The organism is Streptomyces sp. NPDC111802 (assembly GCF_055634335.1).
Map to the genome: position 1 here is coordinate 57,203 of NZ_JBVKCZ010000033.1, position 51,219 is coordinate 108,421.

Below are 51,219 nucleotides of genomic sequence, written 5' to 3' on the forward strand. Positions count from 1 at the left end.
GCGCCCTGGCGAACGTGCATCAGCGGCTGGAGCAGCTCCAGGTCAGCGGGTGAAGGTGAAGAACTTCCACGCGCCGTACGTCGTCGCGTTGACGTTGTCGCCCGACAGCGTGTCGACGTAGGACGAGCGGATCCGGAAGCGGACGCCGGTGGGCGGGTTGTCGTCCAGCAGGACGGAGTCCCTGCCGTAGCTGTCGAGGCCGAAGTACTCCGTGGCCGTCGTGTGCCAGGCCCCGCTGTAGAACTGCTGGATCTGGAACTGGTACTTGCGGCCCGGGTACATCGTCATCGCCGTGTTGTAGACGGGGTCCTTGGACTGGCGGAAGTAGTAGTACGTCTCGTTCCAGGCCGTGGCCGTCTTGTAGGAGCCGCTCAGCGACGACGAGACGCTCACCTTGGTGTAGACGGTGTTGGTCGTCGTCTTCGCCGCGTACCGCGTGTCACCCGTGAACTTCGCGCTGACCTTGGCGTCGCGGGTGAGGCGGACGGTCGCCGTCAGGTTGCCGCCGGCGTCGACCGTGCCCTTCTTGACCAGGGCGTTGGGCTTGTCGGAGCCGTAGGGGTCGGCCCAGATCTCGACCGTGCGGTTCTTGTACGTGGTGCCGAGGTGCGTGGTGAAGGTGACGCTGCTGTTGTAGCCGTACACCTTGAGGTTGTTGTTCAGCGTCAGCGTGGTCGCCGACTTGGCGACCGCCACCGAGCGCGCGGCCGTGGCGCCCGCGTGCTCCGCGTCACCCGCGTAGGAGACGGTGTACGTCACCTTGCCGCCGGCCTGCGGGGTGTCCGCGAAGGAGTACGAGCCGTCCGCCGCGACCGTCGTCGTGCCGAGCGCCTTGCCCGCCGGGGACTCGTCGTCGGTGCGGGTGACGGAGACCTTGGTGCCGGCCGGGAACGCGGCGGAGGACGTCAGGGAGCCGCTGACGGTGAGGGCCTGCGCACGGGGCGCCGTCGCGGGGGCGTTGGCCGTCAGGGTGGTCGGCGTCTTGGTCGGGGCGTCGAAGATCCGCAGCGAGTACACGTCGCTGTCGTTCAACGACACCGCGAACAGCTTGCTCTCGTCCGGCGCCCACGCCAGGCCGCGCGCGGCGAGGGTGTCGGAGCCGCTGCTGGTACCGGTGTTGGGGAAGTCGTACTGCTTCACCGGGGTCGACACGCCCTGCTTGAAGACGTGCACGTCCGGGTCGTACCAGGAGAAGGTGCCCGCCGCGACATCGCCGCTCGGGGCGATGTCCACCGCGTTCGGGTAGGTGTTGGTGACGTACTTGCCGTCCGCGGAGAGGTCGGAGAGCTTGTAGACCGCCTGGTAGTACGGGGACCCGCTGGCGGTGATGACGTCCTTGCCGTCCGGTGTGACCGCGAGGTCGGCGAGGTTGCCGCCGCCGGTGTTCCCCGGGTCGAAGGCGTACGCGGTACGGCTCGCGGTGCCCGACGAGACGTCGTACACGGCGAGTTCGACCGGGCTCTGGCCCGGCGCGCCCGCGACCAGGGTGCCGGGGGCGCCCGCGGCGGCGTCCAGGATCGGGGCCTCGTAGAAGGTACGGCCGGTGTCCTGGCCCAGGGTGAGGACCGGGTCGGTGCCGCTCAGGTCGAGCGAGCCGATGTTGCCGTCGCCGCCGGAGCCGTAGCCGAACCAGAGCTTGCCGCCGGTGAGGGCGACGTACTTGGGAGCGGCCGTGCCGGTGGACCAGCGGTGTGCCTCGGTCGCGGTCGCCGTGTCGATGGCCACGAGCGCGTCGGCGTCCCCCACGGCCGCGTACAGGGTGCCCGAGTCGGGCGAGAGCTCCAGGCCGCGGACACCGGGCAGCGAGCCGACGGTGCCGACGACCGCGCCGGCGTAGTTCGTGACGACGACCTGGCCGGCGGTCGGGTCGCTGATGAAGACCCGCTGGTGGGCCCCGTCGACGACGACGTCGCCGGTCGACTTCAAGGGCAGGGTGGTGCCGGCGTCGGCGGCGGCCGACCCGGCGCCGGCCGCGACCAGGGCGGCCGAGCTGAAGAGGACCGCGAGTGCCGTCGCGGCCGGAAGAGTGCGTCTGCGCACGGTTTTTCGAACCCCCCGGAACGAAAAAGAGGTAGGGGGACGCGGCAGGAAGAAGGCACGCGTCTCGCCTTGAGTGATCGAAGGCTAGGTCATGGCACTGACAGCCGGGTGATGGAAGTCGTAAGAGGCCGGTGAGAACGGCGGCGACCTGGAAGTGCTGACCTGATCGGGCGTCACCCGGACGGCCCGGCGCGCTGGTGGAGGTGTCGGTGGGGTGGTGCCTTAGGAGGACGTGGCGATCTTGACCGCGTCCTCGACCCCGGCCCAGGAGGCCCGCGATGCCCCGTTTCCCGGTCCGTGCCGTCATCGTCGCGGTGCTCTCGGCAGGCGCCCTGCTGAGTGCGCCCGCGTGCTCCGTCGTCGCACCGGACCGGACGGACCGGACCGTGGGTGCCCCGGCCTCCCCGGGGGCCGCCGGCACCGCGTCACGGGCCCCCGCGGCCGAGCCGACGCTCACCGAGGCGCAGGCACAGGCCGCCCTGATCAGCGAGGCCGACCTCGGTGAACCCTGGGTGCCCACCGAGGGGTTCGCGACCTGGCGGGAGTCCATGCTGAAGGCGAGCGCCGAGCCGGCGGAGTGCCGAAGGCTGCTCGAAGCCCTCTACGCGGAGGACCTGTTCGGGGCGGATGCCCGGACGCGCGCCTCGACCGGCCTTGACGACGAGTGGGAGGGGGCCCAGCTGCGCTACCAGATCGTGGCCCATCGGCCCGCGGACGTGGACCGGACACTGGCGTGGCTCGGCTCCATGCCGGAGCGGTGCGGCCGGTTCAAGGCGACCGCCCGCGGCGGGCGGATGGCCGTGGAGGTCAGGGAGAGCGAACTGCCGCGGGTCGGCGACGCCCGGCAGGGTCTGCGCCTCGTCCTCACGGGCCTCTCCGAGTACGAGGACGCGCCAACGCTCACCCTGGACGTCGCCGTCGTACGCGTCGGCGACGACACGATCACCGTCACCGACGGCGGCCTCGCGGAGGTATCGGCCGACGCCACCTGGGCGGCCGTGGAACTGGGCGCCCACCGCCTGGCGGAGGTCAGGAAGCAGGGCAGGCAGGACGTGTGAGCGAGGCGCGGTGCCGTGCCCGCTATGCCATGCGCTCGACGGCGTCCTTTGCCTCTTTCAGGCCCGCCCCGGTGATCTCCCGGTAGACCTTGATCGCCTGGATCTTCTTGTCGTCCCGCAGCAGCGCGACGACCTCCTCCATCCGGGGCTCGTCCTCCCGCAGACCCAAGTGGTCCATGATCACGTCGAGTTTGCGCTCGACCCGGGCAACTCGCCGATCCGCGCGGGAGACCCGGTTCTCAAGGGTGAGCATGACGATGAGCGCGACCGCGGCGAGGAGGAAACCTATTGAGTCCATGGCCAACGATCTTAGAGACAGTTATTCGCGCTGATCCCGGTCGAAGCGCAGCCGATGCGCCACCACGTCCCCCGACACGTCGAGCGCCGTACGCCCGTGCGAGAACGAGTGCGCCCGCAGCCGGGCCAGCGCCTCGTCCGTGCCGACGCCCAGCTGGGCCATGATCATGCCGGTGGCCTGGTAGACCTGGTCATGGTCGGCGGCCAGGCCGTTCAGCCACCCGTCGTCACCCGGCTCGTCGTCCTGGTCCGAGTGCGGCAGCTCGATCAGCGCCATGGTCATCAACCCGGCCACCAGCCGCGCCATCCGCAGATCCCGGTCGGTGAGGTCGCCGGGCGAGTCGCTGTACAGGTCGAGCGTGCCCACGCACACCGCCTCGTTGCCGAGCGGCACCGAGTACGACGCCCGTACCCCGGCGGCCGTCGCCTCCTGGGCGAAGACCGGCCAGCGCAGCACGTCCTGGCCGCCCGTCAGGTCGCGGGCGAGCACGGTCGCGCCGCTCTCCGCCGCCGACTGGCAGGGACCGTCGCCCAATGTGGCCTGGATCTCGGTCACGAACGCGGCCCGCGCACTGCTCGCGCCCAGCTGCACGGGCATGCCCTCGCTGTGCAGCGACACGCTCGCGCCGGACACGGGCAGCAGTTCCACGGCGACCTCGCACAGCCGCGCCGGGACCTCGCCGGGCCCCGCGTCGCGTACACCCTCGGCGAGCGCGTTCGCGGCACCCGCCCACTCCTGCTCCGGCTCACCACGGTGATTGTCTATAGGCCGCACGGCAGCCTCCTCGCCCCTCCTCGATCTGAGCGTGGCCCTGCCCGGCCCGAACCCCGGCGGTCACTTCACCGCTCGCCCCGGACCACGCCCGACTACCCTTGGCCCGCACCGCGAAACGCCTTCGGCAACCGTGCCCAAAGGGGCGCTATCAGCCACGTCGGCGCCGCGGACGACCGCTGCCCGTCCCGGCCTCACCGCTTCTCGTACGGATCCGCCGGCTGCCCGGTCCGCCGCACCGATCCGGCGTCCAGCACCGGCGGCCACGCCGCGTCCGTGCCGAGCCCGCCCTCGGGGCGCCAGGTGCCGGTGACGGTGACCCACGCGTCGGCCGGCGGAGCGTCCGCGCCCCGGATCTCGACCTTGCCGACGGCGGCGTCGGCGGCGCAGCAGGCGATGAGGAGGCGGGTGACGTACCAGGTGCCGTCGGCGTCGCGGGTGACGAAGCCGGTCAGCCGGACGGTACGGCCCGACAGCGACCGCCCGCTGTCGTAGATCGCCCGGGAGCTGAACTCGGACAGCGTCAGCCCCACCGGGTTCCCGGCCGGCAGCGCGGGAAAGTGCCCGACCCCCTGCGCCGCACGTTGCGCCGCCTCGCGCTCGGCGCTGTAGGAGCCGAGGGCGGGGGGCGGGAAGAGGAGAAGGGCGAGGGCGGGGAGGGTGAGGAGCCAGGCGATACGGGGGCTATGGTGACCGCCATGCTGCTCGGAATAGTCGGGGGACTCGTCGTGCTCTTCGTGCTCGCCGCGCTGATCGCGGGCGGCGTGTTCGTGGGCCTCGTCCTGCTCGCCCTGCTCGCCGTGCGGTTCCTGTTCCCGGCGCCCGACGACCGCCGCCGCCACCCCCAGCGCCACCAGCAGGAACCCGGACGCGACCAGGTATGGCCGTAGCCCCGACCGCACATACCGCAGGTACAGCTCGCTGAACAGGGCTATCCGCAGCATCGCCGCGCCCGTCAGCAGGAGCAGCACCGCCGGCCCGTACCGCCTCACAGCAGCCACCATCCCACCAGCACGCTGCTCACCACGGCCACCACCCAGGTCACGGACGAGAACCGCAGGGCGAAGGACCGTCCGAAGGTCCCCGCCTGTAGGGCGATGAGCTTCAGGTCCACCATCGGGCCGACCACCATGAACGCCAGCCGCGCGGTCGGCGAGAAGCCGCTCAGGGACGCGGCGACGAACGCGTCGGCCTCGCTGCACACGCACAGCACGACCGCCAGCAGCGCCAGGAGCAGCACCGACAGCCAGGGCGAGCCGGTGAAGAGATCAAGTACCGAGCGGGGCACCGCGATGTTGAAGGTCGCCGCGGCCGCCGCGCCGAGCACCAGGAAGCCGCCCGCGTGCAGGAAGTCGTGCTGTAGCCCGGCGGTGAAGGCCCGCAGGCCGGTGGCGCCCGGGTGGGCGTGCCGCTTGGGCGGCCGCAGCCATTCGTCGCGGCCGAACCGGGCCCACAGCCAGCCCATCACCACGGCCGTGGCCAGCGAGGCGACCAGCCGCCCGAGGACCATCTCCGGCTGTCCGGGGAAGGCGACGGACGTGGCCACCAGGACGACCGGGTTGATCGCGGGGGCGGACAGCAGGAAGGCGAGGGCGGCGGCCGGGGCGACGCCGCGGCGCATCAGGCTCCCGGCCACCGGTACGGACGCGCACTCGCAGCCCGGCAGGACGACACCGGCCACGCCCGCGACGGGCACGGCGAGGGCCTGATTGCGCGGCAGCAGCCGCTTGAAGACCTTCTCCGGTACGAAGGCCCCGATCGCCGCCGAGACGACCGTGCCGAGCAGCAGAAACGGCACGCCCTGCACCGCGATGGCCGTGAACACGGTCCACCAGGCGGCGACGGGCGGGGTGTAGAGGTCGAGGGCGAACATCGGGCCGAGGACCGAGGCGACCGTCGCGATGGTGATGAGCGCGGCGCCGCCGAGCACGGCGTACACGAGCGCGCGTACGACGAGCCGCAGCCCGTCGACCACGGTCCGCTGGTTCTCCACCGTGCCCGTCCCCACCTGTTCGAATGCCTCCGCGAAGGCTAGCGGGTGGGAGCTGTGCGGCGGCTTGGGTTCCTCACAGAGGAGGCTGTGCGGGGGCGGGGCCGAGTGTGGTGGTCCCGGGAGCCGTACGGTGTCCCAGCCCCGTCCGGTAGGCGTCCAGGGCCGCCTCCACGCGGCCCGTGCGGCGCAGCAGGTCGCCCAGCAGACGGCACAGGTCGGCCAGGTCGCCGGCCGCGCCCGCGCGCTCCAGCAGGCTCAGGGCACGGACGTAGTGCTCCTCGGCGGCCTCGGTGTCCCGGGAGTCCTCGGCGATGATGCCGAGGAGGCGGTGGGCGGCGGCGGAGTGCAGGGCGCCGCGCTCGGGGCTGAGGTCGCTGAGCACCTCGTGGAGCAGGGCGGCGGCCTGTTCCGACTTGCCGCGCCGGTGCAGTACGTCGGCGAGTTCGACGGCGACCTGGCTGGTGTAAAGGGCGGCCCGCTTGGCGGTGAGCATGGTCTGCGCCTCGCGCAGCTCGGCCTCGGCGCGCTCCAGGTCGCCGTTCTGGGCGTAGACGTAGCCGCGCATCCAGTGGCAGTTCGCGAGTTCGGTACGGATCTGGAGCCGGCGGTACAGCTCGGCGGCCTTGGCCAGGGAGGCGTCGGCCTCCGCGACCCGCCCATCGGCGAGCAGGGTACGGGCGACCGACCTGTGCATCCGGGCGACCAGCGCCGGGTCACCGGCCTGCGGCGCGAGGGCGAGGGCGTACTCGGCGGCCTGCGCGGCGCGCGCGTGGGCGCCCATGTCCATGTAGGGGCCGATGACGCTGGCGTAGAGCAGCAGCAGGGCGTCCGGGTCGTGCAAGCCACCGCGGTTCAGCTCGTCCAGGGTGGATTCGAGGAGGTAGACGGCGTACCGCAGCTCCCCGGCGAGATAGTGGGACACGGCCCGCCCGCGCAGGGCCGGGACACGGGCGGGCAGCGGGGCATCGGCCTCCGCAAGCACCTGCTCGGCACGCTCGAAGTACCTCCGGGCGGCGGTGAGTTCACCGGCGTCGATGCCGCACTCGCCGAGCCCGAGCAGTGCGGACGCCCGCTCCTCGGGGAACCCGTGCGACTCGGCCTCCGCGAGTAGCGCGGTGTACTGCTCGGCCGCCGCCTCGGTATCGCCGGTGGCGAGGACGCGCTGGGCCTCGGTCAGCCTCATCCGCAGATCCGTGACGAGGTGCGCGGGCTGACCGGTGGCGAGTTCCTCGAAGGCGATGCCGAGCCGCTCGGCGATATGCCTGAGCGCGTCGTCGGAGGCGCGGACACGGCCCGCCTCCAGGGTGGAGATGTACGCGGGGGTGTAGGCGGGCTCCGCCAACTGCTTCTGCGTCAGCCCACGGTCGGCCCGTAACTGCTGCACCCTGCGCCCGATGGTCCCGGGATCGTCACGGTCCGACATCGCTCAACTCCCCCTGCGCCCCTTGCCGTTCGAGTACGACAGCCCCTAGGTTAAACCGCGTATTAAACGTGGTTAACCCCTGGCTGTTGCGAGGTCGCCGTGCAGGAACGCACCAGCATCACCGAGCGCTACACCCGAGGCGTCGCCGCCGCGTTGGTCGCCGTGGCCACCCTGATCCTCGCGGCCAACGCGGGCCCGGCGCGAGCGTCAGACGCCGGCGACGTACGCCACGAAGGCGGCGTAAGCCTCCGGGGCGAGGGTGAGCGTGCCGACCTCGGGGTTCTTGGAGTCACGGACGGCTATGCGGGGGGTTAGGTCGGCGACCTCGACGCAGTCGCCGCCCGAGCTTCCGCTGTACGAGGACTTGCGCCAGGCGGCCGCGCCGAGCGGGGCGCACTCGACGCATTCGCCTCCGCTGCTGCCGCTGTAGGACGACTTACGCCACTTCAGCTCCATAGCGTTCCTCCATCACGCGTGCGATCAGTGCCGCTGATTCCTTCGGCGCGAGAGCCTCGGCCTGAAGGCGAGCGTAACCGACTGAACGCCCCCTGATCACTGCAGGATTGGCCGTCATGTGCCCCTGGTCGTAGCTCTCGCTGTAGAACAGGTCGGGGTGATCGTCGAAGCGCAGAAGATTGAAGGAGCCCATCACCCCGGAGTGCTGTCCGACCGAGAACGGCAGCACCTGGATGTGCACCGACTGGTTGTCCTGGAAGCCCAACAGGTGGGCGAGTTGATCATGCATGACGTCCCGACCGCCGATCTCCCGATACAGCACCGCCTCGTCCAGAACGACCCACAGCGAGGGCGGCTGTTCGCGCTCCAGGATGCGTTGCCGTTCCATCCGTGCCGCCACCATCTCGTCGAGCGTGTCGGTGTGGTCCACCTCCATCACCGCCCGGGCGTACGCCTTCGTCTGCAGAAGGCCGTACACCAACTGGCACTGATACGTGGAGATGTACGTCGCCTTCGCCTCCATGTCGGCATACGGCTGGAACCACGTAGGCAACTGGCTGCGCAGCACCAGCCCCACCATCCGCGAGAACATCCCGTCCGTCACCAGCGCCGCATCCACGCGCTCGGCGAAATCCCGCGTCGGCACCTTCAGCGTTGTCTCGATCTGGCCGATCAGCGAGCCCGAGCAGAACAGCACCGAACCCAGCTGTTTCAACGTCAGCCCCGCCTCCTCCCGCTTCCTCCGCAGCTCGTAGCCGAAGTAGTCCAACGGAGAAGCCGTGGGATCCAGTTGGCGGATGTGAACCAAGGCGTGCCACCCCCAAAGTCGGTCTGTAGCTGAGCGTAATCACACGGCTTCACAGTGGTGACGTGAATCGTGAAAATCGCAGCGACATCCCCGCCCACCCGCTGTTACCGTCGCCCCATGCAGCGCGCCAATCCGTCTCTCACGACGACGCCGGACCCCGTCCCGGCGCCGCGCTGACAGCTGAGCGAATCCGAAGCCCCGGGGCGAGTGCCCCGGGGCTTTGTCGTGGGTGCTCGTCCGTTCACCTGGAGGAGTAGCCATGCACGACCACCGCCGCCTCGGCCGCGAACTGGAGCTTTTCGACACCGACCCGCTGATGGGCGCCGGTCTGCCGTACTGGTTGCCCGACGGGGCCGTCGTCCGGCACGCGCTGGAGGAGTACATCCGGGAGGCGGAACGCGAGGCCGGCTACCGGCACGTGTACTCGCCCGTGCTCGGCAAGCGGGAGCTGTACGAGATCTCCGGGCACTGGGACCACTACAGCGACGACATGTTCCCGCCGATGGACCTCGGTGCCGACGAGGTCGTCCTGCGTCCGAGCCTCTGCCCGCACCACGCCCTGATCTACCGTTCCCGCGCCCGCAGCTACCGCGAACTACCCTTCCGTATGGCCGAGTTGGGCGGCATGTACCGCTCCGAGCTGTCCGGTGTCCTCGGCGGTCTCACCCGCGTCCGGGCGATCCACCTCAATGACGCCCATATCTTCTGCACCCTCGACCAGGCGGTGGAGGAGGCCCGCGCCGCCCTGAAACTCATCGCCCGCGCTTACGCCGATCTGGGGATCCGGGCCGTTCGGCACCGTCTTTCCCTCCCCGGTGAGGGCGGCAAGTACGTCGCCGACCCGGAGCTGTGGCGCCGCGCCACCGCCCTGCTGCGGGAGGTCCTCGACGGCTCCGGCGTCCCCTACGAGGCGGTCGAGGGCGAGGCCGCGTTCTACGGCCCCAAGATCGACGTCCAGATCGCCGACCCTGCGGGCCGCGAGTCGACCCTGTCCACCGTCCAGATCGACTTCCACCAGCCCGAACGCTTCGACCTGCACTACATCGGCCCCGACGGCGCCAGGCACCGCCCGGTCATGGTGCACCGCAGCATCATCGGCAGCGTGGAGCGGGCCGTCGCCCATCTGATCGAGCAGCACGGCGGCGCCTTCCCGGGCTGGCTCGCCCCGGTACAGCTGGTGGTCCTCCCCGTGTCGGAGGCCCAGATCGCACCGGCGGAGAAACTTCTGGCCCGAGCCCGCCAAATGGGTCTGCGCGCGGAAATCGCCGGCCCCGAGCACGGCACCCTGGGCGCCCGCGTCCGCTCCGCACGCCTCGTTCCGTACCAGGCGGTCATCGGGGAGCGGGAGGCGGCGGCGGACGGCGATCTGGTGGCCGTACGGCTGCGGGACGGGCGTAGGCCGGGGGGCGTGCCCGCCGAGGAACTGGTCGCCCGGATCGCCGCTCGCGTCAAGGCGCGCGGCCCCGAGCTGTGGGACGTCCCAGGACGCGGAGACGCCGCATGACGTCGCGCGCACGATGCCGTACGGCGACGCCATACGGCGACGCACTCCACCTGGATCACACCGTAAGGTCGCTCTCGTACAGCCGCCACCGCAGCAGTGAGAGGGGAGCCCCGCCGTGCCGAACGACGGCCCGCCCATTCCGGTGATCATCGACTGCGACACCGGCGTCGACGACGCGCTGGCTCTGCTGTTCGCCGTACGCCATCCGGGGCTCGACCTGCGCGCGGTCACCTGTGTGGCCGGGAACACGGATGTGGACGGCGTCGTACGCAACACCCTGACCGTGCTGGAGCAGGCCGGTGCCCCCGAGATCCCCGTCGCCCGGGGCGCCGGACGCCCGCTGATCGAGTCGGCGCGCTCGGCGCGGCACGTGCACGGCGAGGACGGCATGGGCGACATCGGTCTGCCCGCCCCGAGGCGCGCCCCGGCCGGCGTGGACGCGGTGACGCTGCTGCGCCGCGAGATCCTCGCGTCCCCACGCCCGGTCACACTGATCCCCACCGCGCCCCTCACCAACATCGCCCTGCTGCTGCGCACCCATCCGGAGGTGACCCGCAACATCGAGCGGATCGTCTTCATGGGCGGCGCGGTGGCCTGCGGAAACGCCACGCCGGTCGCGGAGTTCAACGTGTGGCACGACCCGGAGGCCGCCGCGATCCTGCTCACGGCCGGGGTGCCGATCACCATGTACGGCCTGGACGTCTTCCAGCGGGTCGTGGTGCCCGGGGCGGACGTGCGGCGGCTGCGCGAGAACGTCGAACCCGGCGCCCGCCTGGCCGGCGAACTGCTGGCCCACCGCCCCTCCGCGCCGGACATCACCGCCGACCCGGAGGCGGGCGGCATCGGCGACGCGGGCGCGGTCTGCGCGGTCGTCGACCCGGCGGGCATCACCACCCGCCTCCTCCCCGTAGAGGTCTCCCTCGCCCCCGGCCCCACCCGAGGCCAAACCCTCGTCGACCGCCGCCCCCGCCCCGGCGAATCAGAACTCCACACGGGCCCCCGCGAACAGGCCCTGGTGGACGTCGCCTTGGACGTCGACGTCGAACGCTTCACAAAGCTGTACCTGTCGACGGTGGAACACGCCTGACGCCCGCTGCATTCGGCCGCCCGAAATAGTTTCCAATTAAATGGAATGGGCAACGAGCTTTACGGGCCCTCCATGTGTAAACACGCTTTCTGGCCAACTGGCCTAAGGCTGTGTTACGTTCTGACCGCGCCGAACACTCGCCCTGACCAGCGAGTTTGAGGCGCAAGGACCCCGTAATCCAGCACCCGTGGGTATGGCCTGCCCGGCCGCTCATGGGGCTTTTCGGCGCGTCCGCAAAAGAAGTAATCGGGGGAAGAAGTCCGGGGGGACCCTTTTCGGTTTCCACGCCTGTTCAGGTCGCCCGCACGGGCTTCCTCCCCTTGCGATTGAACGCAAGGGAGATTCTACATGACCCGCAATACATTGCGTATGGCGGCGGTTTCGGCTATGGCTGCCGTGACGCTCGGGGCCGGTGCCGGTCTGGTGCAGGCGTCGGAGGCCACCCACGCTCGCACGGCGGCCACCACTGAGGTGAGCCTGTCCGCGGCCCAGGCGCGCACGTTTCTCGCCAACCCGGCCGTCAAGGCCGAACTGAGCGCGAAGGACGCGCAGTCGGTGCGCGCCGTGGCCGACGGCAAGGCATCCAAGGCCCAGACCCGTGGGGCCGCCAGCAGCGCCGTCAAGGCTCTGTACAACCTGCTGAAGCGGCACGGCGGCAAGCTCTACGACGACGCGGTCAAGGCCGCCAAGGGCGGTTGGGGCAAGTTCCGTTCCTACATGAACGGCCTGGCCTGGTACCACCCGGTCAGGATCGCCTGGGTCGCCGCCGGCGGCGAAGTGCAGTACGCGCTGTGGAGCTACATCAACAGCCTGTTCTAGAAGAAGAGGTGGTGCCCGGGTGCCGGTCGGCACCCGGGCACCTGCCCCGGCCGATAGCGAGGAAGCACCCATGGCCTCCACCACCGAAATGTCATCCGCCCTCAAGAACCTGTGGGCCTCGCCCTTCTGCTTCATCACAGCGGCGTTCATCGCGTTCCACGTAGTCGGAAACAACGATGCGGGCTGGGCCCTGATGGCCGCCGGGCTCATAGGGCCGGTCGTCGCCCTCGTCTGGGGCGCGTTCCGGCGCGAACGACCCGACTCGTTCGTGATCGTTCCGATGGGAGCAATGGTGCTGTTCACCGTGCTCTTCAGCATCAACAAAGGCTTCCCCTGGTCTTGACGGCCGGGTCAGGAAGAATTCGCTCCGAGAGGAACACCGTGCCGAAAGGCGACGTACTGGTAGAAGCGCAGAACCTGAGACGCTCCTTCGGCAGTAGAACGGTCCTCGACGACGTGTCGCTGGCATTGCGCGCCGGCGAGGTCACCGGCTTTGTCGGCGCCAATGGCGCGGGCAAGACCACCACCATCCGTTTGATGCTGGGCCTCGCCCACGGTGCGGGCACCACGCTCTTCCTCGGCCGCCCGCTGGGCGCCTGGCGCTCCCCGGGTCGCGTCATGGGAGCGGTTCTCGGCGGGATCGCGGGTCACCCCAAGCACCGGGTTCGCTCGCACCTGCGGATGGTGGCCGCGGGGTGCGGTGCGTCGGACCGGCGCGTCGACGACATGCTGGAACTGGTGGGCCTCACCCAGGCGGCCCGGCTGAGACTGTCCGAGCTGTCCCTCGGCATGGCCCAGCGCGTGGGTATCGCGCAGGCTCTGCTCGGCGATCCGCCGGTGCTCATCCTCGACGAGCCCGCGAACGGCCTCGACCCTCATGCGATCCGCTGGCTGCGGGACTTCCTGAGGGACCAGGCCGAGCAGGGCAGGGCCGTCATGGTGTCCAGTCACCTGCTGGGGGAGATGGAGCAACTCGCGGACCGGGTGGTCGTGTTGTCGCGCGGTCGGGTCGTGGCCGCTTCGCCGGTCGTGGAACTGCTGTCCCGGGCGGGCAGCCGGCGCGTGGTGACGGTGCAGACGCCGGATCTTCCGAAGCTGACGCGCCTGGTGCAAGAGCAGGGCGGGCGGCTGGAGCCGACGGGCGGGCCGAGCGCGCACGTCACAGGGCTGGACCGGATCCGTATCGCCGCCCTCGCGGCCGACGGTGGCGTGGCACTGCACTGGCTGTCTGAGGACACGCCGTCGCTGGAGGACTTCTACTTGTCCATCGCGGAAGAGGAGTTCAGGATCTCGTGACCGCATACCTGTCACACACCCCGCCGACCGCCGGTGGGCCGCCGGCGCCTTCTTCCGCCCCGCGGGAGGTCCCGGCAGGCGAGGCGTTGCGCAACGCGTGCCGGTACGAGTGGCGCCACCTCACCGCGCTGCGGTCCACATGGGTGCTTCTGTCCGTGGTGGCCGGGCTGAGCCTGCTCACCGGGCCGGGCCTGCTGCTGGATCTGGACAGGACGCGGACGATCAGCGCGGCGTCGATGGGTGACGTGCTGGCCTGGGCACCCATGACCACGCAGATCCCCATGCTGTGCTTCCTCGTGCTGATCCTCGGCACAGGACCGGTCTCCACCGACCTGGTGCGGGGCGCCGCGCGCACGACATGGCTGGCCGTCAACGGCCCCCGGACCGCCTATGCGGCGAAGTGTGCCGTCGGATTCCTGGTGGGCGCCGGTGTGGCGGCGACGAGTGCCGTGGTGGGCGGGGGGTCGGCGGCGGTCGTCCTCGCCGTGTCAGGTGCGCCCCAGCCTTCGTGGAGCGCGGTTCTGGTGCCCGTGCTGCGGTTCGTGCTGTGGATGGGGTGCTGGGCGCTGCTGTGCATGGCGTTGGTGGCGCTGATGCGGAACAGGACCCTGCCGGTGGTGGTGCTGTGCCTGTGGCCTCTGCTGGGCGAGCGGCTGGCCGGACTGCTGCTGGGGTACGTCCCCGGGCTGGACGGTGTGGGCGGGTGGCTGCCTTTCGCGGCCGGCCGGGCCATGCTCACCGACGCGTCAGCGTTCACCGGCGATGAGCGGTCGTTGGCCGAGGCCATGGTCGGGTCGGATCTGTCGGTCCCAGTGGCACTGGTGGTCTTCCTGCTCTACACAGCGGCCCTGACGACCGCCGGCTACTGGGCCTACTCGCGCCGCGAGGCGCCGACCGGCTGAGGTGGTCCGGCTGCATACGGCTGCATACGAGAAGGGGCCCGGGGATCACCCCGGGCCCCTTCTCGTGCGGGGGCCGACGGTCTGCAGAACCCCACGTCCATCGCACTGCGCGGCGACACCGTCTACGTGCTGAGCGCCGCCTATGTCACCGCCAAGGACCCCAACCTGATCCTCGCCCATCTGAATGACCAGGCACCCTGAGTCCTCGTCATTCGCGCACCGACAGCGCCTCGGCCGGCGCCGTCCGCAACGCCCGCCGGGTGGGCAGTTCGACGGTGAGGAAGGCCGTGCAGACCACCAGGGCCGCGAGGGCGGGCAGCAGCCATGCCGGACCGGCGGGCCAGGGTCGCTCCAGGAAGCCGATGCCGAGCAGGGCCAGCGGGATCGCCGACAGCAGCCCTCCCGTGGCGACGGCCGCCACGCCGATCACCACGGCCTCGCGGCGCATCATCGCGAGGATCTGGCGGGGCGTGGTGCCGTTCAGACGGAGCGTGGCGATCTCGCCCCGGCGCTGGGCGGTCGTCGCGACGAGCTTGTTGGCGATGCTCAGCAGCAGATAGCCGAGGAGTACGACGATGACGGCCAGGTTGATCCACACCTCGGGCGGGGCGTCGGCCAACCCTTCACCGCCCCCTGCGTCGGTGGGTTCTAGCACCAGACCGGGGTGCGCTGCCGCCAGCTCGGCCAGGTCGCGCTCCGTCACGTCGGTGCCGTCGGTGCGGACGAGGATGCTCTGGTCCAGCCCGGCGGTCGTGTGCCCCGCGGCGAGGTCGTGGGACAGGACCACCGAACCGAAGCCGAGGCCCCGGTCGTAGACGGCGACGACCTGCGCCTCGACTCGGGTGCCGTCCCCCAGCACCAGCCGCACGACCCTGCCCAGCCCCGCCCCGCGCATCCGGGCGGCCTCGCCGCTGACCGCGACCGTGTTGCCGGTGAGCCGTTCCAGGCTGCCGTCCCGTACGCCGAGGTCGAGCACCGACCCCGCGTCGGGCGTCAGGATCATCGCCGTACCGGACTCGACCTCGTCCTCCCCGAACTGCTTGTACGGCCACACCACGGTCGTGGAAGTGACGGGGGCGGCCGCCCGTACGCCGTCCGTGTCGCGTACGGCGGTCAGCGCGTCGGCGGGCAGTCCGCCGAGGCCGGGAGCGGTCAGGCGGTGCTGGGCGAGGGTGCCGGTGGTGACGTCCCGCGCGGTGGCCGCCATCACCGTCGTCTGCGCGAAGGTGTACGTCAGCACGAACACGACGGCCATCGCGAGGGCACTGACGACGCCCGCGAGCCGCATCGCGTAGCCGCGGATGTTCGACACCGCCAGCCAGGTCGGCGCCGAGACGTTCGTACGCAGCCGCCGTGCCGCCGTGTCGCCCAGGCCCCGGACCAGCGCCGGGCCCGCCAGCGCCAGGCCGATCGCGCCGAGGATCCCGGCGAGGGACGTGGCCGTCGCGCCGAGGACCGTGCGGCTCAGCAGCGGGATGGCCGAGAGGGCGGTCGCGGCGACGATCAGCAGGAGGCCGGAGCGGGTGCGCAGCTTCGAGGGGCTGCGGGGTTCGCTGCGGGACTCGGCGACCGCCTCCGTGGCCGGCATGCGCGAGGTGCGCCACGCGGCAGTCCGGGCGGACACCTGGACGGCGGCGGCCAGGAGCAGGACCGTCGCGGCCGCGGGGATCGGGCTCAGGGTGAGCGGCAGGGCTTCCGGCAGGACCCCGCGGTCGACCAGGAGGCCGCGGAACCGCCCGGCCAGCAGGTAGCCGAGGGCCACGCCCGGCACGAGCGCCACGCCCGCGATGAGGGTGGCCTGCGTGGCGGCGAGCCGCCGTATCTGCCGGGGCGTTGCTCCTACGGCCCGCATCAGGGCCAGGTCACGGCGCTGCCCGCCCACCGCCACGGCCAGCGCGCTCGCCATGACGAACCCGATGATCAGCAGGACGATGCCGGCCAGGGAACCGGCGAGCAGGATCAGCAGGGAGCGTGCCGCACCGGCGCCGGGGGACTCGACGTCGCCCCGGTCCGCCCCGGTGGACACCGTCAGGCCGGTGCCCCGCACTTCCTCGCGGGCCGCGGCGGCGACCTCGTCCTCGGCGCCGGGTGCGGTGCGCAGGGCGACCAGGTCGACGGTGGGGCCGCCGGACAGACGTGCGGCCGTCGTATCGGCGAAGAGGATTCCGGCGCCGGGGGCGTCGACCACGGCGGAGAGGCGGTAGTCGGCGGCCGGGCGGCCCACCGCGGCGATCCGGACCCGGTCGCCGACCCGGACGCCGGCGGCCTTCGCCGTCTCGCTGTCGAGCGCCACCTCACGCGGGCCGGCCGGCGCGGTGCCGCCGACCTCGGCGTCCTCGTACAACTCCTTGGCGGACCAGCCGTGTCCGGCGGTCTGCGGTTCCTCGGACGGTACGACCTGGCCGCGCGCGTCGACGAGGGCGGCGGGGAAGCCGATGTCACCGACCGCTTCGGTGACGCCCGGCAGTCGGGAGAGCTGGTCGACCAGCCGGGCCGGGACGGCCCTGCGCTCCGGAAGCGCGATCGGCAGGTCGCCGGCGGGGTGGTAGTTCTGGTCGGCGGCGACCACGACGTCCGCGCCGGCCAGGCGCCCGGCCGGGAGCTGGGAGCGCAGGCCGGACTCGGCCAGGACACCGGTGCCGGTGATCAGCGCCGCGCCGCCGAGTACCGCGCAGGCCACCGCGAGGAGCGCGGTGATGCGGTGACCGGCCATGCGTACCGCGAGATGCAACATGAGCTAGACCTCTCCCAACGCGACCAGACGCGCGGCCAGTTCGGGCGCGGCGGGCTTGTGCAGGGTTTCCCTCACCCGGCCGTCGGCCATGACCAGGGCCTGGTGCGCCAGGGCGGCGGCGGCCGGGTCGTGGGTGACCATCACGACCGTCTGGCCGAGTTCGTCGACGAGTTCGCGCAGCAGGTTCAGCACCTGGTGGGCGGTGCGCAGATCCAGCGCGCCGGTGGGCTCGTCGGCGAACACGACGGCCGGCCTGGCGGCCAACGCCCGCACGATGGCGGCGCGTTGCTGCTGCCCGCCGGAGAGTTCGGCGGGCCGGTGACTGAGCCGCTCGGCCAGTCCGACGCGCTCGACCAGCGTCATCAGCCAGTCCTTGTCGGGGGCGCGACCGGCCAGGCGAAGCGGCAGCGTGATGTTGTCGACGATGCTGAGGGAGGGGACGAGGTTGTACGACTGGAACACGAAGCCGACGCGCTCGCGGCGCAGTTCGGTGCGGCGGGTCTCGTTCAGGCCGGCGATCTCGTGGCCGTCGATGGCGATGCTGCCCTCCGTCGGGGAGTCGAGCCCAGCGGCGCAGTGCATCAGCGTGCTCTTGCCGGATCCGGACGGCCCCATCACGGCGAGGAAGGTGCCGGGCGCCACCGTCAACGACACGTCGTCCAGGGCTCGTACGCCGCCCGCGTAGGTCTTGCTGACGTGCGCCAGCGCGATGGCGGGTGTCATCGCCTGCCCCGCAGACGCCGGATGACGAGCGTGGTCACGCAGAGCGCGGTGACCGCGCCGCAGGCGAGGTGGACATGGGTCGCGGCGCCGGTGTAGGAGGCGGCCATGTTGCCGACGACGCTGAGCACCAGCACGACCCACAGGGTCGTACGGGCGAGGTCCGCGCCGGTGAGCGCACGCGGCGGGGGGTTCCCGGTGCCGTCCGTGAGGCGGTAGGGGTCGCTGGTCGTCATGGCCTGCTCCTTCGGCGGTCGCTGTCGGTCACCGACGCTACGGATCGCGACCCCCTGTCTCCGAGCCCGTAGGCCACCCGGTTCGGGGTACAGCAGGCTGTACTTCCGCCCTCTCCCTCTGACGGCGAACCGGCCGACCGCCTAGGGTCGTTGACGTGTACGCCGAACCCACCGACACCACGGTCGGCGAGAAGACCGCCCCCGTGCCACCCGCCCCCGCGCGCCCCGGCATCCGGGAGACCGTCGTCCGCGCGGCCGGTGCCGCCGTCGCCGCGCTCGAACAACTCGTCGGCGGGCTCGGCACAGCGGTGGTCGCGCCGGCCGTCCTGCTGGGGCTGGCCCTCGCCGCCCTCACCGTTCCGCTGGGCGTCGGGCTGCTCATGGCGCCCAAGGCGCTGCGCGCCCTGCACGCGCTGGCCGACCGCGAACGTGACCGGCTCGGCCGCTGGGGACCCGAGGTCATCGGCCCGGATCCGGCGCCGACCGGGCTGCGGCTCGCCCTCGTCGACCCCACCACCCGGCGGGAGCTGCGCTGGCTGGTGCGCCACGCCACGCTGGGGCTCCTGATGGGCATTTTCGGCGTCCTGTTGCCGCTCATTGCCGTACGCGACTCCCTGTTCCCGGCGTACTGGCGGCTGATCCCGAAGGACGCGGACAGTACGTCGGTGGGCTTCGGGCCCGCGCAGACCTGGCCGGACGCCCTCGCCGTGGCGCTGCTGGGCCTCGGCTGGATCGCGATCATCGTGGGGCTCACCCCGGGCATGGCACGGCTCCAGGCGGCGCCCGGGCGGCGGCTGCTGTCCGCCGGGCCCGACGTGGACCTGTCCCTGCGCGTCGCCGAGCTCACCGCCACCCGGGCCGCCGCCCTCGACGCCCACGCCACCGAACTGCGCCGTATCGAGCGCTCGTTGCACGACGGCACGCAGAACCGGATCGTCACCGTCACCGTGCTGCTCGGTGCCGCCCGCCGCATGGTGGCCCGTGATCCGGCCGGCGCCGACGAACTCCTCGAACGTGCCCAGGGCGCCGCCGAACAGGCCCTCGCCGAACTCCGCGGTGTCGCCCGGGGCATCCTGCCGCCGGTGCTGGCCGACCGTGGCCTGGAAGGCGCGCTCAGCGGACTCGCCGCGTCCTGCGCCGTGCCGTGCCGTATCGACGTCGACGCGCCCGTCCGGTGTGCCGCGTCCGTCGAGGCGACCGCCTACTTCGTGGTCGCGGAGGCGCTGACCAACATCGCCAAGCACAGCGGCGCCGGGCAGGCCACCGTCACCGTCCGCTCGCACGGCGGCCGGCTGCGCCTGACCGTCACCGACGACGGCCGGGGCGGCGCGGACGAGGACGGCGGCTCAGGGCTGACCGGCATCCGCCGCCGTGTCGCCGCCCACGACGGCACGCTCTCCCTGACCAGCCCCAAGGGCGGCCCGACAACTCTGGAAGTGGAACTGCCATGCGGATCGTGATCGCCGAGGACGACCCGTTGCTGCGCGAAGGGCTCGCGCTGCTGCTGCGCGCCGAGGGCCTGGACGTCGTGGCCACCGCCGGTACCCCCGACGGTGTCCTGGACGCCATCGACGAGCACAAGCCCGACGTCGCCATCCTCGACGTACGGATGCCGCCCACGCACACCGACGAGGGGATCGTCGCGGCCGTCGAGGCACGGCGCAGGCGGCCCGATCTCGCCGTGCTGGTGCTGTCGGCGTACGTGGAGCAGAGCTTCGCCAGCGATCTGCTGGGCGGCGGAGTGGGCGGGCTCGGCTATCTGCTGAAGGAACGGGTCGGCCGGGTCGAGGAGTTCCTCGACGCGCTGCGGCGCGTGGCGGAGGGCGGGACCGCCATCGACCCCGAGGTGGTCGCACAGCTGTTCACCCGCAGTCGCCAGGACACGCGCCTGGAACGGCTCAGCCCCCGGGAGCGTGACGTGCTCGCGCTGATGGCCGAGGGGCTCGGCAACAGTGCCATCGCCGAACGGCTCGTCGTCACCGACGGGGCCGTCCACAAGCACATCCGGAGCATCTTCGCCAAGCTCGACCTCTCGCCGCAGGACCAGGTGGACCGGCGGGTCGCGGCGGTGCTGCGGTATCTGGAGGACGTACAGCGGCGGGGCTGAGACGTGGCAAGTCCCCACCGCCGCCCGAGACGGGCCGGCCATGCCGGCCATGCCGACCGAATGCCGCCTTGTCCCCACAAGTGCGGCTCCGTCACTGTCATGGGGTCCGATGACCGACCACCATCGGAGATCCCATGCTGCGGGTGCACTTCACCGCCGACGACCTCGCGCGCGTACGCGTCGCCGCCGCCCCCGATCCCCTCTGGGAGATCGCCAACAGTTTCCACGTACTGATCAGCGCCGACGCCCCGCTGCTCTTCGGGGAGTGGCGCAGGCTCGTGCGGCCCCGGGTGGGCCGGGCGCACGGGCTGCTCGCCCCGCTGCTGCCGCCCCGGGGCTACTTCCCGGACTTCCTCACGCCCGACCTGCGCGGTTCCTTCGACCCGGCGAGCGCGGTCGACACCGTGCTGCGCACGCCCCGCGCCCGGCTGCGCCGGGACCTCGCCCGGCTCGCCGCCTCCCCGGCCCTGCCGCATCCGCTGCCGCCCGGCACCGGGGCGCTGGCCGACGGCGAACCCGAGGCGCTGCGCCGGCTGGGCGCCGCCCTGCACGGCTACCACCGGCACGCGCTCGCGCCCTTCTGGTCCGGGATCCGGGCCCAGATCGACGCCGACCTGGCCGTGCGGGCTCGGGCGGTGCTGGAGGGCGGCACCGACGGTCTGCTCGCGGGGTTCCGTCCCGTGCTGCGCTGGCGCCCGCCCGTGCTGGAGGCCGACTATCCCGTCCACCGTGAACTGCGTCTGGGCGGACGGGGGTTGCTGCTCCAGCCGTCCTTCTTCTGCCTGCGAAGACCCCTGACCCTGGCGGCCGCCGAACTGACGCCGGTGCTGGTCTACCCGATCCAGCACGCCCTGCGGTGGACCGGGGGCCGCGGTGGCACGGACCGGGCGGGCGGCGCCGAACTCGGCGCGCTCATCGGGCGCACCCGGGCCGCCATCCTCGGGGACGTCGCCACCGGCGAACTCGCCGACCGCTTCGGCATCTCCGGCGCGGCCGTCAGTCAGCACACCGCGATACTGCGCCGCGCGGGCCTGCTGGTCAGCGTCCGCCGCAGCAAGAACGTCCTGCACACCATCACCCCCACCGGCCTCGCCCTCCTCGCAGGTGCACGGGCTTCCGTTTAAGTCACGGCTTCAATGTGTGGCGGGGGTGAGGGAGTCGGAAAGAGGCTGGAGGTGACCAAGCGTCACCTCACAGGGGGGATTCACCTCATGCGTCTGCGTTCTCTTCTCGGTACGGCCACGACCGCCGCGGGTCTGGTCGCCGTGAGCCTCGTTCCCGGTGCCGGCACCGCGGCGGCCTCGTCCACCGGCGATGTGGGCGCGGCGGCCGTCCCGCCGACGGTGTCGCCGGCCGCGGACTTCTTCTACTTCGGGGGCCCCGGCTACGTCTGCCCGGAGGGCAACTTCTGCGCCCGGGTCTGGGACCCGACGGCGGGCACGTACCGGGTGTACAAGTTCTACCGCTGCGCCACCTACTCGCTCTCGAACTGGCAGGGCGTCGGGGGCTACGCGAACGGGCAGACCGGCAACCGCGCCACGGCGACCTTCTACGGCCAGTCCGGCAACCGCCTGCTCGATGTGCCGATCGGGGGGCAGAACACGAGCTACGACTGGGGCCCGGTGTGGAAGATCCGCAACTGCTACTGACAGCCCGCTTCCGGCTGGAGCCCACCGCACACTGAAGGGGCCCGGGGTGACACCCCGGGCCCCTTCGGTGACCATCGCTCAGGAACGCGCCGTACGGCGCCGCTTCGACGCCACGAGGAACGCCGCGCCGCCCGCGACCAGGACGACCGCGCCGATCGCGATCGGGCCCGTCGCGCTGCTGCCGCCCGTCTCGGCGAGGTCGCCGTCGCCGCCGTTGGGGGAGGGCGCCGGGGTGGACGTCGACTCGGAGGCCTCCGGGGTCGGGGTCTCGGTCGAGGGGGTCTCGGACGCCGGCGGCGTCGTCTCCTCCGCCGGGGTCGAGGGCTCCTCGCTCGCCGGCTCCGACGGCTCGGCCGGCGGTGTGGTCGGGGGCTCCTCGGTCGCCGGGGGCTCGGTCGTGCAGTCCTTCGAACCGCCGTTCCAGGCCGCGATCAGCTTGTCCTTGATGACCGGGCGGTCCGGGCCCTTGGGCAGGTCACCGTGGACGAAGCCGTCGTTCGCGTCGAGCTTGCCGTCGAACTTCACCGCACCCCGGTAGAGGTCGATCTGCGCGAAGCAGCCCGCGTCCGGCACGGCGATGTCGAGGGTGTCGGTGCCGCCCGGCTTCACCGTGACCGTGTCGAAGTCGACGAAGACCTGCTCGCCGGAGGTCGCGAAGGTCGCCCCGTGGGCGAGGTAGGAGGCGAGCGAGGCGGTGCAGGTCGTGGCGTCGGCGGCGGCGCGGACCGTGATGTGGACCTTGCCGTCGTCGGTGACCTTCAGATTCTGGTCGTCGACCTTGACCGAGTCGTAGAAGTTCGTGCCGTCGAGCGAGAGCTGGCAGCGGTCGGTGGCCGTCTCCGTGCCGGCGCCGGTGCCGGGCTTGTAGGTGCCGCCGGACTTCCAGCCGTCACCGCCGGGGCCGCCGTCGGCCCAGGCGCCGGAGGCGGAGGCGACGGTGGCCGCGCACAGGGCGAGCGAGGCGGCGCCCGTCCCCAGCAGGCGCCGCGCGATGACACGTCTCGCTATGGACATGCGTATCCCATCGTGGGGTGAGTGGTCGAAGAGAAATCACTGGGCTCATTGGTCACATGCGCCACAGCGTGAGCACATCGTGGAGTGAGGAGAGAACGCTGTCAACCTGCGGGAACGCAGCGGCAGTTCAAAGATCAATCACGATTCCGTCACACAGGGAATGATCTACTCCGCTCTTCGTGGTGTTCGCTTTTCCGGCCAAGTGGACAGAGTTCTCACTGTCGTCCGTACGCACCCCCGAGGAGTCCGCGTGTCCGACCTCTCCTCCAGCAACCCCGACTGGTGGCGCCAGGCCGTCATCTACCAGGTCTACCCCCGCAGTTTCGCCGACGCCGACGGTGACGGGCTCGGCGACCTCAAGGGCGTCGCCCAGCGCCTGAACCACCTCGCCGCCCTCGGTGTGGACGCCCTGTGGCTCAGCCCCTTCTACCCCTCCGAACTGGCCGACGGCGGCTACGACGTCGCCGACTACCGCGACGTCGACCCGCGCCTGGGCACCCTCGACGACTTCGACGCCATGGTCGCCGAGGCCCACCGCCTCGGCCTGAAGGTGATCGTCGACCTGGTCCCCAACCACACCTCCCACCAGCACGTCTGGTTCCAGGAGGCGCTGCGCTCCGGCCCCGGCTCCGCCGCCCGCGACCGCTACGTCTTCCGCGACGGACGCGGCCCGCACGGCGAACTCCCGCCCAGCGACTGGCAGTCCGTCTTCGGCGGCAGCGCATGGCGGCGGGTCCCCGACGGCCAGTGGTACCTGCACCTCTTCACCCCCCAGCAACCGGACCTGAACTGGGAGAACGACGAGGTCCGCGCCGACTTCCGCACCACCCTGCGGTTCTGGTCCGACCGCGGCGTCGACGGCTTCCGCGTCGACGTGGCCCACGCCCTCGCCAAGGACCTGAGCGAACCGCTGCGCGACCTGGGCGCCCCGGAACTCAGCGGCGAGGAGTCGCTCCCCCACTTCCCGCCCGGCACCCACCCCTTCTACGACCGCGACGAGGTCCATGAGATCTACCGCGACTGGCGCAAGATCCTGGACGCCTACCGCCCGCCCCGCATGGCCGTCGCCGAGGCCTGGGTGAACCCGAGCGCCCGCCGCGCCCTGTACGCACGCCCCGACGAACTGGGTCAGGCATTCAACTTCGAGTATCTGCAGGCGAGTTGGGACGCCGAGGAGCTGAGGCAGGTCATCACCGATTCCCTCGCCACGGCCCGCGCGGCAGGCGCCTCCGCCACCTGGGTGCTGTCCAACCACGACGTCGTACGGCACACCTCCCGCCTGATGCTCCCGCCCGGCACCGACGACAACGCCTGGCTGCTGTCCGGCGGCCACGCCCCGGCCGTCGACGAGCCGGCGGGCCTGCGCCGCGCCCGCGCCGCGACCCTGCTCATGCTGGCGCTGCCCGGTTCGTCGTACGTCTACCAGGGCGAGGAACTCGGCCTCCCCGAGGTCGCCGACCTGCCCTTCGACGTCCTCCAGGACCCGATCTGGGAACAGACGGGACGGGTGCGCAAGGGCCGCGACGGCTGCCGGGTGCCGCTGCCGTGGACGACGACCGGGCCGTCGTACGGCTTCGGCGCGGGCGGTTCCTGGCTGCCGCAGCCGTCGGGTTTCGCGGCGTACGCCGTCGAGGCCCAGGACGGCGTCGAGGGCTCGACCCTGGAGCTCTACCGCCGCGCGCTGCGCCTGCGCCGCAAGCTGCTGGAGGGCGAGGAGCTCGAGTGGGCGCCGGACAGCCCGCCCGGCGTTCTGCACTTCGCCCGCTCGGACGGGTGGCGGTGCGTGGCCAACCTCTCCGCTGCGGCGGTGGAGTTGCCGCCGGGGGAGGTGCTGATCAGCAGCGCCCCACTGGAGGAGGGCCGGCTGGCCCCGGACACGACGGCCTGGCTGGCGTAGGACAGGGCCGCCGCTGGTCCGTACGGCCGAACGCGGGTGTCAGCCGTGGGAGCGCTCGGAACAATCGCTGTCGGGGGTGCCGACGCGTGTGTGAGGAGCTCCGCCGACGATGAGCAGGTCCCGCAGGTCCTGGAAGTCAGCGTTCCTTGGCTCGCTCGCCGTCGCGGGCGTGATCGCCGTGCCGGGGACGGCCCACGGCACCCCGGCCCCGATCGGCGCCGGCGGCGACGGCCTGTGGGCGGCCGCGACCATCGAGCCCGGACGGGAGGGAATCGTCGAGGTCAAGGGCCTCGGCGGCGAGGGTCTCGGGGCGGGCTCGGTGCTGACCTTGTCGGCGCCGGCGAGGACGAGGGTGACGGGCGCGCCCTTCGCCGGGCTCGGATACCGGGGAGCGGTGATGCGGGGCGGGGGCAGCGGGACGTACACCTTCGGCGGCCCGTCCGCCGCGGCGGCGCTCTGGCAGGGCCGTACGTTCCCCTTCGTCGTGTCGGTCGCCCCGGACGCCGAGCCCGGCACCCGGCTCCCCGACTGCACCCTGGTCCTGCGCGACGCGAAGGGCACCGTACGGCAGCGCGGCACCTGCGCCGTCACGGTCGGCCTGCCCGCGCCCACCCTGTCCGCCCCCGCGTCGGGCGTGCCGCTGAGCGCGTCGCCGCAGACCTCGGGGACGGCCTACCCGGGCGCCCAGGTAACGGTGCGGGACGCGCTGGAGGAGGAGGTCTGCACGGACACCGCCGCCCCCGACGGTTCGTGGTCCTGTGTCCCGGGCTTCGCCCTGCCCGCCGGCGCGGGCCGCCTCCAGGCGACGGCCACACTGAACGGCGTCAGCGCGCTGAGCGAGCAGATCGACATCCTGGTGTCCGGGTCCGGGGCGGCGCAGAAGGACACGGTGTCGGACGGCGGGGCCGGCCGGCTGCGGGCGTAGCCGCGGTCAGGCGGGCTGCCACAGCTCGACCCGGTTGCCCTCGGGGTCGGTGACCCAGCCGAACCGGCCGACCCCCGCCATGTCCTGCGTTTCCTCGGCCACGTCCGCACCCTTGGCGCGCAGTTGCGCGAGCATCGCGTCCAGGTCGCGGACCCGGAAGTTGAGCATGGTCCGCTGGCCGCCGGACCCGAAGTAGTCGGTGCCGGACTCGAACGTCGCGAACACCGTGGGCCCGGTTTCCTGCCGCCACAGGCCGTTCTCGTCGGCGTCCAGGCCCAGGCAGTCGCGATACCAGGCGTTCAGGGCCGCCGGGTCGGCGGCCCTCATGAAGTAACCACCGATTCCACGCACACGTTCCATGCCGCCATCGTGCCAGCACGGCCGATCGGACGGGCCCGTTCGTACGGCTGCGTTCACGCGGCTACGCGGCTTCGTCCCGGTGGCGTCAGTACCGCACCGCCCGCGCCACCTCCGCCCGCACGTTCCCGCTCAGGTCACGCGTGCTGCGGGCGGTGCCCTTCCCCGACTTGCCCCCTGCCACGTCCGACACGGTCACCACCGCGGCGTCGAGGAGGTTGCCGTCCTGGTCCGTGAAGTTGACCTGCACGGCGAAGGACCGCGTCTCGTCGGTCGTGTTCTCGGCCGTGACCTCCACCGACGCGCGGCCGTCGGAGTCGGTCGTCGGGTCGCCCACGCTCACCGAGTCCTTGACGTCGACGCCGCCCTTGATCTCATCCAGTTGGCGGCCCGCCTCAGCCGTCGCCGAGGCGTAGGCCGACGCCGCCTTGCTGGCCACCGAGGAGGGCGTGTCGTCGTCCGAGCAGGAGGTCAGGGTGGTGACGGCCAGGGCGGCGGTGGTCAGCAGGACGGTGGTGGTCGTCCACCGGGTGCGGGGGCCGGGCATGGGGACTCCAAAGGGTGCGATCCGTGCGATCCGGTGTCCCCAGTGAAGGTCGCAACGCCCGTGACCGCACTCCGGGCGTCACCCGATCGGCCTTCGCCCCGTGGTGGGCGCCCCCGGGCCGCCCCATCGTCGTACCGACCGCAGAACCCGATCGCGCGACGCGCGAGAAGTGGGGTACGGCAGCCATGAGTCAGCAGCATTCGCAGCCGCATGCGAGCGATGCCGCCCACAGCCCTCCGGGGTCCCCGGCACCCGGAACACCCGGCACCTCCCAGCCGGCCTGGACCTCCCGCGGAGCCGGGCCCGGCGCCGTTCCCACCTCCGACTGGGGCGCCGGCGCACTTCTCTTCGCCGGTGTGCTGCTGCTGGTGAACGGGCTGCTGGCCATCTTCCAGGGCATCTCCGCCATCGCCGAGGACGACGTCTACGCCACCATCGGCGACTACGTCTTCAAGGCCAACCTCACGGCATGGGGCTGGATCCTGCTCGCCCTCGGCGTGGTCGCCGTCGGCGTCGGCTACGGCGTCCTCCAGGGCGCCTGGTGGGCCCGGATCACCGGCATCTTCCTGGCGTCCCTCAGCATGGTCGCCCACTTCCTGTTCCTGCCGTACACGCCGGTCTGGTCGGTGGTCATGGTGGGGATCGACTTCTTCGTGATCCTGGCGCTGGCGCTGGCCCCGGACGCGTCCAGCGCTTCAGGGCCCGGCAACGCCTCGGCAGCTCGCTGATCCCCCGGGTCCTTGCCGCCGTTCAGCTCGGCCATCAGATCGTCGGGGCACAGCGCGTATTGGTCGCCCTAGAAACGGCGGCCGTGGTTGTCCCAGATGCGGCAGCCACCGGGTACGCCCCCTGGCCACATACCGGCGTCTGCTCAATCGGCCCCCAGCCACCCCGTCCGTCCGGGCCCGGACGCACACGGTCCGCGCGGACAGGGTGCATCCATGCATCCGCAGTCGCCCCCGTCGCCCGTATTTCCGGCGGTGCCGGCCGCCACCGGCTCAGGCGTGCCCGATGCCGCCCCCGCCGAAGGATCCGCTCTTCCCGGGGAGCCAGCGCTTGCGGTGCTGATCGTCGCTGCGTTTGCTGCCCGCGTGATGCAGCTCGTGCGGCAGGAGGCGTTCTTGGCCGTCCCCGTGCGGGACCTCGTCGGGCTCCCGGACCTCCCGGACCTCATGGACGGGGCCGGTGTCGGGCAGGTGCGGCTGCTCCTCGGGATTGGGCCGTGGCAGTTCTCGATCACGGACCCGCATGCCGAACTGCACCGCCCAGACCAGTGCGCCGGCGATGACCAAACCACCCACGAAGGCGGCGATCACGTTGAGTACTTGGCTCGACGTGGCCGCTAGTTCAAGCGTCGTCGTACCCATGCCCCCAATTATCACCGAAACGGACGAATAAGGCCCCGAGGGAACGTGCGGTTCCGTGACTCCGGGGTGCCCACGGCCATCTGAATGCCGGGGCATGCGGGGGTCTACGCGCGTTCCTCCCCGGGGGCTCCCGCCTCGTCCAGCTCCGTGAAAAGCGTCAGCTGAAGGGCGCCGGGGGCTTCGAGACGTGAGTTGAGGGAGTTCCAGGGAGTGCGGGTGGGCTCCGCGAGGACCTCGGCCCCGGCCGCCGCCAGCCTGGCCGTGGTCACCGTGGAGTCGTCCACCTGGAAGGCGACCCTGATGTGGCCGGCCACGCGTCGGCCGACCTCCACCTCGTCGATGAACTCCGCGTGGTTCGGATCGGTCAGCTCCAGCGTGGCCCGGCCCGCCTCGAGGATGGTGACCCGGCCGTCGGGGGAGGAGAACGCGGCGCGCTCGGGGAGGCCGAGCACATCCCGGTAGAAGCGCAGCGCCTCGTCGTAGTCGGCCGTCGTGACCACCAGGCGGAGCTCGTGTACGCGGGCGGGGGGTTCGGCCGGGGCGTGGGACATGACGGGGCTCCTCCGAAGACGCGACGGTCGGGGTACTGGCTCGGGGGAGCAGGGTGACATCACCGCCGTACTCCCCGCACCGCCCAGGCCCGCGCCCTGAGGGGGACGGAACCGTCCGGCGCCGTGGGCACAGACGCGCGCAGGGCCTCGCGGAGGCGGTCGCGGGCGGGCGGGGTGAGGGAGGCGACGTAGCCCGGGGCGGGGCCCTGGCCGGCGAGGAACGGGTCCCACAGGTCGGCGAAGTCGGCGAAGACCATGGGCACCTCGATCGGGGCCGTCGACACCTCGGTGAGTCCGGCGCCGGTCCACAGGCTGTGGAGCGGTTCCGGGCGGCAGTCCGGGAAGCGGCGGGCCTCGTCCAGCGCGGCGGCGGACGGGTCGGTCGCGGCTGCCGCGGCCCAGAACCGCCGCAGCAGGCTCATGCCGTCGCCGTACTCCCAGACGTACGCCGCGACAAGGCCGCCCGGACGGACGGCTCGCGTCAACTCCCCTACGGCCGCGGCCGGTTCGGGGAGGAAGTTCAGCGTCAGTCCGCTCACCGCCACGTCGAACACGCCGTCGCGGACGGGTAGCGCCATGGCGTCCGCGACGACGAAGCGCGGTGCGCCGGAGGTCGTCGTGGCGTGTGCGGCCGCGCTCACGAAGCCCTCGGAGCGGTCGCACCCCACCACCTCACGGGGACGGCACCGCTCAGCCACCAGCGCCGCCAGCACTCCCGGGCCGCACCCCACGTCCAGCCAGCGCAGACCGTCCGCGGGGTCGAGCCGGGCGAGGAACTCCCGCCCCACGAGCCGGCTCCATCGGCCCATGTACAGCTCGTAGGCGGCTCCCGAGGCCCACATGTCGAATCGCTGCTCTGCCATGGTCACAACGATCCTCCGTGAGGTGAGAAGCGGGCGGCGGCCCGTGGGTGCGTGTGCGTGCGGGCCGCCACCCGCCGGAGGGTCAGCCGCCGGACGTGCCGAGCAGCTTGTTCATCTCCTCGATCTCGGTGGTCTGGGCGGAGACGACGGCGTCGGCGAGCTTGGTCGCCGGGCCGTACTGCCCCTTGGCCTTCTCGGTGCCGGCCATCTCGACGGCGCCCTCGTGGTGCTCGACCATCAGGGTGAGGAACAGGGTGTCGAAGGCCTTGCCGGACGCCTTGGACAGCTTGTCCATGTCCTTGTCGTCCATCATCCCGGCCATTCCGGAGTGGCCGGAGTGGTCCATGCCGGGGGCGGCCGACGGAACGTCCTCACCCCAGGCCTCGAGCCACCCCGACATGGTCCGGATCTCCGGGTCCTGGGCCTTCTGGATACGCGAGGCGAGGTCCTTCACCTCGGCGGCGGAGGCCCGGTCGGCGGCCATCTCCGCCATCCGCACCGCCTGCTGGTGGTGCGGGATCATGCCCTGCGCGAAGGAGACGTCCTGGTCGTTGTGGGTGCCGGCGTCGCTCGCGGAGGAGGAGGCGGCGGGCGCGTCGGCGGCGGCGTCCGTGCCGTTCTCACCACCGCACGCGGCGAGGACGAGGGCGGCGGTGACGGCCGTCGCGGCCAGGGCGGCACGGCGGACGAGGGTACGTGTACTGGTCATGCTGAGAACTCCTGCGGTGTATGTGAGCTGCCGCGCCCTAGGGAGGGCGTGGCACGGGCATGGCTGAGTTGCCGTACGCCCCAGCGGTGAGGGGGGACGGCTCGGCCTTGTCCTAGGTCCGCAGGATCTGCAGTTCGGCCAGTGAGGGAGGCGCGCGCCCGCCTCCCGGCTCGGTGGCCGGGGAGCGCGGGGCGAGGTCGTCCGCGGCGCCGGTCCCGGCCGGATCGGGCGCCAGGGCCGGGAGTGCGGGACTGGTTCCGACGGCGCCGGAGGCGCAGGTCGGGTCGGCGTGCTGGGCGTGCCCGCCGCCGGTGTCGGCGCCGTGGCAGACGGATTCGTCGGTCATGGTCGTCGTCGTAGGGACGACGTTCATGGCGCTCGTACGGCCGTCGTTCATGGCGCGCGCGTGTGCGTGGTGGGACGCGTGGGATGCGCCCGTGACCACGTTGCCGGGGCCGAGCGCGTGCATGCCCAGCAGCCCGGCGAGCAGCCCGAGCAGCAGAAGCGTGCGCCACGGTCCCGTCGTGGGGATCCGCAGCGCACGGCGATGCTGTGCACGGGCTGTCACGCCCTCATCGTACGGATGCCGAGGCGGAACCGACTCAACAGGTCACGGGCAGCGCGTGGCGGCGGCCGCGGCTGCCAGGCGACGAGCCCGGCGACTTTGCCGACTCTTTACAACCCGCCCGACCCCCGCGTCGTCTCTCCGCTCGACCCGTCACCCGGTCCGCCGCCCACGGCAGTTGCGGCGGACAGACGAAAGAGAGCGACTCAATGCGCCGAACGACCCTCAGCGCCCTGGCCCTGACCTGCGCCGCCCTCCTGGCGAGCGCCACGCCCGCGCTCGCCGACTCGGCCTCCCCGACCACGGCCCCCAGCGAGACCACCGCCCCCTCGGCCACGGCCTCCCCGGTCCCGTCGGCCGATCCGACCGAGCCCCCCTCGTCCACCGCCACGCCGGCCCCGGCCGAGCCGACCCGGGCGCCCGGCGGCGGCCAGGTCTCCGTCGTACCGTCCGGAGCGCCCGACACCGGCGTGACGCCGACGTCGAGCAGCGGGACCGATCAGGGCGGCCTGATCGGCGGGGGCGCGGCCGCGCTGCTCCTCGCCGGCGGCGCGACGACGTTCGTCGTACGGCGTCGGCGGGCGAACGGAGCATGACGGCACTCTCCAGGCGGGCGTTCGTCACGGCGGCGACGGCGTCGCTGCTCGTGGCGTGCGGCGGCCAGGGAGCGGACCCCGCCGCGAGCGCGCACTCCCGCAGGACGAGAGGTACGGAGGGGACGGGAACCGCGCAGGACACGTCCCCGTCCTCGTCCGCGAACTCGACGCGCACGCTGGGCCGTTCGGCCCCGGTACGGCTCCGGATCCCGGCGATCGGGGTGGACACCCCCCTCCTGGGGCTCGGCCTGGCGGCGGACGGCACGGTGGAAGTGCCGCCGATCACGGCCGACGACCGGGCGGGCTGGTACCGGCACTCGCCGACGCCGGGTCAGGTGGGCCCGTCGGTGATCCTCGGCCATGTCACGGTGGGCGCGTACGGGGACGGGGTCTTCCGCCGTCTCGGGGAGCTGCGCAAGGGCGACCGGATCGTGGCGCGCAGGGAGGACGGCACGTCCGCGGAGTTCGCGGTCAGTGCCGTGCGGACGGTGGCCAAGGCGGACTTTCCGGCGGAGGAGGTCTACGGGGACGTGGACCGCCCGGAGTTGCGGCTGATCACATGCGGGGGCCCGCGCGCGGGTGAGGAGTACCGCGACAACGTGATCGTGTTCGCGCGCTTGAGCGCGACGAGGCATTGAAGGCGTCGAAGGCCTTGAGGGCGTCGAAGGGGGACGGATCCCGGGCCGGCCGAGGCAACGCGAGCCGACGGCCCGGCATCCTCCCCCACGAAGACATCACGAGGACCTCACGAGGACCTGACGAGCCCCACGAAGCCGAGAAGAACTGAACCGGTCCCAAAACGGTCGTCCCGACCATGGAGAGCGTTGAAACGGTCCCGAGACAAGGCAGCGTCCGAGCTGTTCGCCGCCCTGTACCCGCGCCTGGCCGGCTGGTGCCGCCGGCTCGTCGACGACGACGAGACGGCCCACGAGATCGCCTCGGAGGCCTTCACCAGGCTGTGGGCCCGCTGGAGCCGCGTGGAGGAACCGCGCGGCTTCCTCTACGTCACCGCCGCGAACCTGGTCCGGGACCACTGGCGCAAGCTGGAGCGGGAGCGCAGGGCGATGCGCCGGGCGAAGTCGGAGGCCGCGGTCAACGCGCACACGGAACAGGCGGATCCGTCGGTCCGCCTCCTGGTCCAGTCCCTCCCCGAACGCCTTCGAACCCCGATCCTCCTCCACTACTACGCTGACATGCCGATCCGGGAGGTGTCCGTGCTGACCGGACGCAAGGAAGGAACCGTCAAGGCCGACCTCCACGCGGCCCGCGAACTGCTCCGCGTCCATCTGAGGAGAAGCCTTGACCACACGCTTTGACGACGACGACCTGGACGCGCCGGAACTCGCCCCCGACGACCCCCTCGCGATCATCCTCCGCCCGCCCACCGACCACCTCGCCGCACCCCCCGGCCACTACGACGCCCTCCGCCGCAGGGCGTCCCGCCGACGCCTGGTGCGTACGGCGACGGGGGCGGCCGTGACCTGCGCGGTGGCACTGCTGGCGGCACTGCAACTCAACCTGGGCCCGTCAAACACATCGCCGAGCCCGGCACCCCCACTGGCACCCGCACCCGCACCCGCAACCACCCGACCGACACCCTCCCCACCCCCCTCGGAGCCCCCACCCCGTACGACTTCCCCGACCTCGACGATCCCGCCCGAAACGGCCACCTTGGCACCCACCACCAGAAACCCCGTCCCCACGGGATCCCGCCCCCCGAGCGCCACAGTGGTCCCGACGCAAGAGCCCTCATCGCCGCGGACGTCAGACGGAGCGTCACCGGTCCCGACCGAGACGGGCACGCCGCGACCGTAGCCGTGCGGGCAGGGCGACGCCCATGGATCGGCGCTCGTACTCGCGGCTGACCCGCCCCCACGCCGTACTGCATTCTCAGTACGGGCGATTGTCGGCAGCCGCACGACGACACGGCACCCCTCTCCCGGACAACCTGGGCACACGTTCGAGTCCCAGATGTGGAGACCCCCTGCCGTGGCTACTTTCCTTTATCGCGTGGGCCGTCTGGCCTTCCGGCGGCGCTGGTACGTCGCCCTGGTCTGGGCGGCCGTGCTGGCCGCCGTCGGTTTGGGGGCCCTGAAGGCCCCGGGAGCCGTCGACGAGGGGTTCGCCATGCCGGGCATCGAGTCCCAGAAGGCCTTCGACCTGATGGAGGAGCGCTTCCCGGGGGCGTCGGCCGACGGGGCGACCGCGCGGGTCGTCTTCGTCGCGCCGGACGGGCAGAAGGTGACCTCCGCCGAGAACCGGAAGGCCGTCGAGGAGGCCGTGGCCGAGCTGGGCGACGGCTCGCAGGTCGCGTCCGTCGTCGATCCGTTCCAGGCGAAGGCGGTCAGCGAGGACGGCGGGACGGCCTATACGACCGTCACCTACAAGGTGAAGGCCGACGACCTCACGGACGCCGGCAAGACCCATCTGGAGCGGACGCTCGACGAGGCCCGCGACTCGGGGCTGACCGTCGAGGCCGGCGGCAGCGCGATGGCCGACGGGGGCGGCGCGGGCGGGACGGCCGAGGTCATCGGCCTCTCGATAGCCGCGGTCGTGCTGCTCATCACCTTCGGCTCGCTCGCCGCCGCCGGGCTTCCACTGCTGACCGCCGTCGTCGGCGTCGGCGTCAGCATGGCTGCCATCCTCGCCCTGTCCCATGCCCTCGGTCTGTCCACCACGACCGGCACGCTCGCGATGATGCTGGGCCTCGCCGTCGGCATCGACTACGCCCTGTTCGTCGTCTCGCGGTATCGCGAGGAGCGCGCGAAGGGCCGTACGCCGCAGGAGGCGGCCGGTACGGCCGTCGGTACGGCCGGTTCCGCGGTCGTCTTCGCCGGGCTCACCGTCGTCATCGCGCTCGCCGGGCTGTCGGTCGTCGGCATCCCGATGCTCACCAAGATGGGCCTGGCCGCGGCGGGCGCGGTCGTCGTCGGCGTACTGATCGCGCTGACGCTGGTCCCCGCGTTCCTCGGCTTCTGGCCCGACGCCGTCCTCCCCAGGCGAGCCCGCAAGAGCGGCCGTATCGAGGGGACCGACGCCGACAACGGCGGCACCCGGTGGGCGCGGTTCGTGCTGCGGCGGCCCCTGCCCGTGCTGCTCCTCGGCGTCGTAGGTCTCGGCGCGCTCGCCGTGCCGGCGACGGACCTGCAACTGGGCATGCCCGGCGACGAGGCCAAGTCGGCGTCCACCACCGAGCGCCGGGCCTACGACGCGCTCGCCGAGGCCTTCGGGCCGGGCTTCAACGGGCCGTTGACCGTCGTCGTGGACGCCGAGGGGGACGCCGATCCGAAGGGTGCCGTCACTACGGTCGCCGAGAAGATCGGGGGCACCGAGGGGATCGTGTCCGTCTCCCCGGCCCGCTTCAACGAGGCCGGTGACACCGCCGTCTTCTCGGTCGTGCCGTCCACCGCGCCGACCGACGAGAAGACCAAGGACCTGGTGACCGTCATCCGGGACGAGCGTCCGGGCGTGGAGGCCGAGACCGGGGCGACCTTCGAGGTCACCGGGACCACCGCGCTGAACATCGACATCTCGCAGAAGGTGCAGTCCGCGCTGATTCCGTACCTCGTCGTCGTGGTCGGGCTGGCGGTCGTCCTGCTGCTGGTCGTCTTCCGGTCGCTGCTCGTCCCGCTGAAGGCGGCCCTCGGCTTCCTGCTGTCGGTGCTTGCCTCCCTCGGCGCGGTCGTCGTGGTCTTCCAGCAGGGGCACGGCGCCGGACTGCTGGGTGTGGAGCAGACCGGGCCGATCATGAGCCTGATGCCGATCTTCCTGGTGGGCATCGTCTTCGGACTCGCCATGGACTACGAGGTCTTCCTCGTCTCGCGGATGCGGGAGGCGTACGTCCACGGGGAGGGGCCGGGGCAGGCGATCGTGTCCGGGTTCCGGCACAGCGCCCGCGTCGTCGTGGCCGCCGCGCTGATCATGATCGCGGTGTTCGCCGGGTTCATCGGGGAGAGCGACTCCATGATCAAGATGATCGGGTTCGGGCTCGCCTCCGCCGTGCTGTTCGACGCCTTCGTCGTACGGATGACCATCGTGCCCGCGGTGCTCGCGCTGCTCGGCGACAAGGCCTGGTGGCTGCCGAAGTGGCTGGACCGGATCCTGCCCCGGGTCGATGTGGAGGGCGAGGCGCTCAGCCGGCGGCCGGGGGCGGAGCCGGGCCCGGCCGAGACGAGCGATCTGGAAGTGGCCCGCACCTGATCGACCGGCCACCCCGCCAGGGCCGCCCGTGACCCAGGACGGGGTCATGGGGCGGCCCCGTCGGCCGTCCGTGACCGCAATCGTCCACCATGGCCTCAGCACACCGACCGGGGAGCCTGATGATCACCAGCCAGGAGCGCCGCTACGCGGACCGCCTAGAGGGTTTCTCGGACCGCCGCCCCTTCGCCGTCGACCTGGTACTGGCCGCGGCGCTGATGGGCTGCGCGACGCTCGGCAGCATGCTCACCCTGCCCGGCGCCGACCCGCCGGACCAGGACACGGCCGCCTCCGTCCTCATGGGCGTGGCCTGCCTCGCCCTGCTGAAGCACCGCAGCCACCCGCGCGTGGCCCTGGTCGTGACCGCGGCCTGCACCATGGTCGTGGTCGCGCTGGGTTACCTGCTCACACCGCTGCTGCTGGCCCCCGTCATGGTGGCGCTCTACTGGCTGGCGACCCACACCGACCGCAGGACGACCCGTGCCTACGGTCTCGCCACCATGCTGGGGGTGATCGTCGCGGCGGCGATCTCCGACTCCATGGACCATCTGTCGCTGCTGCTCAGGTCGATCGGCCCGTTCTTCTGGCTGCTGCTGCCGCTGGCCGCCGGCAACATGACCCGGCTGCGGCGCGCCTATCTCCAGGCCGTGCAGGCCCGTGCCGAGCACGCCGAACGCACGCGGGAGGAGGAGGCGCGGCTGCGGGTCACCGAGGAGCGCATGCGGATCGCCCGTGAACTGCACGACGTCGTCGCCCACCACCTGGCACTGGCCAACGCCCAGGCCGGCACGGCCGCCCATCTGGCGGTCACCGACCCGCAGCAGACGCAGAAGATCCTCACCGACCTGACCGGCACCACTTCCTCGGCGCTGCGTGAGCTGAAGGCCACCCTGGGGCTGCTGCGGCAGAACGGCGACCCGGACTCCGCGCCCCTGGAACCGTCGCCGGGCCTCGCCCGTCTGCCCGAGCTGGTCTCGGCGTGCGCGTCGGCGGGGGTCGATGTCACGGTCAGCACGGACGGGGAGCCGCAGCCGCTGTCCCCCGGCGTGGATCTGACCGCGTTCCGCATCGTGCAGGAGGCGCTCACCAACGTCACCAAGCACGCGACCACGGAAGCCGCGTTCGTACGGCTCACCTACTCCGGCTCCCGTCTGCTGATCAGCGTCACCAACGACGGCCCGACCGCCCCCGGTGCCGCCGGTCAGAGCGGGGACCGCCGGGGCTTCGGCGTGATGGGCATGCGCGAGCGCGCCCACTCCGTCGGCGGCGAACTCCACGCGGGCCCCCGCCCCGAGGGCGGCTTCGAGGTCACCACGGCACTGCCTCTGCAGCCGCACGGCGCGGGGGAGGAAGCGGCTGCGGGCGCGTGATCGGCACCCCCGGGACCGGGGCGACGGACCTGCCGGGGGCGCGGCCCACCGTGCAAGAATGCACGTGCCGACCGCCTCTCCCCGCACCTTCCCCCGCCCGTCTCCAGCCGTTCTCGCGCACCGATCCATCGAGGTTCCCGTGACCAAGCCCGTCGCCCGTGAGCCACTGCGGCGCAATGCGCGGGCCAACCGGGCGCGCATACTTGCCACGGCCCGGCGGGAGCTCGGCCGCAACCCCGACATCACGCTGGAAGAGCTGGCGCGCGCCGCGGGTGTCGTACGGCGGACCCTGTTCGGCCACTTCCCCGGGCGGGAGGCGCTGCTGGAGGCGCTCGCCGAGGAGGCCTCCGAGGCGCTGCGCGGCGCGCTGGCGGACGGCGCGAAGCTGATGGAGACGGAACCGGCCGATCGGGCGTTCGTCGGCTTCGTGTTCTCGATCTGGCCCGTCGGCGACCGCTACCGACTGCTCCTCGCGCTGGCCAGGCGCGATCTGGGCGCGGAGCGCGTGGCCGAGGTCCTGGCACCGGCCCGCGCGAAGGCCACGGCGATCCTGGAACGCGGCCAGCGCGACGGCGTCTTCCACACCCATCTGCCGGCCGAGGCGCTGAGCGCCGGGCTTGAGGCGATGACGGTCGCCCTGCTGGAGACGGTCAACACCGGTGTGCTGGAGGACGACGGCAACCGGGTCGCGATCGCGACGCTCATCGCGGCCGGGGTGCCGGAGGGGCGGGCGCGGGCCCTGGTCGCGGAGGTCGCGCCGACGGTGCCGGTGCCCGTGGCGGAGACCGCGGCGGACGACTGAGCCGTCGGGGCGACTCCGGGCGCACGGCCCGGCGACGCCCCCCGGGGCCTGGTCCTCAGTTCAACTGCACCGAGCGGGTGGAGTTGCCCATGACCATGCGGTCGATCGTGCTCGTGGCGCTGCTGGGGTCGCTCGCGGCGCCGACCGCGACCAGCAGGGGCACGTAGTGGTCGGCCGTCGGGTGGGCCACCGACGCGCCGGGCGCCTTGCGCCGGTAGTCGGTGAGGGCATCGACATCGCCCCGCCCGAGTGCGTCGACGGCCCACTCGTCGAAGGCTCGGGTGTACGCGGCGAGGTCCGGACGGCGGAGGACCGCGAAGCTGTGGGTCATGAAGCCCGAGCCGATGACCAGGACGCCTTCGTCGCGCAGGGATCGCAGACGTGCCCCGAACCTGAGCAATTCCGCGGGAACAAGGCTGGGCATCGACAGCTGGACGACCGGAACGTCCGCCGCGGGATACATGGCCATGAGGGGGATGAACGCGCCGTGGTCGAGACCTCGGTCGGGGTGCTCGTGCACCGTGGTCGCCGGACCGAGCGTGGCCGCGAGCCGACGGGCGAGGCCGGTCGCGTCCGGGGTCGCGTAGGGCAGGGTCTTGTAGCGGGGATGGAAGCCGCTGAAGTCGTAGTGGAGCGGGGTGCCCGCCGCCGCGCCCGAGATCGCGGCCGGTGCGTCCTCCCAGTGCGCTGAGACGATCACGACGGCTTTGGGTTTGGGCAGGGACTGCGCCCAGGTGAACAGGTCGTCGAGCCACTGCGGGTCATCGAGGGTGAAGGGCGCACCGTGGCTGACGAACAGGCTCGGCAGCGGCCCGTCGGCAGGGCTCCAGAGCCGCTGTCGGCGGGCCTGTGGGAGGACCCGGGCGAGGTGATCGTCGTAGGCCCCGGCCGGGATGCGGGGCGTGTGCGGTGTGGTCATGGCGTGTCGCTCCTTACCGGGCGATTCACCTGTGGCCGGCTCAACCGAAGACCGGGGTCTCGGTGGTGTAGAGGAAGCGGGTCCGGGAGCGGTCGAGGAACTTCTCCTCGTCCGCGGCGACGGTCGTGGTGTAGGTGTCGGAGGTGAACCAGCGGGCGGCGTCGGCGATGTCGTCGACCCACACCTCGGCGACACCGTCGTAGGCGGCGGTGCTGATGCCGGGGATCTCGTCGCCGGTGGGCAGGAGCTGGACATAGCGCCGGACCGGGACCTCTCCGGCGGGCAGGTTCGAGAGCAGCGGGGTGTGCTGCTGCGTCCAGTAGTCCACGAACTCCTCGTGGGTGAGGTCTGCCCGCCGGGTCAGGAAGATGCTGAGCTTGATCACAGAGGACTCCTTGAGGCTTTCACTTTCCTGGGCAACTCAAAGGTAGACAGCTTTGAATTGCCTGGGCAACAGATGTCTGTTGCCCAGGCAAGTAAGATGGATCACATGGACGAACCGTCACCGTGGCTCGACGCCGAGCAGCAAGAACTCTGGCAGGACCTTCTCACCGTCGTGATCGCGCTGCCTACGGCCCTCGACCGTCAGTTGCAGCGCGACGCGGGCATCTCGAACTTCGAGTACAGCGTGCTCGCCCGGCTGTCGATGGCGCCTCAGGTCACCATGCGGCTCAGCGGGCTGGCGCGGGACTGCGACAGCACTCTCCCGCGGCTGTCGAAGCTGATGGACCGCTTTGAGGCGCGAGAGTGGATCGTTCGCCGAATCGACCCGAGCGACGGTCGCTACACCCTGGCCACGCTGACCGACGGTGGTCTGCAGAAAGTGGTCGACAGCGCGCCGGGGCACGTCGCGCAGGTACGCCGACTCGTGTTCGACCCTCTCACCACTGTGCAGCGCCGCCACCTCGCCGCGGCACTTTCCAGCGTCGCCGAGACCGTGCGACGGGAGGTCGCCGGGGGCCCCGCCGGGTCCGGCTCCGGGCAGGCCTCCACGTAGAAGAACCGTCTGACGGGTGTTCAGAACTCCCCGGCGTCGCCCTTCGAGGCGCGCTCGGGCCGGAAGGTGACCGAGCGGCCGGAGAAGTGGGCGTCGAGGCCGTCGGCCGTGGTGGTGACCGAGCGCAGGCGCAGACCGTCGGGGATGTTCCGCAGCCGGATCGGCCGCTCGAAGACCTTGTCGAGGACCGCGCTCCCGGTGGCGGGCAGCGCACCGCCGCTGACCGCGAAGTCCTTGAAGGCGATGCGGTTTCCGGACAGGGCCGAGACGGTCGTCGTCACGCCGACCTCCTCCCCGAAGGGCATGAGTACGTCCGCGCGCACCTGACCCGGGCTCCCGCCCCGGGCGATCTCCAGCCCGAGGGCGTTCGAGATGTCCTCGTACGACAGGAACGCGGTCGCCTGCGCGCTGCGGGCCCGCGCCTCGCTGTCGTCGTCGGACTTGGTCAACCCGTCGAGCCGCAGGGAGAGTTCGGAGACCGGCAGCGGCCGGTCGGCGCCGCGGGCCGGTATGTCGTGGGCGGTGATGTCGACGTGGCGCAGGGTGCCGGAGGCCGCCTGGGTCACCACGGGGAAGCCGCGTACATGGACCTCCGGGGGCCGTGCCGTGTCCATGCCCTCCTGGAACGCCTTCGCCGTACGGGACTCGATACGCGCCGCCACGGCCCGGTCGACGGCGACGGGGAGCAGGGCCAGGGCGACGAGGGTGGCGGTGACGACGGCCGCGGGTCGTCGTCGGCTGCGGCGGGGGCGGTAGCGCGGCTGGTCACCGTGAGCAGGCTCGTCGTTGTGACCGTGCTCGTAGTCCTGGTCGGTGTGTCCGGGCTGGAAGGGGTCCATGGGCGGGTCCTCCTCAAGGGGATCGGTGGGGTCGGTCGGGGGGAGGGGCCGGCCGGGGACGGTCGGCGTCGCGCAGTCGGCGGACCGTGGCGGCGGCGGTGCCGCTGTCGATCCCGGCGACGATCAGCGCGGCCGTGGCGCTGCCCGTGCCGTCGTCCGCCCAGATCCCGGCGTTGACCGTGCCGAGCAGGGCGAGCAGGTGGGCCTCGATGGCGCCGCTGAGCGGGCCGGGCGGGACGACGGTGTGGAAAACGCCCTGGCGCTGCCCCTCGGCGAGGATGCCGGCGACCGTCTCGCGGGCCGGGGCGAGGAGTTCGCTCACCTGGTCGTGGCCGAGGTCCTGGTGGGCGAGGCCGATCAGCGTGCGATACGCGTCAGAGACCGGCCAGAGGGTGAGAACGAAGCGCGCGAGGGCACTCGCCGCGTCGGAACCCGAACCGGGGCCGGGGTCGGAACCGGGGCCGGGTGCGCTCGCGATGGCCATCGCGTGCCGTATCGCCGCCACCGCGTCCTCGGCGAGGCCCTGCACCAGCGCCGCGCGCCCCGTGAAGTGCGTGTACAGCGTGCGCCGGGCCACCCCGGCGGCCTCGGCGATGTCGCCGAGGCTGCTGTCGGGGTTGCGGCCCAGTTCCCGCAGTGCCGCGTCCAGGATGCGGGCGCGCGTGATCCGCGTCGTACGGCGCGTTCGGGCCCGTGGCGGGGGCGTCGTGCTGCTGCTCACGTCGGCACCTCGGTGCGGCAGGGAGGGGTCAGGGGGCTGACCGCGATATTTGCACATTGACGGGCAAGAAACTAGTCTGCTCATCAATGTGCAAGTAACTCGCAGCCCTCTGGGAGTCCCCGTGCCCTTCCTTGCCAACACACCCGTCGAGAAGATGACCGGGCCGTACGCACGGCGCTGGTGGGCACTGCTCGTGCTCTGCCTGAGCCTGCTGATCGTCGTCATGGCGAACACGTCGCTGATCGTGGCCGCGCCCGCCATGACCCGGGATCTGGACCTGAGCAGCAGCGACCTTCAGTGGGTCATCGACGGCTACACCGTCCCGTACGCGGCGCTGATGCTCGTCCTTGGCGCGATCGGCGACAAGTACAGCCGCCGCGGCGCCCTGGTCACCGGTCTGCTGATCTTCGCGGGCGGTTCGGTGATGGGCAGCCTCGTCGACGAGACCGGGCTGGTCATCGCGGCCCGCGCGGTCATGGGTGTCGGCGCCGCCGTCGTCATGCCGGCCACCCTGTCCCTGCTGGTCGCGATCTTCCCCCGTGGTGAGCGCGCCAAGGCCATCACGGGCTGGACCGCCACCTCGGGCCTCGCCATCGCCGTGGGTCCGCTGGTCGCCGGCTGGCTGCTCGAGGATCACGCCTGGGGCTCGACCTTCCTGATCAACGTCCCCATCGCGGTCCTCGCCGTCGTCGGCGCGCTGGCGCTGGTCCCGCCGTCGAAGGCGGAGGGCATGGGCCGGATCGACTACGTCGGCGGTCTGCTGTCCATCGTCTCGGTCGGCTCCCTGGTGTACGCGGCCATCGAGGGCCCGCACTTCGGCTGGGGCGCCGGCCCGATCGCCGCGGCCGTGGTCGCGGGGGTCGGTCTGCTCGCCTTCGTCGCCTGGGAGCTGCGGCACCCGCACCCGATGCTGGATGTGCGCAAGTTCGCCCAGCGGCCGTTCAGCGGCTCGATGCTCGCGGTGCTGTTCTTCTTCTTCGGCACGTTCGGCGCGCTCTACTACGCCACCCAGTACCTGCAGTTCGTCCTCGGCTACGGCGCGCTGGAGACCGGCGTACGACTGCTGCCGCTGGCCGGTGCCGTGTTCGCCGGCGCCGCGGCAACCGGGCGGCTGACCCCGAAGCTCGGTGTGAAGGCCATGGTCGGCACCGGCATGCTGATCGGCACGGTGGGAGTCTTCCTGCTCACGCGGATCGAGTCGGGCTCGACGTACACCGACTTCCTGCCGTCGCTGCTGATGCTGGGCTTCGCGATCGGCCTGAGCGTGTCCCCGGCCACCGACACCATCATGGGCTCCTTCCCCGAGTCCGAACTGGGCGTCGGCGGCGGCGCCAACGACACCTCGCTGGAGCTGGGCGGCGCTCTGGGCATCGCGATCCTCGGCTCGCTGCTGGGCACCGCGTACCGCGACAAGCTCACGGACCTGATCGGCGGCCAACTGCCGCACGCCGCGCTGGAGACGGCCAAGGACTCGGTGGGCGGCGGCCTCGCGGTGGCCCAGGAGGTGGCGAAGAACCCCTCCGGCGGCGCCCAGCATGCCCAGGCCCTCGTCGACGCCGTCCACGAGTCCTTCGCCCACGGTGTCGCCCAGACCAGCCTGATCGGCGGGATCATCATGGCCGCCGGGACGATGATCGTCCTCGCGGTACTGCCGGGACACCGCAAGGCGGACGCCGACGGCCGGGAGGCAGCGCCGCGGGAAACGCCCGACCGGCAGCGGGCCTCCTCAGGCACCGCCTGAGCGAACGCCACCCCAGAGCGGGCCGTGCCTTGAGCGGCACACGGCCCGGACGGTGCCGGGAGGGGACGCCCGGCACCGTCCTTCTGTTGTCCGACCGGGCTTACCTCGGCGGAGTACCGTGCGCCGGGGATCACCGGCGGCTCGGCGGCCGGTGCCCGTAAGGACTGAAATGCCCGGAAGGATCCGACCCTGAACACCCCGCTCGCGGAGACCCTGTCCGTGGCCATGCTCGTGCTCGTGCTGGTGGTCGCCGTCGTGCGTCCCTTCAACTGGCCGGAGGCCGTGGTCGCCGTGCCGGCCGCGGCGCTGGTGGTGGCCACCGGGGCGATCTCGCCGGCCCACGCGCTGGACGAGGCCGAACGGCTCGGGCCGGTGATCGGCTTCCTCGCCGCCGTACTGGTCCTCGCCCAACTCTGCGACGACGAGGGGTTGTTCCAGGCCTGCGGGGCCTGGATGGCGCGTACGGCGAAGGGCCGGCCGCGCAGGCTGCTGGCGCAGGTGTTCCTGGCCGCCTCGGCGATCACGGCCGTACTGAGCCTGGACGCCACGGTGGTGCTGCTCACCCCGGTGGTGTTCGCCACCGCGGCCCGGCTCGGCGCCCGGCCCAAGCCGCATGTCTACGCCTGCACCCATCTGTCGAACACGGCCTCCCTGCTCCTGCCGGTGTCCAACCTCACCAATCTGCTGGCCTTCGCGGCCAGCGGGCTGAGTTTCACCCGGTTCGCCGCGCTGATGGCGCTGCCGTGGCTGGCCGCCATCGCCGTCGAGTACGTCGTCCTCCGGCGCTTCTTCGCCACCGACCTGGACGCCGGGGCGCAGGAGCAGCCCGGCGGCGACGCGCCCGAACTGCCGCTGTTCGCGCTGGTGACCGTGGCGGGCACGCTCGCCGGGTTCGTGCTGACCTCGGCCGTCGGCATCGACCCGGCCTGGGCCGCGCTGGCCGGGGCCGCGGTCCTCGCCGTGCGGGCCCTGCTGCGGCGGCGTACGACACCGAAGGCGCTGCTGCGGTCCGCCTCGGTGCCGTTCCTGGCCTTCGTACTGGCGTTGGGGATCGTGGTGCGCGCGGTCGTGGACAACGGGCTCGACACGGCACTGGGCCGGCTGATCCCCGACGGCACGGGGCTCGCGGCGCTGTTCGCGATCGCCGCGCTGGCCGCCGTACTGGCCAATGTCATCAACAATCTGCCGGCGGTGCTTGTGCTGCTGCCGCTGGTCGCCGACTCCGGCCCGGGTGCCGTGCTCGCCGTGCTGCTCGGGGTGAACATCGGCCCCAATCTCACCTATGCCGGTTCGCTGGCCACCCTGCTGTGGCGGCGTATCGTGCACGCCCATGACGCGGAGGTGGAGTTGGGGGAGTTCACCCGGCTCGGCCTATACGCCGTGCCCGCGAGCCTCTTTGCCGCGGTGCCGGCACTGTGGGCCTCGCTGGCCGTGATCGGAGGAGGCTGATCCCATGGCGGTGGTCGTCTGGATCGTCGAGGGCACCTGGCCCGCCTGTGTGGACGCCGCGCGTGCGCACGCGCCGCAGGACGCCGAGATCGTGCTGCTGCATGTCACCGGGCACGATGTCGCGGACGCCGCGCACGGCGCCTTCGCCGGGCTGCTCGGCCGCGGGCATCCGGAACGCGACCCGGGCACCCGCGTCGAACACCTCGCCGCCGCCTCCGCCGAGAGCCTGCTCCAGGCCGCCGCCGAGCGGCTGGGCCGTCCCTGCACGCGCGTCGAGCGCAGCGGTCGCGTCGAGCGTGAGGTCGTCGCCGCGACGGAGGACGCCGAACTGCTCGTCCTGGCCCGCGACGGCGACCGCACCCGCCTCGGCCCGCCGAGCCTCGGCCCGGCGAGCCGCTTCGTCGTCGACCACGCCGCGTGCCCGCTGCTGCTGGTCTGGCCCGAACCGGCCCCCGATCTGACGACGATGCCGCCCCCGCCGCCGCACCACAGGTGAGGGTGCCGGGGGCGGGAGCGGCCGGGCGGGTCAGCCGGTCTGTGCCGGGGTCTGCTTCATCTCGTCGACGATGGCCCGCTGCATGATGGCGCTGGTGTAGAGCACGGTGCCGGGCGTGATCAGGGCGTCCGTACCGGTGGACTTGCGGACCTGGACGGTGCGTTCGCCGAGGAAGACATGGGTCTTCCGGTCGAAGATCCACTCCTCGCGCTGCCCGCTGGTCTCGTCGAGCCGGGCCACCGCCACCCCGTGCCGCCCCGCGGCGTCCACCGCGTCGTCGACCACGACCACTCCGGGGATCTTCGCGGCGGCCTTGAACAGCGCCGGGTAGAGCTCCGCCGGGGGGTAGCTCTCGCCGAGCAGGTCGCCGATGGTGGTGAACGCCTGCTGGTCCGGGGAGTTGCCCATCCCCTCCGTCTCCTTGTAGATCTTGGCGAGCAGTGCGTCGGGGTCGGTGGTGAGCTTCGCCAGGTAGTCGTACGAGGGGGCGTTCAGGGTCGCCTCCGGGGTGTTGCCCTGCTCGTCGGGGAGGCTGAGGGTCTCGCCCTCGGGGCTGTCGTTGACCGCCGGGTCGATCAGCCAGCCCTTGGTGCCGTCGGGCGACTCCCACACCTGGCGGGTGTGCAGCGCGTGGGATGCCAGGCCGGACTTGTCGTCGACGGTCTTGACGAAGCTGTCGGCGGTCCTGGACTCGACGTAGACGTACTGACCGGGCTTGATGTCCGGGTGGGACACATCGGCCGCCGCCAGCGAGATCTCGCCGAGCAGCCGGGGCACGTCCTCGCTGCTCGCGGCGCCGATCCGGGTGGTCAGTGCAGGTCCGGTGGCGACGCCGCTGTCCCTGACCCCGCCGGCGCCACCGCCGCTCTGCCACACTCCGGCGATGACCGCCGCCGCCACGGCGACCGCCGTCACGGGCAGCGCTATCGCCGGACGCGGAAGACGCAGCCGCCGGGTCTTCGCGGGCGCCGGGGTCGTGGTGCGCTCTTCCCGCTGCATGTCGTGGATCTGGGCCATCAGACGCTCCTTGTGGAACTCATGGCGGCCCGCCGGCAGGTCACGCGCCGTCCGGGAGAGCAGCTCCGTCGTGCTCTGATCCCCGTCGGCCGGGTGCTGCCGGGACGTGTTCGCGTTCATCGGTTTCCCTTCTGCGCGGGCCGGATCACGCTGGTGTGATCACCTCTTGTCTGTCGGGCGGGACGGCCGCCTTCCCGATTTCCGCGAACTTTCTCGTACGACGTCCTGGCCGCGGCGCGCACCGGACGGTCCTCGGCGTGCGCGCGCAGCTTCTTGCGGGCCCGCGACAGCCGGGAGGCCACTGTGCCTACGGGTATCCCGAGAGCCACCGCGGCGGCCTCGTAGTCCAGGCCCTCGACCAGGCAGAGCGTGACGACCTCACGCTCCGGTCCGCGCAGCCTGGCGAGGGCGGTGAGGGCCGTGGCGACGCGGCGCCGGTCGTCGACCCGGTCGGCCACCTCGTCCGCGTGGTCCGGCACCGACAGCTCGGCCGCCGCGGCGGCGTTGGCGGCTGACCGGTAACGCCGGTTGCTGCGGTACTGGTTGCGGGCGGTGTTGGTGGCGATGCCCAGCAGCCAGGGCCGCAGCGAGCCGCCTTCGGGGTCCACCCGCTCGCGCAGCCGCCATGCCTCCAGGAAGGTCGCGGCCATCACGTCCTCGGCCACGGACCAGTCGGCGGTGAGCCGGAAGGCATGGTTGTAGACGGCGCGTGCGTAGGCGTCGAAAAGCTCCGCGAACGCGCTCGATTCCCCGGCCCGTACCCGGGTTCGCATATGAGTGCTCACCTCAATGAGCTGTCCGGCACCCCACGTCGACTTCCGTGACGTGCGCCACACTCTGGCCGAGGACCGAGCACCCATGACGACACGGCGGGACCGGCTTCCTCGCCCGGCAGCCTACGGCGGCCCCGCCGACGTCGTCGTCACCGCGGTGTCAGAGGCCGAACTCCTGTGTGGGCAGGCCGAGGACCGAGCACGCCTCGCGCAGGACCTGCTCCTCGGCCGGCGCGATGTATCCGTCGGCGCCCGCCACGACGAAACCGGTCTGGACGACCGCCCTGGCCTCAGCCGGCTTCTTCGCGGCCTTGGCGATCTCCTGGAGGGCCTCGGCCTTGCCCTGCTGGAAGTTGAACGCCAGTTGGTCGACATGCTTGTTGAAGCGGGTCCGCAGCTGCTCGGACGGGAAGTTCTGCAGGACGTCGTTGTTCAGGATCAGCGACTCCACGTGCTGGCGCTCGGCGGGGTCGACATGTCCGTCGGCCGCGGCGACCAGCGCGCACATGGCCATGCTGGCGTCCCGGTAGGCACCGCTCTTCAACTCCGTCTTCAGCGAGGTGAGCTGGGACTTCAACGTGCTGACCAGCTGCGCCTTGGATCCCCCGCGGGAGCCGGAACCCGGCCGCCCGTGCCCGGCGGAGCCCCGTGTGCCGCCCTGCGCCTGCTGCTGCAGGCCCTTGGCCTGGTCCTTGATCCGATCCCACATAGCCATCCGTGCCACCTCGGCTTCAGCCTTTGTCGTTCCGGTCGTCCGTGCGCGCTCCGCGTGTCACCCAGCCAACGTCTGCCCCGTCCGGCGAGTTCCACCACCACCGGTGCGCGCAGACCGGATAGGGACGAGTAAGTCCGAACCCACGCCTGCGCCGCGTTGCGTGTGCATCGCCACGATCGTTCCGTTTACAGAACGTTCTGTTTGTGGAACGCTAGTCGCGTCACGACAATGCATCACCGGCGGCGCGGTAGAGGCGGAAAGCTATGGAACTGGCCCAGGAGGTGGGCGAGCGGCTGCGCCGTCTGCGCCAGGACCGCGGCCTGTCGCTGTCGGAACTGGCCCGCCGCTCCGGCGTCGGCAAGGGCACGCTCTCGGAACTGGAGACGGGTCAGCGTAATCCGACCCTGGAGACGCTGTACGCGCTGACCACGGCACTCGAGGCGCCGCTAAGCACGGTCGTAGGCCCCGCCCCGGTGCAGGGTGCGGCGGTGCACGCGGTGCTGACGGATCGCGTGCAGGACGCGGCTGCGGTGTCGGAGGTGTATCGCATCCGCATTCGGGGCGGCGCGGTGCAGCGCTCGGCCGCTCATGTGCCGGGCACGGAGGAGCACTTGCTGGTCTTCAGCGGCACGGCCCGGGTTGGTCCCGCCTCCGCCCCGCTCGAGGTGGGTCCGGGCGGCCACGCCCGGTGGGCGGCTGATGTGCCGCATCTGTACGAGGCGGTGGGGAGGGATGTGGAGGGGGTGTTGGTGGTGCGTTACCCGGTCTGACGGTCGGTCCGACAAGGGCAGGAACAGTCAGGCCTGCCGGTGCCACTGGGTGGCGGTTTCATGCAAATTCCAGCTTCATCATCGAGAGAAGGATGATCCCGGTACATGCCTATACGTATCGCGCGCCCTGACGAACTACCTGCCCTCGTCCAGCACTCCGACCAGCCCGAGCGCAACGCCGGGACGGCCGCCTACCTCACCGACCTGCTTGCCAAGAAGTGCACCCGGCCCGAGTGGTGCCTGGTCGCGGAGGACGAGGCCGGTCGGCTGACCGCGGCCACCGCGCTGTGGACCCTCCCCGGGAACGACGTCCCGATGGCCCTGGTGCTCCTTGAGACACCGTGGGACGAATCCGGCCTGGCCACCGGCCAGGCGCTGCTGGCCGAGGCCGTCGCCCTGGCCGGCTCGCTCGGTGCCACGGAGCTGGAGCACGTCATCGACTCGCCGACGCAGCCGCCGCAGTACCAGGCGGAGCCGGAACGGCGCGCCGAGCTTCTCCGTCTGGCGGGCTTCGAGCGGGCCCGTGACGGTCGCCGCTTCCGTCGGCGCTCCGAGGGAGAACTCACTTCGCATGATGACCGGTTGACCTGGCGTTCCCTGCCCAGTCTGGGCCGTGAGCCGTTCATCGCTCTCCTCGCCGAGGCGCTGCCGACCAGTGCCGACGCCCAACTCGCCGCCAAGGTCGCCCGGCTTGGCGCCCGGCGTGCCGCGGAGAGCCTCTTCGCGGACATGGAGGACTTCTCGTACGAGCCCTCGTGGTGGGAACTCGGCTACGCTCCGGACGGCACGCCCGCTGCCCTCAGCCTCCCCGCCCGAAACCCTTCGACCGCGGTGATCGGCCTGGTGGCTGTGTCTCCCGCCTGCCGGGGCAACGGCTACGCGACGGCGGTGGTGGCCCGCGGCACGCGGCTGCTGGTCGAAGCGGGTGCCGAGGAGATCCGCGGCGACTGCGACGCGGCCAACACCGCCATGATCATGGCTTTCGAACGGGCAGGCTACGAGAACTTCGCCGACCGCCAGGAGTTCACCCGCCGGTTGTGAGCGGGGGCCGCTCCCGCGCCGTAACGAATGCTGAGCGGCCCCTCCCCACCCCGGTTGGCAGGGCTGGACGAGTAGGTCCGAAATCCTGCGGGCGCAAAGGGAGAAGGGTCTCGTTGCTCGCACAACAACGCAACCAAAGCCTCGATCACCCGGTCACTGATCCCTATGACCACTGACCGGAGATCGGACTTACTGGTCTAGGCCCCGGGCGCGCGGAACGCGACCTGTCTGCGCGCCGCCTCGTCGATCTCCTCCAGGGTGAGCAGGGGCGTGGCCCGGGTGTGGAGGGCGCCGCTGGCCTTGACGGTGAGGCTGACGGCGGCCATGGAGACCGGGTCGGGGAAGTCGACGATGAGGACGATGTCGTCCTGCCCGAAGGCGAAGTACATGGCCTCGACCTCGCCGCCGAGGCCGCGGACGACCTGGTCGACGGCGGCTCGGCGGCCGGTCGCGCCCTCCCTGAGCAGCCCCTTGGTGCCCTCGGGCGTGTAGGTCGCCTGGATCAGGAACTTCGGCATCGGGACGCTCCGTCCGGTACGGGCAATGCCCTTCCCGCTGCCGGGCAGGACCCATCTGCCGCGCGGCCGGATTCACCCGTTGGCCGCCGGACCCGGCGTCACTCCGGCGCGCTGGGCGACAGCGCCACCCTCGGGGCCACCGTGCCCTGGGCCGACGGGTCGGTGACCGTGAGCCGGTAGACCTGGGTGAGTGTCTCGCCCGCGTGCAGGGTGCGCCGGGCGGGCGTGAGGTCGGTGAACAGCGTGCCGGTCCGCGTGCCGACCTGTAGGGGCTCCCAGCAGCCGTGCGCGGTGCGTCGCTCCAGCCTGATGTCGGCCGGGTCCAGGAACGGGCCCGCGTCCGGGGACGTGACCAGGAGCTGCGGGGCGACGGTCCGGTCCGCCGTCCCGTCGTTGCGGTAGGTCACCGTGAACTCGTGCCGCTCACCGTCGGCCGGGAGGGGGCTCGTGGGCAGGTCCACGAACTGTGTGCCCGCCAGGGCCGGTCCCGCCGTGGCCAGGGCGGACAGCGCCACGACGAGGGCGACGGACGCAAGCCTGAGCCGGTTGTTCTTCGACGACACGTTCACGGTTCCTTCGGGTTCGCTCCGGTGAACCGGCTTGCCCCGCAAGGCAGTCGGCCCAGGACGTCGTCAAGCCTACGCAACGCGGCGTAGAGGGTGCGGATGCGAAGTCCGCGCGTGCTGCCCGACGCGGCCCGGGTGTGCCAGGTGTGTCGAATGTGCCGTTGCCCGATCGACGTGAGGGTGAAGGTGAAGGCAGCACCGCCCAGGACTTAGGAGTACCCATCGTGATCGTGACCGCGGACCTCGCCATCTCCCTCGAGGGCTACATCGCCGGCACCGACGTCACCCTCGACAACCCGGGCGGCGACGGTGCCGAGCCGCTCTTCGAGTGGATCCACAATCTGGCGAGCTGGCGGGAGCGTCAGGGCATGACGGGTGGGGAGGAGAACCAGGACTCCGAGCTGATGCGCGAGTGGTTCGACGCCACCGGAGCGGTGGTGATGGGCCGGACGATGTACGACACGGGGGAGGAGTTCTGGGGCGACAACCCGCCCTTCCGGGCGCCGGTCTTCGTCCTCACCCATCGGCCCCGGCCCACCCTGGTCAAGGAGGGCGGCACCACCTTCACCTTCGTCACCGACGGCATCCACAGCGCCCTGCGGCAGGCCAGGGCCGCCGCCGGTGACCGGAACGTCGACATCGCGGGCGGCGCGAGGACGGTGCGGCAGTACCTCGGCGAGGGGCTCATCGACGAGCTGCAGCTGCATGTCGTACCCGCGCTCCTCGGCGACGGGCTACGGCTGTTCGAAGGAGCGGGTGCCGGGCAGCGGCGGCGACTCGAACCGGTCAGGGTCGTCGGCACACCGCTCGCCACCCATCTGAAGTACCGCTTCGGGCGCTAGGTCGTGTCCGCAAAGTCCCGCCTGCCCCACGACGCCTGGCACGCACTCTCGCCGCACCTGGCAAAGCCCCGAGTACATCCAGTACAAGGGGCTCCGCCCGGCACGCCGAGAGCACGCACCAGACGCCGCGGGGCCCGCCCTCCGGGCGGACGAC

At 71.9% G+C, this 51,219-nt stretch carries 56 protein-coding genes and 1 pseudogene (1 of these 57 running past the window's edge); 29 read left to right on the forward strand and 28 right to left on the reverse strand.

Annotated features, from left to right (window positions below):
• On the forward strand, positions 1–53 hold the final stretch of the coding sequence (locus ACZ7NC_RS31150) for a hypothetical protein (RefSeq protein ID WP_471492904.1). The gene continues 880 nt to the left of window position 1, outside the view; only the last 53 of its 933 coding nucleotides appear in the window; the start codon falls outside the window, past its left edge; the stop codon is at positions 51–53.
• Here ACZ7NC_RS31150 and ACZ7NC_RS31155 read toward each other — a convergent pair.
• Complete coding sequence (locus tag ACZ7NC_RS31155; RefSeq protein WP_471492832.1) at positions 43–2,040, reverse strand: Ig-like domain repeat protein; 1,998 nt, start codon at positions 2,038–2,040, stop codon at positions 43–45. The two genes, ACZ7NC_RS31150 and ACZ7NC_RS31155, sit on opposite strands and share 11 nt — an antisense overlap.
• Positions 2,041–2,318: 278 nt before the next feature.
• Here ACZ7NC_RS31155 and ACZ7NC_RS31160 point away from each other — a divergent pair, with 278 nt between their 5' ends.
• Positions 2,319–3,098 carry a hypothetical protein gene (locus tag ACZ7NC_RS31160; protein ID WP_471492833.1) on the forward strand — a complete coding sequence of 260 codons (780 nt, stop codon included), beginning with the start codon at positions 2,319–2,321 and terminating at the stop codon, positions 3,096–3,098.
• A gap of 22 nt (positions 3,099–3,120) precedes the next feature.
• Here the strand turns inward: ACZ7NC_RS31160 and ACZ7NC_RS31165 are convergent, their stop codons facing one another.
• The 5 genes from ACZ7NC_RS31165 to ACZ7NC_RS31185 all read right to left on the reverse strand — a co-directional run bounded on the left by ACZ7NC_RS31165 (position 3,121) and on the right by ACZ7NC_RS31185 (position 7,583).
• Entirely contained in the window at positions 3,121–3,396 is a 276-nt protein-coding gene (locus ACZ7NC_RS31165; RefSeq protein WP_471492834.1) for a ribosomal protein L7/L12, read from the reverse strand.
• A gap of 21 nt (positions 3,397–3,417) precedes the next feature.
• A complete protein-coding gene (locus ACZ7NC_RS31170; RefSeq protein WP_471492835.1) occupies positions 3,418–4,170 on the reverse strand; it encodes a GAF and ANTAR domain-containing protein in 753 nt (250 codons plus the stop codon).
• A 191-nt stretch (positions 4,171–4,361) separates the two neighbouring features.
• Entirely contained in the window at positions 4,362–5,159 is a 798-nt protein-coding gene (locus ACZ7NC_RS31175) for a TIGR03943 family putative permease subunit (protein ID WP_471492836.1), read from the reverse strand.
• Positions 5,156–6,160 (reverse strand): permease, encoded by a 1,005-nt coding sequence (locus ACZ7NC_RS31180; protein WP_471492837.1) that lies wholly within the window; start codon positions 6,158–6,160, stop codon positions 5,156–5,158. Before ACZ7NC_RS31180 ends, ACZ7NC_RS31175 begins: the two co-directional genes overlap by 4 nt.
• Positions 6,161–6,233: 73 nt before the next feature.
• A complete protein-coding gene (locus ACZ7NC_RS31185; RefSeq protein ID WP_471492838.1) occupies positions 6,234–7,583 on the reverse strand; it encodes a tetratricopeptide repeat protein in 1,350 nt (449 codons plus the stop codon).
• A gap of 99 nt (positions 7,584–7,682) precedes the next feature.
• Between ACZ7NC_RS31185 and ACZ7NC_RS31190 the strand changes: the two genes are divergently transcribed.
• Positions 7,683–7,898, forward strand: coding sequence for a hypothetical protein (locus tag ACZ7NC_RS31190; RefSeq protein WP_471492839.1), 216 nt, complete (start codon positions 7,683–7,685; stop codon positions 7,896–7,898).
• On the opposite strand, the pseudogene ACZ7NC_RS31195 reads toward ACZ7NC_RS31190, so the two are convergent.
• A pseudogene (locus ACZ7NC_RS31195) lies at positions 7,797–8,039 on the reverse strand (DUF397 domain-containing protein); the annotation flags it as partial. The gene ACZ7NC_RS31190 and the pseudogene ACZ7NC_RS31195 sit on opposite strands and share 102 nt — an antisense overlap.
• Positions 8,020–8,847, reverse strand: a complete 828-nt coding sequence (locus ACZ7NC_RS31200) for a helix-turn-helix domain-containing protein (RefSeq protein WP_471492840.1) — start codon at positions 8,845–8,847, stop codon at positions 8,020–8,022. The gene ACZ7NC_RS31200 and the pseudogene ACZ7NC_RS31195, both read right to left, overlap by 20 nt.
• A gap of 259 nt (positions 8,848–9,106) precedes the next feature.
• Between ACZ7NC_RS31200 and thrS the strand changes: the two genes are divergently transcribed.
• The 6 genes from thrS to ACZ7NC_RS31230 all read left to right on the forward strand — a co-directional run bounded on the left by thrS (position 9,107) and on the right by ACZ7NC_RS31230 (position 14,455).
• The gene (gene thrS, locus ACZ7NC_RS31205) at positions 9,107–10,351 is read left to right on the forward strand and encodes a threonine--tRNA ligase (RefSeq protein WP_471492841.1); all 1,245 of its coding nucleotides are present in this window, start codon (positions 9,107–9,109) and stop codon (positions 10,349–10,351) included.
• Positions 10,352–10,466: 115 nt separating this feature from the next.
• Entirely contained in the window at positions 10,467–11,438 is a 972-nt protein-coding gene (locus ACZ7NC_RS31210) for a nucleoside hydrolase (RefSeq protein WP_471492842.1), read from the forward strand.
• Positions 11,439–11,825: 387 nt separating this feature from the next.
• A complete protein-coding gene (locus ACZ7NC_RS31215) occupies positions 11,826–12,257 on the forward strand; it encodes a hypothetical protein (RefSeq protein ID WP_471492843.1) in 432 nt (143 codons plus the stop codon).
• 70 nt (positions 12,258–12,327) lie between these two features.
• On the forward strand, positions 12,328–12,600 hold the full coding sequence (locus ACZ7NC_RS31220; protein ID WP_471492844.1) for a hypothetical protein: 273 nt from the start codon (positions 12,328–12,330) through the stop codon (positions 12,598–12,600).
• A gap of 38 nt (positions 12,601–12,638) precedes the next feature.
• Positions 12,639–13,553: an ABC transporter ATP-binding protein gene (locus ACZ7NC_RS31225; protein ID WP_471492845.1), complete on the forward strand. Its 915-nt coding sequence runs from the start codon at positions 12,639–12,641 to the stop codon at positions 13,551–13,553.
• Positions 13,550–14,455 carry a hypothetical protein gene (locus ACZ7NC_RS31230; protein ID WP_471492846.1) on the forward strand — a complete coding sequence of 302 codons (906 nt, stop codon included), beginning with the start codon at positions 13,550–13,552 and terminating at the stop codon, positions 14,453–14,455. Before ACZ7NC_RS31225 ends, ACZ7NC_RS31230 begins: the two co-directional genes overlap by 4 nt.
• 208 nt (positions 14,456–14,663) lie before the next feature.
• Here ACZ7NC_RS31230 and ACZ7NC_RS31235 read toward each other — a convergent pair whose 3' ends face one another.
• From ACZ7NC_RS31235 to ACZ7NC_RS31245, 3 genes are read right to left on the reverse strand one after another with little or no spacing between them, the layout of a single operon-like run.
• A complete protein-coding gene (locus ACZ7NC_RS31235) occupies positions 14,664–17,189 on the reverse strand; it encodes an FtsX-like permease family protein (RefSeq protein ID WP_471492847.1) in 2,526 nt (841 codons plus the stop codon).
• A gap of 3 nt (positions 17,190–17,192) precedes the next feature.
• Positions 17,193–17,912: an ABC transporter ATP-binding protein gene (locus tag ACZ7NC_RS31240; RefSeq protein WP_471492848.1), complete on the reverse strand. Its 720-nt coding sequence runs from the start codon at positions 17,910–17,912 to the stop codon at positions 17,193–17,195.
• Positions 17,909–18,145, reverse strand: coding sequence for a hypothetical protein (locus ACZ7NC_RS31245; protein ID WP_471492849.1), 237 nt, complete (start codon positions 18,143–18,145; stop codon positions 17,909–17,911). The genes ACZ7NC_RS31240 and ACZ7NC_RS31245 overlap by 4 nt, the downstream gene beginning before the upstream one ends.
• Positions 18,146–18,375: 230 nt before the next feature.
• Here ACZ7NC_RS31245 and ACZ7NC_RS31250 point away from each other — a divergent pair, with 230 nt between their 5' ends.
• The 4 genes from ACZ7NC_RS31250 (at position 18,376) to ACZ7NC_RS31265 (ending at position 21,901) form a co-directional block, all read left to right on the forward strand.
• Entirely contained in the window at positions 18,376–19,605 is a 1,230-nt protein-coding gene (locus ACZ7NC_RS31250) for a sensor histidine kinase (RefSeq protein WP_471492906.1), read from the forward strand.
• The gene (locus ACZ7NC_RS31255) at positions 19,593–20,252 is read left to right on the forward strand and encodes a response regulator transcription factor (RefSeq protein ID WP_471492850.1); all 660 of its coding nucleotides are present in this window, start codon (positions 19,593–19,595) and stop codon (positions 20,250–20,252) included. The genes ACZ7NC_RS31250 and ACZ7NC_RS31255 overlap by 13 nt, the downstream gene beginning before the upstream one ends.
• A 134-nt stretch (positions 20,253–20,386) precedes the next feature.
• Positions 20,387–21,376 carry an ArsR/SmtB family transcription factor gene (locus ACZ7NC_RS31260; RefSeq protein WP_471492851.1) on the forward strand — a complete coding sequence of 330 codons (990 nt, stop codon included), beginning with the start codon at positions 20,387–20,389 and terminating at the stop codon, positions 21,374–21,376.
• An 87-nt stretch (positions 21,377–21,463) separates the two neighbouring features.
• Positions 21,464–21,901: a hypothetical protein gene (locus ACZ7NC_RS31265; RefSeq protein WP_471492852.1), complete on the forward strand. Its 438-nt coding sequence runs from the start codon at positions 21,464–21,466 to the stop codon at positions 21,899–21,901.
• 78 nt (positions 21,902–21,979) lie between these two features.
• Here the strand turns inward: ACZ7NC_RS31265 and ACZ7NC_RS31270 are convergent, their stop codons facing one another.
• A complete protein-coding gene (locus ACZ7NC_RS31270; protein WP_471492853.1) occupies positions 21,980–22,915 on the reverse strand; it encodes an LAETG motif-containing sortase-dependent surface protein in 936 nt (311 codons plus the stop codon).
• Positions 22,916–23,165: 250 nt separating this feature from the next.
• Between ACZ7NC_RS31270 and ACZ7NC_RS31275 the strand changes: the two genes are divergently transcribed.
• On the forward strand, positions 23,166–24,812 hold the full coding sequence (locus ACZ7NC_RS31275) for a glycoside hydrolase family 13 protein (protein WP_471492854.1): 1,647 nt from the start codon (positions 23,166–23,168) through the stop codon (positions 24,810–24,812).
• Positions 24,813–24,921: 109 nt separating this feature from the next.
• Positions 24,922–25,737: a carboxypeptidase regulatory-like domain-containing protein gene (locus tag ACZ7NC_RS31280; RefSeq protein ID WP_471492855.1), complete on the forward strand. Its 816-nt coding sequence runs from the start codon at positions 24,922–24,924 to the stop codon at positions 25,735–25,737.
• Between the two features lie 6 nt (positions 25,738–25,743).
• Here ACZ7NC_RS31280 and ACZ7NC_RS31285 read toward each other — a convergent pair whose 3' ends face one another.
• Positions 25,744–26,097, reverse strand: coding sequence for a VOC family protein (locus tag ACZ7NC_RS31285; protein ID WP_471492856.1), 354 nt, complete (start codon positions 26,095–26,097; stop codon positions 25,744–25,746).
• 85 nt (positions 26,098–26,182) lie between these two features.
• Positions 26,183–26,641, reverse strand: coding sequence for an FxLYD domain-containing protein (locus ACZ7NC_RS31290; protein WP_471492857.1), 459 nt, complete (start codon positions 26,639–26,641; stop codon positions 26,183–26,185).
• Between the two features lie 185 nt (positions 26,642–26,826).
• Between ACZ7NC_RS31290 and ACZ7NC_RS31295 the strand changes: the two genes are divergently transcribed.
• Positions 26,827–27,369, forward strand: coding sequence for a DUF7144 family membrane protein (locus ACZ7NC_RS31295; RefSeq protein ID WP_471492858.1), 543 nt, complete (start codon positions 26,827–26,829; stop codon positions 27,367–27,369).
• A gap of 270 nt (positions 27,370–27,639) precedes the next feature.
• Here the strand turns inward: ACZ7NC_RS31295 and ACZ7NC_RS31300 are convergent, their stop codons facing one another.
• The 5 genes from ACZ7NC_RS31300 to ACZ7NC_RS31320 all read right to left on the reverse strand — a co-directional run bounded on the left by ACZ7NC_RS31300 (position 27,640) and on the right by ACZ7NC_RS31320 (position 30,699).
• A complete protein-coding gene (locus ACZ7NC_RS31300; RefSeq protein ID WP_471492859.1) occupies positions 27,640–28,008 on the reverse strand; it encodes a DUF6479 family protein in 369 nt (122 codons plus the stop codon).
• 104 nt (positions 28,009–28,112) lie between these two features.
• Positions 28,113–28,559 carry a VOC family protein gene (locus tag ACZ7NC_RS31305; RefSeq protein ID WP_471492860.1) on the reverse strand — a complete coding sequence of 149 codons (447 nt, stop codon included), beginning with the start codon at positions 28,557–28,559 and terminating at the stop codon, positions 28,113–28,115.
• A 59-nt stretch (positions 28,560–28,618) separates the two neighbouring features.
• Positions 28,619–29,422, reverse strand: coding sequence for a class I SAM-dependent methyltransferase (locus tag ACZ7NC_RS31310; protein WP_471492861.1), 804 nt, complete (start codon positions 29,420–29,422; stop codon positions 28,619–28,621).
• A gap of 82 nt (positions 29,423–29,504) precedes the next feature.
• On the reverse strand, positions 29,505–30,131 hold the full coding sequence (locus ACZ7NC_RS31315) for a DUF305 domain-containing protein (protein WP_471492862.1): 627 nt from the start codon (positions 30,129–30,131) through the stop codon (positions 29,505–29,507).
• 112 nt (positions 30,132–30,243) lie between these two features.
• Positions 30,244–30,699, reverse strand: coding sequence for a DUF6153 family protein (locus tag ACZ7NC_RS31320; RefSeq protein WP_471492863.1), 456 nt, complete (start codon positions 30,697–30,699; stop codon positions 30,244–30,246).
• A 206-nt stretch (positions 30,700–30,905) separates the two neighbouring features.
• On the opposite strand from ACZ7NC_RS31320, the gene ACZ7NC_RS31325 reads away from it, so the two are divergent.
• The 6 genes from ACZ7NC_RS31325 to ACZ7NC_RS31350 all read left to right on the forward strand — a co-directional run bounded on the left by ACZ7NC_RS31325 (position 30,906) and on the right by ACZ7NC_RS31350 (position 37,661).
• Positions 30,906–31,292, forward strand: coding sequence for a sortase-dependent protein (locus ACZ7NC_RS31325; protein WP_471492864.1), 387 nt, complete (start codon positions 30,906–30,908; stop codon positions 31,290–31,292).
• A complete protein-coding gene (locus ACZ7NC_RS31330) occupies positions 31,289–31,930 on the forward strand; it encodes a class F sortase (RefSeq protein ID WP_471492865.1) in 642 nt (213 codons plus the stop codon). Before ACZ7NC_RS31325 ends, ACZ7NC_RS31330 begins: the two co-directional genes overlap by 4 nt.
• Before the next feature lie 186 nt (positions 31,931–32,116).
• Positions 32,117–32,608 carry an RNA polymerase sigma factor gene (locus ACZ7NC_RS31335; RefSeq protein ID WP_471492866.1) on the forward strand — a complete coding sequence of 164 codons (492 nt, stop codon included), beginning with the start codon at positions 32,117–32,119 and terminating at the stop codon, positions 32,606–32,608.
• A gap of 673 nt (positions 32,609–33,281) precedes the next feature.
• Positions 33,282–35,492: an MMPL family transporter gene (locus ACZ7NC_RS31340; RefSeq protein WP_471492867.1), complete on the forward strand. Its 2,211-nt coding sequence runs from the start codon at positions 33,282–33,284 to the stop codon at positions 35,490–35,492.
• Between the two features lie 119 nt (positions 35,493–35,611).
• Positions 35,612–36,859, forward strand: coding sequence for a sensor histidine kinase (locus tag ACZ7NC_RS31345; RefSeq protein ID WP_471492868.1), 1,248 nt, complete (start codon positions 35,612–35,614; stop codon positions 36,857–36,859).
• A gap of 139 nt (positions 36,860–36,998) precedes the next feature.
• A complete protein-coding gene (locus ACZ7NC_RS31350; protein WP_471492869.1) occupies positions 36,999–37,661 on the forward strand; it encodes a TetR family transcriptional regulator in 663 nt (220 codons plus the stop codon).
• A gap of 55 nt (positions 37,662–37,716) precedes the next feature.
• On the opposite strand, the gene ACZ7NC_RS31355 is transcribed toward ACZ7NC_RS31350, so the two are convergent.
• A complete protein-coding gene (locus ACZ7NC_RS31355) occupies positions 37,717–38,469 on the reverse strand; it encodes a DODA-type extradiol aromatic ring-opening family dioxygenase (protein WP_471492909.1) in 753 nt (250 codons plus the stop codon).
• Positions 38,470–38,620: 151 nt separating this feature from the next.
• Positions 38,621–38,965, reverse strand: coding sequence for an EthD domain-containing protein (locus tag ACZ7NC_RS31360; RefSeq protein WP_471492870.1), 345 nt, complete (start codon positions 38,963–38,965; stop codon positions 38,621–38,623).
• Between the two features lie 105 nt (positions 38,966–39,070).
• Here ACZ7NC_RS31360 and ACZ7NC_RS31365 point away from each other — a divergent pair, with 105 nt between their 5' ends.
• On the forward strand, positions 39,071–39,577 hold the full coding sequence (locus ACZ7NC_RS31365) for a MarR family winged helix-turn-helix transcriptional regulator (protein WP_471492871.1): 507 nt from the start codon (positions 39,071–39,073) through the stop codon (positions 39,575–39,577).
• 20 nt (positions 39,578–39,597) lie between these two features.
• On the opposite strand, the gene ACZ7NC_RS31370 is transcribed toward ACZ7NC_RS31365, so the two are convergent.
• Positions 39,598–40,416, reverse strand: coding sequence for an LmeA family phospholipid-binding protein (locus ACZ7NC_RS31370; protein ID WP_471492873.1), 819 nt, complete (start codon positions 40,414–40,416; stop codon positions 39,598–39,600).
• A 13-nt stretch (positions 40,417–40,429) separates the two neighbouring features.
• Entirely contained in the window at positions 40,430–41,137 is a 708-nt protein-coding gene (locus ACZ7NC_RS31375; protein WP_471492875.1) for a TetR/AcrR family transcriptional regulator, read from the reverse strand.
• Positions 41,138–41,258: 121 nt separating this feature from the next.
• Between ACZ7NC_RS31375 and ACZ7NC_RS31380 the strand changes: the two genes are divergently transcribed.
• The 3 genes from ACZ7NC_RS31380 to ACZ7NC_RS31390 all read left to right on the forward strand — a co-directional run bounded on the left by ACZ7NC_RS31380 (position 41,259) and on the right by ACZ7NC_RS31390 (position 44,823).
• A complete protein-coding gene (locus tag ACZ7NC_RS31380) occupies positions 41,259–42,878 on the forward strand; it encodes an MFS transporter (RefSeq protein ID WP_471492877.1) in 1,620 nt (539 codons plus the stop codon).
• Positions 42,879–43,067: 189 nt separating this feature from the next.
• Complete coding sequence (locus ACZ7NC_RS31385; protein ID WP_471492911.1) at positions 43,068–44,327, forward strand: SLC13 family permease; 1,260 nt, start codon at positions 43,068–43,070, stop codon at positions 44,325–44,327.
• 4 nt (positions 44,328–44,331) lie between these two features.
• The gene (locus tag ACZ7NC_RS31390) at positions 44,332–44,823 is read left to right on the forward strand and encodes a universal stress protein (protein ID WP_471492879.1); all 492 of its coding nucleotides are present in this window, start codon (positions 44,332–44,334) and stop codon (positions 44,821–44,823) included.
• Between the two features lie 30 nt (positions 44,824–44,853).
• Here the strand turns inward: ACZ7NC_RS31390 and ACZ7NC_RS31395 are convergent, their stop codons facing one another.
• The 3 genes from ACZ7NC_RS31395 to ACZ7NC_RS31405 all read right to left on the reverse strand — a co-directional run bounded on the left by ACZ7NC_RS31395 (position 44,854) and on the right by ACZ7NC_RS31405 (position 47,328).
• Positions 44,854–45,960: a CU044_5270 family protein gene (locus ACZ7NC_RS31395; RefSeq protein ID WP_471492881.1), complete on the reverse strand. Its 1,107-nt coding sequence runs from the start codon at positions 45,958–45,960 to the stop codon at positions 44,854–44,856.
• Entirely contained in the window at positions 45,957–46,613 is a 657-nt protein-coding gene (locus ACZ7NC_RS31400; protein WP_471492883.1) for an RNA polymerase sigma factor, read from the reverse strand. Before ACZ7NC_RS31400 ends, ACZ7NC_RS31395 begins: the two co-directional genes overlap by 4 nt.
• 160 nt (positions 46,614–46,773) lie before the next feature.
• A complete protein-coding gene (locus ACZ7NC_RS31405; protein WP_471492885.1) occupies positions 46,774–47,328 on the reverse strand; it encodes a tellurite resistance TerB family protein in 555 nt (184 codons plus the stop codon).
• A 263-nt stretch (positions 47,329–47,591) separates the two neighbouring features.
• On the opposite strand from ACZ7NC_RS31405, the gene ACZ7NC_RS31410 reads away from it, so the two are divergent.
• Both ACZ7NC_RS31410 and ACZ7NC_RS31415 read left to right on the forward strand, forming a co-directional pair.
• On the forward strand, positions 47,592–48,098 hold the full coding sequence (locus ACZ7NC_RS31410; protein WP_471492887.1) for a helix-turn-helix domain-containing protein: 507 nt from the start codon (positions 47,592–47,594) through the stop codon (positions 48,096–48,098).
• 105 nt (positions 48,099–48,203) lie between these two features.
• Positions 48,204–49,139 (forward strand): GNAT family N-acetyltransferase, encoded by a 936-nt coding sequence (locus tag ACZ7NC_RS31415; RefSeq protein WP_471492889.1) that lies wholly within the window; start codon positions 48,204–48,206, stop codon positions 49,137–49,139.
• A 197-nt stretch (positions 49,140–49,336) separates the two neighbouring features.
• Here ACZ7NC_RS31415 and ACZ7NC_RS31420 read toward each other — a convergent pair whose 3' ends face one another.
• The gene (locus ACZ7NC_RS31420) at positions 49,337–49,657 is read right to left on the reverse strand and encodes a GYD domain-containing protein (RefSeq protein WP_471492891.1); all 321 of its coding nucleotides are present in this window, start codon (positions 49,655–49,657) and stop codon (positions 49,337–49,339) included.
• 98 nt (positions 49,658–49,755) lie between these two features.
• On the reverse strand, positions 49,756–50,220 hold the full coding sequence (locus ACZ7NC_RS31425; protein ID WP_471492893.1) for a signal peptide protein: 465 nt from the start codon (positions 50,218–50,220) through the stop codon (positions 49,756–49,758).
• Between the two features lie 227 nt (positions 50,221–50,447).
• Between ACZ7NC_RS31425 and ACZ7NC_RS31430 the strand changes: the two genes are divergently transcribed.
• On the forward strand, positions 50,448–51,065 hold the full coding sequence (locus ACZ7NC_RS31430) for a dihydrofolate reductase family protein (protein WP_471492895.1): 618 nt from the start codon (positions 50,448–50,450) through the stop codon (positions 51,063–51,065).
• Positions 51,066–51,219 lie beyond the last annotated feature (154 nt).

Excerpts from the sequence above, each read along its gene's own strand:
- ACZ7NC_RS31160 (WP_471492833.1), top strand. The coding sequence starts at position 2,319 with ATGCCCCGTTTCCCGGTCCGTGCCGTCATCGTCGCGGTGCTCTCGGCA.
- ACZ7NC_RS31165 (WP_471492834.1), bottom strand. The coding sequence starts at position 3,396 with ATGGACTCAATAGGTTTCCTCCTCGCCGCGGTCGCGCTCATCGTCATG.
- ACZ7NC_RS31185 (WP_471492838.1), bottom strand. The coding sequence starts at position 7,583 with ATGTCGGACCGTGACGATCCCGGGACCATCGGGCGCAGGGTGCAGCAG.
- thrS (WP_471492841.1), top strand. The coding sequence starts at position 9,107 with ATGCACGACCACCGCCGCCTCGGCCGCGAACTGGAGCTTTTCGACACC.
- ACZ7NC_RS31215 (WP_471492843.1), top strand. The coding sequence starts at position 11,826 with ATGGCTGCCGTGACGCTCGGGGCCGGTGCCGGTCTGGTGCAGGCGTCG.
- ACZ7NC_RS31220 (WP_471492844.1), top strand. The coding sequence starts at position 12,328 with ATGGCCTCCACCACCGAAATGTCATCCGCCCTCAAGAACCTGTGGGCC.
- ACZ7NC_RS31235 (WP_471492847.1), bottom strand. The coding sequence starts at position 17,189 with ATGTTGCATCTCGCGGTACGCATGGCCGGTCACCGCATCACCGCGCTC.
- ACZ7NC_RS31240 (WP_471492848.1), bottom strand. The coding sequence starts at position 17,912 with ATGACACCCGCCATCGCGCTGGCGCACGTCAGCAAGACCTACGCGGGC.
- ACZ7NC_RS31245 (WP_471492849.1), bottom strand. The coding sequence starts at position 18,145 with ATGACGACCAGCGACCCCTACCGCCTCACGGACGGCACCGGGAACCCC.
- ACZ7NC_RS31255 (WP_471492850.1), top strand. The coding sequence starts at position 19,593 with ATGCGGATCGTGATCGCCGAGGACGACCCGTTGCTGCGCGAAGGGCTC.
- ACZ7NC_RS31260 (WP_471492851.1), top strand. The coding sequence starts at position 20,387 with ATGCTGCGGGTGCACTTCACCGCCGACGACCTCGCGCGCGTACGCGTC.
- ACZ7NC_RS31265 (WP_471492852.1), top strand. The coding sequence starts at position 21,464 with ATGCGTCTGCGTTCTCTTCTCGGTACGGCCACGACCGCCGCGGGTCTG.
- ACZ7NC_RS31270 (WP_471492853.1), bottom strand. The coding sequence starts at position 22,915 with ATGTCCATAGCGAGACGTGTCATCGCGCGGCGCCTGCTGGGGACGGGC.
- ACZ7NC_RS31280 (WP_471492855.1), top strand. The coding sequence starts at position 24,922 with ATGAGCAGGTCCCGCAGGTCCTGGAAGTCAGCGTTCCTTGGCTCGCTC.
- ACZ7NC_RS31285 (WP_471492856.1), bottom strand. The coding sequence starts at position 26,097 with ATGGAACGTGTGCGTGGAATCGGTGGTTACTTCATGAGGGCCGCCGAC.
- ACZ7NC_RS31290 (WP_471492857.1), bottom strand. The coding sequence starts at position 26,641 with ATGCCCGGCCCCCGCACCCGGTGGACGACCACCACCGTCCTGCTGACC.
- ACZ7NC_RS31295 (WP_471492858.1), top strand. The coding sequence starts at position 26,827 with ATGAGTCAGCAGCATTCGCAGCCGCATGCGAGCGATGCCGCCCACAGC.
- ACZ7NC_RS31300 (WP_471492859.1), bottom strand. The coding sequence starts at position 28,008 with ATGGGTACGACGACGCTTGAACTAGCGGCCACGTCGAGCCAAGTACTC.
- ACZ7NC_RS31305 (WP_471492860.1), bottom strand. The coding sequence starts at position 28,559 with ATGTCCCACGCCCCGGCCGAACCCCCCGCCCGCGTACACGAGCTCCGC.
- ACZ7NC_RS31310 (WP_471492861.1), bottom strand. The coding sequence starts at position 29,422 with ATGGCAGAGCAGCGATTCGACATGTGGGCCTCGGGAGCCGCCTACGAG.
- ACZ7NC_RS31315 (WP_471492862.1), bottom strand. The coding sequence starts at position 30,131 with ATGACCAGTACACGTACCCTCGTCCGCCGTGCCGCCCTGGCCGCGACG.
- ACZ7NC_RS31325 (WP_471492864.1), top strand. The coding sequence starts at position 30,906 with ATGCGCCGAACGACCCTCAGCGCCCTGGCCCTGACCTGCGCCGCCCTC.
- ACZ7NC_RS31330 (WP_471492865.1), top strand. The coding sequence starts at position 31,289 with ATGACGGCACTCTCCAGGCGGGCGTTCGTCACGGCGGCGACGGCGTCG.
- ACZ7NC_RS31345 (WP_471492868.1), top strand. The coding sequence starts at position 35,612 with ATGATCACCAGCCAGGAGCGCCGCTACGCGGACCGCCTAGAGGGTTTC.
- ACZ7NC_RS31365 (WP_471492871.1), top strand. The coding sequence starts at position 39,071 with ATGGACGAACCGTCACCGTGGCTCGACGCCGAGCAGCAAGAACTCTGG.
- ACZ7NC_RS31370 (WP_471492873.1), bottom strand. The coding sequence starts at position 40,416 with ATGGACCCCTTCCAGCCCGGACACACCGACCAGGACTACGAGCACGGT.
- ACZ7NC_RS31390 (WP_471492879.1), top strand. The coding sequence starts at position 44,332 with ATGGCGGTGGTCGTCTGGATCGTCGAGGGCACCTGGCCCGCCTGTGTG.
- ACZ7NC_RS31395 (WP_471492881.1), bottom strand. The coding sequence starts at position 45,960 with ATGAACGCGAACACGTCCCGGCAGCACCCGGCCGACGGGGATCAGAGC.
- ACZ7NC_RS31400 (WP_471492883.1), bottom strand. The coding sequence starts at position 46,613 with ATGCGAACCCGGGTACGGGCCGGGGAATCGAGCGCGTTCGCGGAGCTT.
- ACZ7NC_RS31405 (WP_471492885.1), bottom strand. The coding sequence starts at position 47,328 with ATGGCTATGTGGGATCGGATCAAGGACCAGGCCAAGGGCCTGCAGCAG.
- ACZ7NC_RS31410 (WP_471492887.1), top strand. The coding sequence starts at position 47,592 with ATGGAACTGGCCCAGGAGGTGGGCGAGCGGCTGCGCCGTCTGCGCCAG.
- ACZ7NC_RS31415 (WP_471492889.1), top strand. The coding sequence starts at position 48,204 with ATGCCTATACGTATCGCGCGCCCTGACGAACTACCTGCCCTCGTCCAG.
- ACZ7NC_RS31420 (WP_471492891.1), bottom strand. The coding sequence starts at position 49,657 with ATGCCGAAGTTCCTGATCCAGGCGACCTACACGCCCGAGGGCACCAAG.